This window comes from Pseudomonas sp. Q11 (assembly GCF_024494355.1).
Classification (GTDB): Bacteria; Pseudomonadota; Gammaproteobacteria; order Pseudomonadales; family Pseudomonadaceae; genus Aquipseudomonas; species Aquipseudomonas hefeiensis.
The window spans coordinates 173015-226621 of sequence record NZ_JAKNQY010000007.1; the positions used below are offsets into that span (position 1 = coordinate 173015).

Annotated in this window: 67 protein-coding genes (2 of these 67 only partly in view); 40 read left to right on the forward strand and 27 right to left on the reverse strand. The window is 57.6% G+C overall.

Features of this window, described 5'->3' with window-relative positions; genetic code table 11:
- Both MA884_RS10345 and MA884_RS10350 read right to left on the reverse strand, forming a co-directional pair.
- A protein-coding gene (locus MA884_RS10345; protein WP_256230405.1) for a glycerophosphodiester phosphodiesterase family protein crosses the window boundary here: on the reverse strand, positions 1-160 show its 5' portion. It extends 563 nt beyond the left edge of the window; 160 of the gene's 723 nt are visible here — the first part of the coding sequence; its start codon is at positions 158-160; its stop codon lies off the left edge, out of view.
- Complete coding sequence (locus MA884_RS10350) at positions 157-753, reverse strand: PilZ domain-containing protein (RefSeq protein WP_256230406.1); 597 nt, start codon at positions 751-753, stop codon at positions 157-159. The genes MA884_RS10345 and MA884_RS10350 overlap by 4 nt, the downstream gene beginning before the upstream one ends.
- A 94-nt stretch (positions 754-847) precedes the next feature.
- Here MA884_RS10350 and MA884_RS10355 point away from each other — a divergent pair, with 94 nt between their 5' ends.
- The 3 genes from MA884_RS10355 to MA884_RS10365 all read left to right on the forward strand — a co-directional run bounded on the left by MA884_RS10355 (position 848) and on the right by MA884_RS10365 (position 4097).
- Positions 848-2098 carry a lipoprotein-releasing ABC transporter permease subunit gene (locus MA884_RS10355; RefSeq protein ID WP_047227222.1) on the forward strand — a complete coding sequence of 417 codons (1251 nt, stop codon included), beginning with the start codon at positions 848-850 and terminating at the stop codon, positions 2096-2098.
- Between the two features lie 7 nt (positions 2099-2105).
- Positions 2106-2789 carry a lipoprotein-releasing ABC transporter ATP-binding protein LolD gene (gene lolD, locus MA884_RS10360; protein WP_162843734.1) on the forward strand — a complete coding sequence of 228 codons (684 nt, stop codon included), beginning with the start codon at positions 2106-2108 and terminating at the stop codon, positions 2787-2789.
- Positions 2790-2852: 63 nt separating this feature from the next.
- Positions 2853-4097: a lipoprotein-releasing ABC transporter permease subunit gene (locus MA884_RS10365; protein WP_256230407.1), complete on the forward strand. Its 1245-nt coding sequence runs from the start codon at positions 2853-2855 to the stop codon at positions 4095-4097.
- Positions 4098-4265: 168 nt separating this feature from the next.
- On the opposite strand, the gene MA884_RS10370 is transcribed toward MA884_RS10365, so the two are convergent.
- Positions 4266-5618: a heavy metal sensor histidine kinase gene (locus tag MA884_RS10370; RefSeq protein WP_256230408.1), complete on the reverse strand. Its 1353-nt coding sequence runs from the start codon at positions 5616-5618 to the stop codon at positions 4266-4268.
- A complete protein-coding gene (locus tag MA884_RS10375; protein WP_256230410.1) occupies positions 5615-6295 on the reverse strand; it encodes a heavy metal response regulator transcription factor in 681 nt (226 codons plus the stop codon). The genes MA884_RS10370 and MA884_RS10375 overlap by 4 nt, the downstream gene beginning before the upstream one ends.
- Positions 6296-6452: 157 nt before the next feature.
- Between MA884_RS10375 and MA884_RS10380 the strand changes: the two genes are divergently transcribed.
- On the forward strand, positions 6453-6998 hold the full coding sequence (locus tag MA884_RS10380) for a plastocyanin/azurin family copper-binding protein (protein ID WP_256230412.1): 546 nt from the start codon (positions 6453-6455) through the stop codon (positions 6996-6998).
- 61 nt (positions 6999-7059) lie between these two features.
- A complete protein-coding gene (gene queF / locus MA884_RS10385; RefSeq protein ID WP_256230413.1) occupies positions 7060-7890 on the forward strand; it encodes an NADPH-dependent 7-cyano-7-deazaguanine reductase QueF in 831 nt (276 codons plus the stop codon).
- 172 nt (positions 7891-8062) lie between these two features.
- Here queF and MA884_RS10390 read toward each other — a convergent pair whose 3' ends face one another.
- Entirely contained in the window at positions 8063-8326 is a 264-nt protein-coding gene (locus MA884_RS10390; RefSeq protein ID WP_256230414.1) for a DUF4404 family protein, read from the reverse strand.
- 110 nt (positions 8327-8436) lie between these two features.
- A complete protein-coding gene (locus MA884_RS10395; protein ID WP_256230415.1) occupies positions 8437-9057 on the reverse strand; it encodes an HAD family phosphatase in 621 nt (206 codons plus the stop codon).
- Positions 9058-9258: 201 nt separating this feature from the next.
- On the opposite strand from MA884_RS10395, the gene MA884_RS10400 reads away from it, so the two are divergent.
- The 3 genes from MA884_RS10400 to rssC all read left to right on the forward strand — a co-directional run bounded on the left by MA884_RS10400 (position 9259) and on the right by rssC (position 11957).
- On the forward strand, positions 9259-9948 hold the full coding sequence (locus MA884_RS10400) for a VacJ family lipoprotein (RefSeq protein WP_256230417.1): 690 nt from the start codon (positions 9259-9261) through the stop codon (positions 9946-9948).
- A gap of 345 nt (positions 9949-10293) precedes the next feature.
- Positions 10294-11475, forward strand: a complete 1182-nt coding sequence (rssB, locus tag MA884_RS10405) for a two-component system response regulator RssB (RefSeq protein ID WP_047227231.1) — start codon at positions 10294-10296, stop codon at positions 11473-11475.
- Positions 11475-11957, forward strand: a complete 483-nt coding sequence (gene rssC / locus MA884_RS10410; protein ID WP_047227232.1) for an anti-sigma factor antagonist RssC — start codon at positions 11475-11477, stop codon at positions 11955-11957. The genes rssB and rssC overlap by 1 nt, the downstream gene beginning before the upstream one ends.
- 210 nt (positions 11958-12167) lie before the next feature.
- Here rssC and tal read toward each other — a convergent pair whose 3' ends face one another.
- Together tal and dusA are read right to left on the reverse strand one after the other, a co-directional pair.
- Positions 12168-13094 (reverse strand): transaldolase, encoded by a 927-nt coding sequence (gene tal, locus MA884_RS10415; protein WP_256230418.1) that lies wholly within the window; start codon positions 13092-13094, stop codon positions 12168-12170.
- A 177-nt stretch (positions 13095-13271) separates the two neighbouring features.
- Complete coding sequence (gene dusA / locus MA884_RS10420; protein WP_256230419.1) at positions 13272-14282, reverse strand: tRNA dihydrouridine(20/20a) synthase DusA; 1011 nt, start codon at positions 14280-14282, stop codon at positions 13272-13274.
- 102 nt (positions 14283-14384) lie between these two features.
- Here dusA and MA884_RS10425 point away from each other — a divergent pair, with 102 nt between their 5' ends.
- On the forward strand, positions 14385-15509 hold the full coding sequence (locus MA884_RS10425; RefSeq protein WP_256230487.1) for a site-specific integrase: 1125 nt from the start codon (positions 14385-14387) through the stop codon (positions 15507-15509).
- A 1-nt stretch (position 15510) separates the two neighbouring features.
- Here the strand turns inward: MA884_RS10425 and MA884_RS10430 are convergent, their stop codons facing one another.
- The 7 genes from MA884_RS10430 to MA884_RS10460 all read right to left on the reverse strand — a co-directional run bounded on the left by MA884_RS10430 (position 15511) and on the right by MA884_RS10460 (position 20639).
- The gene (locus tag MA884_RS10430; protein WP_256230420.1) at positions 15511-15786 is read right to left on the reverse strand and encodes a pyocin activator PrtN family protein; all 276 of its coding nucleotides are present in this window, start codon (positions 15784-15786) and stop codon (positions 15511-15513) included.
- 359 nt (positions 15787-16145) lie between these two features.
- Positions 16146-16439 carry a hypothetical protein gene (locus MA884_RS10435; protein ID WP_256230421.1) on the reverse strand — a complete coding sequence of 98 codons (294 nt, stop codon included), beginning with the start codon at positions 16437-16439 and terminating at the stop codon, positions 16146-16148.
- Between the two features lie 16 nt (positions 16440-16455).
- Positions 16456-19251 (reverse strand): toprim domain-containing protein, encoded by a 2796-nt coding sequence (locus MA884_RS10440; protein ID WP_256230422.1) that lies wholly within the window; start codon positions 19249-19251, stop codon positions 16456-16458.
- Between the two features lie 2 nt (positions 19252-19253).
- Complete coding sequence (locus tag MA884_RS10445; RefSeq protein WP_256230423.1) at positions 19254-19487, reverse strand: hypothetical protein; 234 nt, start codon at positions 19485-19487, stop codon at positions 19254-19256.
- A gap of 74 nt (positions 19488-19561) precedes the next feature.
- Positions 19562-19927, reverse strand: coding sequence for a hypothetical protein (locus MA884_RS10450; RefSeq protein WP_256230424.1), 366 nt, complete (start codon positions 19925-19927; stop codon positions 19562-19564).
- Positions 19924-20397 (reverse strand): YmfL family putative regulatory protein, encoded by a 474-nt coding sequence (locus tag MA884_RS10455; protein WP_256230425.1) that lies wholly within the window; start codon positions 20395-20397, stop codon positions 19924-19926. The genes MA884_RS10450 and MA884_RS10455 overlap by 4 nt, the downstream gene beginning before the upstream one ends.
- A 29-nt stretch (positions 20398-20426) precedes the next feature.
- Positions 20427-20639, reverse strand: a complete 213-nt coding sequence (locus MA884_RS10460; protein ID WP_064392755.1) for a hypothetical protein — start codon at positions 20637-20639, stop codon at positions 20427-20429.
- An 84-nt stretch (positions 20640-20723) separates the two neighbouring features.
- Here MA884_RS10460 and MA884_RS10465 point away from each other — a divergent pair, with 84 nt between their 5' ends.
- Both MA884_RS10465 and MA884_RS10470 read left to right on the forward strand, forming a co-directional pair.
- A complete protein-coding gene (locus MA884_RS10465; RefSeq protein ID WP_256230427.1) occupies positions 20724-21074 on the forward strand; it encodes a helix-turn-helix domain-containing protein in 351 nt (116 codons plus the stop codon).
- A 101-nt stretch (positions 21075-21175) separates the two neighbouring features.
- Positions 21176-21361: a hypothetical protein gene (locus tag MA884_RS10470; protein WP_256230428.1), complete on the forward strand. Its 186-nt coding sequence runs from the start codon at positions 21176-21178 to the stop codon at positions 21359-21361.
- A gap of 55 nt (positions 21362-21416) precedes the next feature.
- Here MA884_RS10470 and MA884_RS10475 read toward each other — a convergent pair whose 3' ends face one another.
- From MA884_RS10475 to MA884_RS10485, 3 genes are all read right to left on the reverse strand, one after another.
- Positions 21417-21674 carry an ogr/Delta-like zinc finger family protein gene (locus tag MA884_RS10475; protein WP_018929263.1) on the reverse strand — a complete coding sequence of 86 codons (258 nt, stop codon included), beginning with the start codon at positions 21672-21674 and terminating at the stop codon, positions 21417-21419.
- Positions 21675-21749: 75 nt separating this feature from the next.
- Positions 21750-22619: a phage portal protein gene (locus tag MA884_RS10480; RefSeq protein WP_256230488.1), complete on the reverse strand. Its 870-nt coding sequence runs from the start codon at positions 22617-22619 to the stop codon at positions 21750-21752.
- Positions 22531-24573: a terminase large subunit domain-containing protein gene (locus MA884_RS10485; RefSeq protein ID WP_256230430.1), complete on the reverse strand. Its 2043-nt coding sequence runs from the start codon at positions 24571-24573 to the stop codon at positions 22531-22533. Before MA884_RS10485 ends, MA884_RS10480 begins: the two co-directional genes overlap by 89 nt.
- 162 nt (positions 24574-24735) lie before the next feature.
- On the opposite strand from MA884_RS10485, the gene MA884_RS10490 reads away from it, so the two are divergent.
- The 24 genes from MA884_RS10490 to MA884_RS10605 all read left to right on the forward strand — a co-directional run bounded on the left by MA884_RS10490 (position 24736) and on the right by MA884_RS10605 (position 42167).
- Positions 24736-25662 carry a GPO family capsid scaffolding protein gene (locus MA884_RS10490; protein ID WP_256230431.1) on the forward strand — a complete coding sequence of 309 codons (927 nt, stop codon included), beginning with the start codon at positions 24736-24738 and terminating at the stop codon, positions 25660-25662.
- 1 nt (position 25663) lies between these two features.
- Positions 25664-26680, forward strand: a complete 1017-nt coding sequence (locus MA884_RS10495; RefSeq protein ID WP_256230432.1) for a phage major capsid protein, P2 family — start codon at positions 25664-25666, stop codon at positions 26678-26680.
- Entirely contained in the window at positions 26677-27399 is a 723-nt protein-coding gene (gene gpM, locus MA884_RS10500; RefSeq protein ID WP_256230433.1) for a phage terminase small subunit, read from the forward strand. The genes MA884_RS10495 and gpM overlap by 4 nt, the downstream gene beginning before the upstream one ends.
- A gap of 96 nt (positions 27400-27495) precedes the next feature.
- Positions 27496-27966 carry a head completion/stabilization protein gene (locus MA884_RS10505; protein WP_256230434.1) on the forward strand — a complete coding sequence of 157 codons (471 nt, stop codon included), beginning with the start codon at positions 27496-27498 and terminating at the stop codon, positions 27964-27966.
- Positions 27963-28415 (forward strand): phage tail protein, encoded by a 453-nt coding sequence (locus tag MA884_RS10510; protein WP_256230435.1) that lies wholly within the window; start codon positions 27963-27965, stop codon positions 28413-28415. Before MA884_RS10505 ends, MA884_RS10510 begins: the two co-directional genes overlap by 4 nt.
- On the forward strand, positions 28402-29085 hold the full coding sequence (locus tag MA884_RS10515) for a phage virion morphogenesis protein (protein ID WP_045154842.1): 684 nt from the start codon (positions 28402-28404) through the stop codon (positions 29083-29085). The genes MA884_RS10510 and MA884_RS10515 overlap by 14 nt, the downstream gene beginning before the upstream one ends.
- A gap of 11 nt (positions 29086-29096) precedes the next feature.
- The gene (locus MA884_RS10520) at positions 29097-30212 is read left to right on the forward strand and encodes a DUF2586 domain-containing protein (protein ID WP_256230436.1); all 1116 of its coding nucleotides are present in this window, start codon (positions 29097-29099) and stop codon (positions 30210-30212) included.
- Positions 30213-30218: 6 nt separating this feature from the next.
- On the forward strand, positions 30219-30671 hold the full coding sequence (locus MA884_RS10525) for a phage protein (RefSeq protein ID WP_039013042.1): 453 nt from the start codon (positions 30219-30221) through the stop codon (positions 30669-30671).
- Complete coding sequence (locus MA884_RS10530; RefSeq protein WP_256230437.1) at positions 30671-30883, forward strand: TraR/DksA family transcriptional regulator; 213 nt, start codon at positions 30671-30673, stop codon at positions 30881-30883. The genes MA884_RS10525 and MA884_RS10530 overlap by 1 nt, the downstream gene beginning before the upstream one ends.
- The gene (locus MA884_RS10535; RefSeq protein ID WP_256230438.1) at positions 30880-31176 is read left to right on the forward strand and encodes a hypothetical protein; all 297 of its coding nucleotides are present in this window, start codon (positions 30880-30882) and stop codon (positions 31174-31176) included. Before MA884_RS10530 ends, MA884_RS10535 begins: the two co-directional genes overlap by 4 nt.
- Positions 31173-31700 (forward strand): lysozyme, encoded by a 528-nt coding sequence (locus MA884_RS10540; protein ID WP_256230439.1) that lies wholly within the window; start codon positions 31173-31175, stop codon positions 31698-31700. Before MA884_RS10535 ends, MA884_RS10540 begins: the two co-directional genes overlap by 4 nt.
- Positions 31697-32212, forward strand: a complete 516-nt coding sequence (locus tag MA884_RS10545; protein WP_256230440.1) for a lysis system i-spanin subunit Rz — start codon at positions 31697-31699, stop codon at positions 32210-32212. Before MA884_RS10540 ends, MA884_RS10545 begins: the two co-directional genes overlap by 4 nt.
- A gap of 8 nt (positions 32213-32220) precedes the next feature.
- Positions 32221-32511 (forward strand): putative phage tail assembly chaperone, encoded by a 291-nt coding sequence (locus MA884_RS10550; protein ID WP_123596360.1) that lies wholly within the window; start codon positions 32221-32223, stop codon positions 32509-32511.
- A gap of 23 nt (positions 32512-32534) precedes the next feature.
- Positions 32535-32675: a hypothetical protein gene (locus MA884_RS10555; protein WP_256230441.1), complete on the forward strand. Its 141-nt coding sequence runs from the start codon at positions 32535-32537 to the stop codon at positions 32673-32675.
- A gap of 5 nt (positions 32676-32680) precedes the next feature.
- Positions 32681-34666, forward strand: a complete 1986-nt coding sequence (locus MA884_RS10560; protein ID WP_256230442.1) for a phage tail tape measure protein — start codon at positions 32681-32683, stop codon at positions 34664-34666.
- Positions 34663-34980: a DUF2590 family protein gene (locus tag MA884_RS10565; protein WP_045154849.1), complete on the forward strand. Its 318-nt coding sequence runs from the start codon at positions 34663-34665 to the stop codon at positions 34978-34980. Before MA884_RS10560 ends, MA884_RS10565 begins: the two co-directional genes overlap by 4 nt.
- The gene (locus tag MA884_RS10570; protein WP_256230443.1) at positions 34977-36149 is read left to right on the forward strand and encodes a baseplate J/gp47 family protein; all 1173 of its coding nucleotides are present in this window, start codon (positions 34977-34979) and stop codon (positions 36147-36149) included. The genes MA884_RS10565 and MA884_RS10570 overlap by 4 nt, the downstream gene beginning before the upstream one ends.
- Entirely contained in the window at positions 36146-36670 is a 525-nt protein-coding gene (locus MA884_RS10575) for a phage tail protein (RefSeq protein ID WP_256230444.1), read from the forward strand. Before MA884_RS10570 ends, MA884_RS10575 begins: the two co-directional genes overlap by 4 nt.
- A 9-nt stretch (positions 36671-36679) precedes the next feature.
- Positions 36680-38341 carry a phage tail protein gene (locus tag MA884_RS10580; protein WP_256230445.1) on the forward strand — a complete coding sequence of 554 codons (1662 nt, stop codon included), beginning with the start codon at positions 36680-36682 and terminating at the stop codon, positions 38339-38341.
- An 8-nt stretch (positions 38342-38349) separates the two neighbouring features.
- A complete protein-coding gene (locus MA884_RS10585; protein ID WP_256230446.1) occupies positions 38350-39057 on the forward strand; it encodes a hypothetical protein in 708 nt (235 codons plus the stop codon).
- Positions 39054-39977 carry a hypothetical protein gene (locus MA884_RS10590; protein WP_256230447.1) on the forward strand — a complete coding sequence of 308 codons (924 nt, stop codon included), beginning with the start codon at positions 39054-39056 and terminating at the stop codon, positions 39975-39977. The genes MA884_RS10585 and MA884_RS10590 overlap by 4 nt, the downstream gene beginning before the upstream one ends.
- The gene (locus tag MA884_RS10595) at positions 39974-40516 is read left to right on the forward strand and encodes a DNA-binding protein (protein WP_256230448.1); all 543 of its coding nucleotides are present in this window, start codon (positions 39974-39976) and stop codon (positions 40514-40516) included. The genes MA884_RS10590 and MA884_RS10595 overlap by 4 nt, the downstream gene beginning before the upstream one ends.
- Positions 40513-41217 carry a hypothetical protein gene (locus MA884_RS10600; protein ID WP_256230449.1) on the forward strand — a complete coding sequence of 235 codons (705 nt, stop codon included), beginning with the start codon at positions 40513-40515 and terminating at the stop codon, positions 41215-41217. Before MA884_RS10595 ends, MA884_RS10600 begins: the two co-directional genes overlap by 4 nt.
- Positions 41190-42167: a hypothetical protein gene (locus tag MA884_RS10605; RefSeq protein WP_256230450.1), complete on the forward strand. Its 978-nt coding sequence runs from the start codon at positions 41190-41192 to the stop codon at positions 42165-42167. Before MA884_RS10600 ends, MA884_RS10605 begins: the two co-directional genes overlap by 28 nt.
- A gap of 37 nt (positions 42168-42204) precedes the next feature.
- On the opposite strand, the gene MA884_RS10610 is transcribed toward MA884_RS10605, so the two are convergent.
- From MA884_RS10610 to MA884_RS10625, 4 genes are all read right to left on the reverse strand, one after another.
- Positions 42205-43764, reverse strand: a complete 1560-nt coding sequence (locus MA884_RS10610) for a hypothetical protein (protein WP_256230451.1) — start codon at positions 43762-43764, stop codon at positions 42205-42207.
- Between the two features lie 848 nt (positions 43765-44612).
- The gene (locus MA884_RS10615; RefSeq protein WP_256230452.1) at positions 44613-45545 is read right to left on the reverse strand and encodes a DUF4435 domain-containing protein; all 933 of its coding nucleotides are present in this window, start codon (positions 45543-45545) and stop codon (positions 44613-44615) included.
- Positions 45545-47002, reverse strand: a complete 1458-nt coding sequence (locus tag MA884_RS10620) for an AAA family ATPase (RefSeq protein WP_256230453.1) — start codon at positions 47000-47002, stop codon at positions 45545-45547. Before MA884_RS10620 ends, MA884_RS10615 begins: the two co-directional genes overlap by 1 nt.
- A 562-nt stretch (positions 47003-47564) precedes the next feature.
- Entirely contained in the window at positions 47565-47780 is a 216-nt protein-coding gene (locus MA884_RS10625) for a hypothetical protein (protein WP_256230454.1), read from the reverse strand.
- 864 nt (positions 47781-48644) lie between these two features.
- Here MA884_RS10625 and MA884_RS10630 point away from each other — a divergent pair.
- Positions 48645-48920, forward strand: a complete 276-nt coding sequence (locus MA884_RS10630) for a BrnT family toxin (protein ID WP_256230455.1) — start codon at positions 48645-48647, stop codon at positions 48918-48920.
- Positions 48898-49206 (forward strand): BrnA antitoxin family protein, encoded by a 309-nt coding sequence (locus MA884_RS10635; RefSeq protein ID WP_028237682.1) that lies wholly within the window; start codon positions 48898-48900, stop codon positions 49204-49206. Before MA884_RS10630 ends, MA884_RS10635 begins: the two co-directional genes overlap by 23 nt.
- 204 nt (positions 49207-49410) lie before the next feature.
- Here MA884_RS10635 and MA884_RS10640 read toward each other — a convergent pair whose 3' ends face one another.
- Genes MA884_RS10640 through MA884_RS10655 form a run of 4 tightly spaced genes read right to left on the reverse strand, consistent with a single transcriptional unit; the run spans position 49411 to position 50663 of the window.
- A complete protein-coding gene (locus MA884_RS10640) occupies positions 49411-49695 on the reverse strand; it encodes a type II toxin-antitoxin system RelE/ParE family toxin (protein ID WP_256230456.1) in 285 nt (94 codons plus the stop codon).
- Positions 49685-49927 carry a CopG family transcriptional regulator gene (locus tag MA884_RS10645; RefSeq protein WP_256230457.1) on the reverse strand — a complete coding sequence of 81 codons (243 nt, stop codon included), beginning with the start codon at positions 49925-49927 and terminating at the stop codon, positions 49685-49687. The genes MA884_RS10640 and MA884_RS10645 overlap by 11 nt, the downstream gene beginning before the upstream one ends.
- Before the next feature lie 32 nt (positions 49928-49959).
- Positions 49960-50493: a Fic family protein gene (locus MA884_RS10650; protein ID WP_256230458.1), complete on the reverse strand. Its 534-nt coding sequence runs from the start codon at positions 50491-50493 to the stop codon at positions 49960-49962.
- A complete protein-coding gene (locus tag MA884_RS10655; RefSeq protein WP_109751605.1) occupies positions 50493-50663 on the reverse strand; it encodes a YhfG family protein in 171 nt (56 codons plus the stop codon). The genes MA884_RS10650 and MA884_RS10655 overlap by 1 nt, the downstream gene beginning before the upstream one ends.
- Before the next feature lie 641 nt (positions 50664-51304).
- On the opposite strand from MA884_RS10655, the gene MA884_RS10660 reads away from it, so the two are divergent.
- From MA884_RS10660 to MA884_RS10670, 3 genes are all read left to right on the forward strand, one after another.
- Positions 51305-51598, forward strand: coding sequence for a hypothetical protein (locus tag MA884_RS10660; RefSeq protein WP_256230460.1), 294 nt, complete (start codon positions 51305-51307; stop codon positions 51596-51598).
- Between the two features lie 238 nt (positions 51599-51836).
- Entirely contained in the window at positions 51837-52523 is a 687-nt protein-coding gene (locus MA884_RS10665) for a cysteine hydrolase family protein (protein ID WP_256230461.1), read from the forward strand.
- 4 nt (positions 52524-52527) lie between these two features.
- Entirely contained in the window at positions 52528-53415 is an 888-nt protein-coding gene (locus tag MA884_RS10670) for a LysR family transcriptional regulator (protein ID WP_256230462.1), read from the forward strand.
- 110 nt (positions 53416-53525) lie between these two features.
- On the opposite strand, the gene MA884_RS10675 is transcribed toward MA884_RS10670, so the two are convergent.
- Positions 53526-53607 carry the end of an AraC family transcriptional regulator gene (locus tag MA884_RS10675; protein ID WP_256230463.1) on the reverse strand. It continues 836 nt past the right edge of the window, so 82 of the gene's 918 nt are visible here — the last part of the coding sequence; its start codon lies beyond the right edge, outside the window; its stop codon occupies positions 53526-53528.

A 53607-nucleotide genomic window follows, 5' to 3' on the forward strand; every position in this document is an offset into this window, starting at 1 on the left:
TGAGGGTCGGGTCGTGGATCACCATCAACTCGCCATCCATTGAAAGGTGCAGGTCCAGCTCGCATCGGCGCACGCCGTGCTTGAGACACTCCTGGAAACCGCTCAGGGTGTTTTCTGGCGCTTCGCCCTTGGCGCCGCGGTGGCCATAAATGAGGGTCACGGTTCTTCCTTATTGATACCTGATTCGTTCAGTTCTCGCGCCAGGCGTCTCTCTTGCGCCTGTTTCTGCAGGATGTACCGGGCCAGCAACTGACGTTGGGCGTCGGTGGGGCGTTCGAACTCGGTGCCCACGTCATAGCCATCGCCCTTGGGGTCGCAATGAGTAACCCGGGCCCGGAGCAACAGCCCCAGTGCCTGGGGCATCAGTACCATCTTGATCGACAGGTGCGCGCCGACGGCAATGGGGCTGGGGTATTGGAAGTCGATGCCGCCTTCGGAAATGATCACCGGCTGCGGCTCGCCGATTTCGCCGAGTGCGGTCAGGGCGATGACCTGGCTGAGCAGGTCGATGCGTTTGTGCATGACTTTCAGGTACGCGGCGATGCTGCGCTCGCGTTCGCTGATCTGGCGCAGCAGGTGCTGCGATTCGAATTCGCTCAGGTGCAGTTCGCTGAGCAGATTGAACAGTGGAGAAGCATCCTGCAACACTTCCTGGCCAGCAGCTTCAGGAATGGAGAGGGGCCGAATTTCCAGTGCGATCGTGTCCTCGATACGGTAGTATTCGCGGCGATCTTCTTCATCTAATGTCGACATGGCGAACCCATGGTAGCGGCGGTGGTCTGAGTGTAAAGCTGGTTTGTGACCCCCGCCACAAGGACGTTCCTTTTCCCTCCGAACAAGCCCCGACATGTTCAGACCTCTCTTCGTATTTATCGGCACGCGTTATACCCGTGCAAAGCGTCGCAATCATTTCGTATCGTTCATTTCCCTGACTTCAATCATCGGGTTGGCCCTTGGCGTGGTCGTGATGATCGTCGTGCTGTCGGTGATGAACGGTTTCGACCATGAAATGCGCACCCGCGTGTTGGGCATGGTGCCCCACGCCACCCTCGAAACCGGCGAAGCCATCAGCGACTGGCCGAGCCTGGCCGCCAAGGTCAAGCAGAACCCGCAGGTGCTGGCCGTTGCGCCGTTCACCCAGATGCAAGGGCTGTTGACCCACAATGGCAAGGTTTCCAAGGTATTGCTCAATGGCATTGACCCTGGGCTTGAGCGGCAGGTGTCGATCATCGACAACTTCATGAAGCAGGGCAAACTCGACGACCTGGCGCCAGGCAGTTTCGGCATCGTCATCGGTGACAAGGCCGCGGCCAAGCTCGGCGCCGCCATCGGCGACAAGCTGACCTTCGTGGCACCGGAAGTCACTGTGACCCCGGGCGGTATGTTCCCGCGCATGAAACGCTTTACCGTCGTCGGCATTTTCCATGTCGGCGCCGGAGAGCTGGACGGTTACCTGGGCGTTACCAATCTTCAGGACCTGGCTCGCCTGCATCGCTGGAAGCCGGATCAGGTCCAGGGCCTGCGGTTGAAGTTCGACGACCTGTTCCAGGCACCGCGGGTTGCCTGGACCATCGCCCAGCAACTTGGCGAAGACCGCTACTACGCCCGGGACTGGACGCGCACCCATGGCAACCTGTACCAGGCGATTCGCATGGAGAAAGCCATGATCGGCCTGCTTTTGTTGCTGATCGTCGCCGTGGCCGCGTTCAACATCATCTCCACCCTGGTAATGGTGGTGAACGATAAGAAAGGCGACATCGCCATCCTGCGCACCCTCGGCGCCACGCCGGGGCAGATCATGCGGATCTTCATGGTCCAGGGCACGGTCATTGGTGTGATCGGTACGGTCGTCGGCGCCTTGGTCGGGATGTTTGCCGCGCTGAACGTCAGCGCCGCGATTGCCGCGCTCGAAGGCCTGATCGGGCACAAGTTTCTCAACGCCGACGTGTATTTCATCGACTACTTGCCGTCGCAGTTGCAGACAGACGATGTGTTGATGGTCTGCGGCGCCGCGTTGGTCCTGAGTTTCCTCGCCACCCTGTATCCAGCCTGGCGTGCCGCGCGCACCCAGCCTGCGGAGGCGTTACGTTATGAGTGAGTCGGGCATGAGTGAAAAAGCAATCTTGAGTTGCCGTAACCTGGGCAAATCCTACGAGGAAGGCCCGGAGTCGGTGGTGGTGTTGTCGGGCCTGCAGCTGGAGCTGCATCCGGGCGAGCGTGTGGCGATTGTCGGCACCTCCGGGTCGGGCAAAAGTACCTTGCTCAATCTGTTGGGTGGCCTCGATACCCCGACTGCCGGCAGTGTCTGGCTGGCGGGCGAGGAACTCTCGGCGCTGAACGAGAAGGCCCGTGGCCTGCTGCGCAACCGTTCCCTGGGCTTCGTTTACCAGTTCCACCATTTGCTGCCCGAGTTCACCGCGCTGGAAAACGTCTGCATGCCGTTGTTGATCGGTCGCACCGCGATTCCCGAAGCCCGCCAACGGGCAACGGCGTTGCTGGAGCGAGTCGGGTTGGGTCATCGCCTGGAACATAAGCCGGCCGAGCTGTCCGGTGGCGAGCGCCAGCGCGTGGCGATCGCCCGGGCCCTGGTCAACAAGCCGGGGCTGGTGATGCTCGACGAGCCGACCGGCAACCTCGACTCCCACACCGCCCAAGGCATTCAGGACCTGATGCTGGAACTCAGTACCTCGATGCGTACCGCGTTCCTGGTGGTGACCCACGACATGAACCTGGCCCGGCAGATGGATCGCGTCCTGCACTTGCAGGAAGGTTGCCTGACGCCCATTTGACCGACCGGAACCAGGCGCTTGCTGCAAGCGCCGGGTCTTTTATTTTCATACGGTGCCCCGCGAATGTTCAGACCGTTATCGATCTTCATCGGCACGCGCTATACCCGCGCCAAGCGCCGCAATCGCTTTGTTTCGTTCATTTCCATGACCTCGATGATCGGCCTCGCCCTGGGGGTGCTGGCGATGATCGTGGTGCTGTCGGTGATGAACGGCTTCCAGCGCGAAATGAGCTCGCGCATTCTGGGTATGGTGCCCCACGCCACCATCGTCGGCGTCAAGCCGATCGACGACTGGCAGCCGGTGGCCGCCGCGGCGCTGAAAAATCCTGAGGTGATCGCCGCCGTGCCGTTTACTGAAATGGAAGGCATGCTCAGCCATAAAGGCGCGATGCAGCCGATCCAGATCAGCGGCATCGACCCGGCCCAGGAAGGCAAGGTGTCGATTGTCGCCCAGCATATTGTCCAGGGGCGTCTCGATGCCTTGAAACCGGGCGAATTTGGCGTAGTGATCGGCGAAATCACCGCCCGGCGCTTCCGTCTGAACGTCGGTGACAAACTGACCCTGATCGTGCCGGAAATCAGTACTGCGCCGGGCGGCATCACTCCGCGGATGCAGCGCTTGAATGTGGTCGGCGTGTTCAAGGTTGGCGCCGAGCTGGATGGCTCCATGGCGTTGATCCACGTGGCCGACGCCGCGCAAATGCAGCATTGGCAGCCGAATCAGGTGCAAAGCGTGCGCCTGGCGGTCAAGGATCTGTACGCCGCGCCGCTGGTTTCCGGCGACATCGCCACAGGCCTCGGCGCGGGCTACAAGGCCGACGACTGGACCCACACTCAGGGCAGCCTGTTCAGTGCCATGAAGATGGAAAAAACCATGATCGGCCTGCTGTTATTGATGATCGTCGCGGTGGCGGCGTTCAACATCATCGCGACCCTGATCATGGTGGTGAACGACAAGGGCGCGGATATCGCGATCCTGCGTACCATCGGCGCTACGCCGCGGCAGATCATGGCGATCTTCATGGTCCAGGGCACGGTGATTGGCGTGGTCGGCACACTGATCGGCGGCGTGCTCGGGGTGATTGCGGCCTTGAACGTCAGTGACCTGGTCGGTTGGGTGGAAAGGGTAACGGGCCAGCATATTTTCAGTTCCGACGTGTATTTCGTCAGCAACCTGCCCTCGGAGCTTCAACGCGGTGATGTGCTGCTGATCTGCTCGGCCGGGTTCATCCTGAGTTTTCTCGCCACGGTTTACCCGGCCTGGCGTGCGGCGAAGGTCGAGCCGGCACAGGCGTTGCGCTATTCCTGATGCTGCACAGACCTCTGTGGCAGAAGGGCTTGCTGAAGACTCCGCTGTGGGAGCAAGGCTTGCCCGCGATGCAGACGACGCGGTCTGCGGGGGAAACAAGGCGTCTGCATCGCGGGCAAGCCTTGCTCCTACATATAAGTTTCTTCGCCGCAGGGGGTTGCGTCGGGCTTAATCCCCCTTCGGCAACTCAATCAAAAACCGCGTCCAGCCATCGGCCGATTCGCAGCGGATCTGCCCGCCATGGGCGCGGATGATCGAGCGGGTGATGGCCAGTCCCAGCCCCGCGTGTTCGCTGCTGCCTTCCTGGCGAGCCGGGTCGGCGCGATAGAAACGATCGAACAGGCGCGGCAGCAAGTCCGCTGAAATCCCTTCGCCGCTGTTCTCCACGTTCACATGCACCTGCTGAACACCCTCGACAATACGTACCCGTACTTCGCCACCGTCAGGCGTGAAGCGCAAAGCATTGTCCAGCAAGTTGGACAGGGCCCGGCGCAACATGCTGCGGTCACCCTCGATGCGAGCGTTGCCTTCGCGGCTTAAACGAACGTGGACGTCTTCGGCCAGCGGCGCGAAAAACTCCAGCAGCAGATCCACTTCCTGAGCCAGTTCCAGCGGTTCGCGGCTGGGTGCCAGCAAGCCGTGGTCAGCCTTGGCCAGATAGAGCATGTCGTTGACCAACTGCGCCATCCATTGCAGCTCTTCAAGATTGCTGTGCAACGCTTCGCGATAGTCCTCCAGCGAGCGTTCGCGGGTGAGGGTGACCTGGGTGTGGGTCAACAGATTCGACAACGGGGTGCGCAATTCATGGGCGATGTCGGCAGAGAACGCCGAGAGCCGTTGAAACGCATCGTCGAGGCGTCGGAGCATGTCATTGATGCTGTGAGCCAGTTCCGCCAGTTCGGCGGGCATGTGTTCTTCCGGCAGTCGGGCATTGAGGGAGCGGGCCGAGACGCTGCCGGCGATGGCCCCCATGCGCCGCAACGGCCGCAAGCCGCGCCGGGCGGCCCAGGCGCCGAGCAGGGCGGTAGCCAGGGCGGACAGGCCGACCGTCAGCCAGATCAGGCGCTGCATGCGTTGCAGGAAATGCTGGTGATGCGTGATGTCCAGCAGCAGCGTCAGTTGCGGCGAGTCCGGGCGGTCGGCGTACAGCGGCGCATTCAGTACCCGATAGTCAGTGTCGGCATCGCTGAGGGTGGACAGGCCAGGACGCTCCGGCAATTGCGCCGGAATCCGCAGCGAATTGTCGTACCAGCGCACCCCATCGCTGCTTTTGATGCGCAAGGCCAGGTCGGCCTGGCGACTGAGTTCATCTGCCAGACGGCTTTTGGTTTGCTCGGCATCAAGCCCTTGCAGGGCGCGGCGCAGGCCGATCAGCTTGCCTTCAAGCAGTTGCTGATCCAGTTCGATGAAGTGCGCCTCGCTGCCCCGACTGAACAGCACGCCGGCAAACAGTGACACCACGGCGGTACAGGCGGCGAACAGCAGCGCCAGCCGGCTGCTCAGCGACCAACGCCACCTCACAGGTTGCGCTCTTCAAGGACATACCCCATGCCCCGCACGGTGTGGATCAGCTTGCTGGGAAAGTCATCGTCGATCTTGATTCGCAGGCGCCGTATTGCGACTTCGATGACGTTGGTGTCGCTGTCGAAGTTCATGTCCCAGACCTGGGAAGCAATCAGGGATTTGGGCAGTACCTCGCCCTGGCGACGCAGGAGCAGCTCCAGCAAAGCGAACTCCTTGGCCGTGAGGTCGATGCGCCGGCCGCTGCGTTCGACGCGGCGGCGGATCAGGTCCAGGCGCAGGTCTGCCAGTCGCAGGCTGGTTTCCTGAGGCGTCGAGCTGCCCCGGCGCAACAGGCTGCGCACTCGCGCCAGCAGTTCGGAAAATGCAAAGGGTTTGACCAGATAATCGTCGGCGCCCAACTCCAGGCCATGCACGCGATCCTGAACCGCATCCCGCGCGGTGAGAAACAGCACCGGGGTATCCAGGCCGGCCCCGCGCACGGCCTGCAGAATCTGCCAGCCATCGCGGCCGGGCAGCATCACATCGAGGATCAGCAAGGCATATTCACCGCTCAAGGCCAGTTGCTGGCCGGTAATGCCATCGGCCACCAGGTCGGCGTTGAACCCGGCTTCGGTCAGGCCCTGGCGCAGGTATTGGCCAGTTTTGGTTTGGTCTTCGACGATCAGCAGTTTCATGGGCAGCTCAAGGCGTTGTTGGCACGAGGGCGTTATACCGTGTTGGGCGTGGCCGTGGCCCAACCTGACAGAGTTGTAATGCAACTGTCAGTCAATTGGCAGCGGCACCGATCTAGAGTCTTGGGTAAGTTAAACCTTACCTTGTCGGAGTATGAACATGTTGATGCTAAACCGTCTGATCCTGGCTGCCTCTGCGTTGGTATTAAGTACCTCTTTGTGGGCGTCGCCGGGTGAGCACTTTGATTTCGGCCAGCCTGCACTGGCGACCAAGGCCAGTCGCACCATTGAGGTGGTGATGGGCGACATGTCGTTTAATCCTGGCACGCTGGATATCAAGGCGGGCGAGACGGTGCGGTTTGTACTGATCAATAAAGGCCAGTTGTTGCACGAATTCAACCTCGGTAACGCCGCGATGCATACCCAGCACCAGCAACAAATGCTCAGGATGCAACAGAGCGGCCTGTTGACGCCGACCGGGATGAAGCCGGGAATGGACCATGCCTCGATGAATCCGGCCTCGATGGAGCACGGTGGTAAAGACGACATGATGCGCCACGACGACGCTAACAGCGTGCTGGTTGAGCCGGGTAAGTCCGCTGAGCTGACCTGGGCTTTTGACAAAGCCACCCGCCTGGAATTTGCCTGCAACGTCCCCGGCCATTACCAGGCCGGGATGAAAGGTGACCTGACAGTCAGTCAGTAATCACTCAAAGGCCGCGGCAAAGGCTGATAGAATCTGCTGATTCTTCAGTCAGGTTTCCGTCATGCATCCCGCAGCCGAACATTCGCCGCTGGGCAAATCCAGCGAATACATCGCCACGTACACGCCGTCACTGCTGTTCCCGATCCCGCGCACCGCGAAATGGGCGGAGCTGGGTCTGACGGCCGAGACCCTGCCGTACAAGGGCGTGGATTTCTGGAACTGCTTCGAGCTGTCGTGGCTGCTGCCGTCCGGCAAACCGGTAGTGGCCATTGGCGAATTCGCAATTGCGGCGGACTCACCGAACATCATCGAATCCAAATCCTTCAAGCTGTACCTCAACTCGCTGAACCAGACGCCATTCGCTGATACCGCGAGCCTGGAAGCGACCCTGCGCCAGGACTTGTCTGCGGCTGCGGGCAAACCCGTGGGGGTGCGGATCCGTAGCCTGAAGGACGTGGAAGGTGAAGGTGTCGTGGCATTGCCCGGCGTGTGCATCGATGACTTGGACATCACCGTCGACTCTTACGAGCATCCGCGCCCGGAGCTGCTGCGTTGCGATGATTCGCGCATCGTGGAGGCAAGCCTGCACAGCCATCTGCTCAAATCCAACTGCCCGGTGACCAGCCAGCCGGACTGGGGCAGCGTGGCGGTGCAATATCGTGGTGCGGCGCTGGACCCTGCCAGCCTGTTGGCCTACATCGTCAGCTTCCGCCAGCATTCGGATTTTCACGAGCAGTGCGTGGAGCGGATCTTTCTCGACCTGCAGCGCTTGCTCAAACCGGAAAAATTGACGGTGTATGCGCGTTATGTGCGCCGGGGTGGGCTGGACATCAACCCGTATCGCAGTACCGAAGAGGTACAACTGCCGAACCATCGCCTGGTCCGGCAATAAAGATCTGATGTGGGAGCGGGCTTGCTCGCGAATGCGGTGTGTCAGTCGACATCTGTGTTGGATGTACCATCGTCTTCGCGAGCAAGCCCGCTGCCACAGGGGAAGGCGTTTCATATCGTGAAAACTGAAAAAGCCCCGCTAGCGATAGCAGGGCTTTTTGCATTTGAAGGGTTCAGATCCCCATATTGCCCAAGGCTTGCACGATGTTGCGCAGCGTTCCGGCAATAGTGGGGTGATCCAGTTCGAAGCGCTCGACGGCCAGGTTCACGCCATCGACCAAGTCGGCATTCTGAAGCTTATTATCCAGTTCGATCTCGGCTTCGAGCTGAATCATCAGTTGATGCAGATTCTCGCGCTCCGGCTCGGAAAGCGGCGGGTTCTGTTCCAATTGCTCGCGCAGTTCATCAAGTTGTTTCTGCAGTTCGCGGGCAGGCATTGGCGTACTCCCTTTATTGATAGGCACAGCCATGGACCGCGACGGTGCGTCAAAAGTCCGTGGCTTGCCTTTAAGAGTAATCCACCCTCGTGCACCCTGCATGATCTCGGTCAGGGCTTTTCACCTTTGAGCCGACGCAGGCTGATATCCGCCAGGCAGGTGTCGAGTTCACCCAGGTGATCAATCACTGAATGCACACCCAGGCCGAACAACTGCACGGTGGCCTTGGCACGCTTGGTCTCCCGTTCCTGTTGGCTCAAGACCTGCCATTCGTTCGGTGCCAGGCCACACAGCGAGCCGCAGGAGGCCAGCCCGATGGTCCACAAGCCGGCATTGAGCCCCGACTGCAACAAACGCGGCTCGCCGCTGACCAGCACGCAACCGTCCAATTGTTGGACGTTCAATGCCATCAAGGCCTGCCAGCAGGCATGTGGGGCCGGCCACGGATAATTTGTTGCTGGAAGTTGCGGGGGCTTGATCCACGCCGGTAACGAAGCTGCCAGGCTATGACTGACGGCGGGTGGCAGCTCGTCGAGCCAGGCGCAGGGAGTCTCCTGAAGCTGCAAAAGACGCAGGCTTTCGAGGGCGCCGGGGGTTGGCTGCGAATGCTCGGTGGGGATTGCTCCTGACTGTCGCGCCCTTGCCCCGAAATCCACCAGACAACCGCTCAAGCCAAACAGTACGGCGGTCAGGCTGGGGGCGGGCAGGGGCAGGGTTTCGGCGCGGGGCATGGGAGCATCCTTGAAATATCTCGCAGCCTAACCTTCCTCAATGACAGTCCAATGACAGTGAAGTGATGGCGTCGGATGGCGGAAAGATCCTACAGTCAGCTTCTCTTTCAGTGCTGTCTATCCAGGCGTTCCGCTTTATACTAGCGCCCTTACCGCCTGGGCTCGGCGCCCTTGCCTGAATAATCCAAGGAGTTTTCCCCTATGCGCTGGAGCCATTGTCTAGCTCAGTTGTGTTTCTCTGCCTGCGTCCTGCTGGTTCCGTTCGCCGCCCAGGCCGCTACGGAAGAAGATCCTTGGGAAAGCATCAACCGCCCGATCTTTACCTTCAACGACACCGTTGATACCTACGCGCTCAAGCCGCTGGCCCAGGGTTATCAGTACGTGACGCCGCAGTTTCTCGAAGACGGTATCCACAACATGTTCCGCAACATCGGTGACGTGGGCAACCTGGCCAACAACGTGTTGCAGGCCAAGCCGGCTGCCGCCGGGGTCGACACTGCCCGATTGATCTTCAATACCACTTTTGGCCTGCTGGGCTTTTTCGATGTGGGCACCCATATGGGCCTGCAACGCAGCGACGAAGATTTCGGCCAGACGCTTGGCTACTGGGGCGTGGGCAGCGGCCCGTACGTGATGCTGCCGTTGTTGGGGCCAAGCACCCTGCGCGACGCGCCGGCCAAGCTTGTCGATGATTACACGGCCCCCTATCGTTATATCGACAACGTCTCGGTGCGTAACTCGATCTTCGGCTTGAACATCGTCGACACCCGCGCCAGCCTGCTGTCTGCCGAAAAGCTGGTGAGCGGCGACAAGTATGTGTTTATCCGCAACGCCTTCCTGCAGAACCGCGAATTCAAGGTCAAGGACGGCCAGGTCGAAGACGATTTCTGATTTCGACCTGCACGCCAGGAAGGCGGCCCTGGAGGCCGCCTTCTTTGCTTCTGCACGCCGTTTTGGCAGGGATCGAACCTTCCATTGAGTTACGCTTCGCTCATTTCTTATAACTCTCTGTACTTTGACAAATAAACACGGCAAGCGGCTATCTGCGTGAGCTTGAAACACCCCGCGGATGGGAGTACCGTCTGCGCCTTAGAAGGGCACCTCTGATGTAACTGTGTGTAGGGCAATGACCTGAATGCGGTACGACAGAGAGGCTAGAAAGCGAATCCAGTAGTGAGCGCCAGGCCCGGTTGCCCAGCCCGCTACGCCAACCTAATTCTGGCGCCGTTTGCCCACATGCCAAAAACCAGTGCCACGCTGCTGATAATCGATGATGACGAAGTGGTGCGAGCCAGCCTCGCAGCCTACTTGGAAGACAGTGGTTTCAGCGTCCTGCAGGCCAGCAACGGCCAACAGGGTCTTCAGGTATTCGAGCAAGACAAGCCCGACCTGGTCATCTGCGACCTGCGCATGCCGCAGATGGGCGGACTCGAACTCATTCGTCAGGTCACTGAGCTTTCCTCGCAGACCCCGGTCATCGTGGTTTCGGGCGCCGGCGTGATGAACGATGCGGTCGAGGCCTTGCGCCTGGGTGCGGCCGATTACCTGATCAAGCCCCTCGAAGACCTGGCCGTGTTGGAGCACTCCGTACGCCGTGCCCTGGACCGTTCACGCCTGCTGGTGGAGAACCAGCGTTACCGCGAAAAACTGGAAACGGCAAATCGCGAGCTGGAAGCCAGCCTGAACCTGTTGCAGGAAGACCAGAACGCCGGCCGCCAGGTGCAGATGAACATGTTGCCGGTCAGCCCCTGGACCGTCGATGATTTCCGTTTTGCCCACCAGATCATCCCGTCGTTGTATCTCTCGGGGGATTTTGTGGACTATTTCCGGGTAGATGAACGTCGCGTGGCGTTCTACCTGGCGGACGTTTCCGGCCACGGCGCATCGTCAGCGTTCGTGACGGTGCTGTTGAAGTTCATGACCACGCGTCTGTTGTTCGAGTCCAAGCGCAACGGCACACTGCCAGAGTTCAAGCCCTCAGAAGTCCTTGGGCATATCAACCGGGGCCTGATCAGTTGTAAGCTGGGCAAACACGTCACAATGGTCGGTGGAGTCATCGACGAGGAGACGGGTTTGTTGACCTATAGCATCGGCGGTCATTTGCCATTGCCTGTGTTGTATACGCCAGACAGTGTTCGTTATCTGGAAGGGCGTGGTTTACCGGTTGGCCTGTTCAATGAGGCGACCTACGAAGACCACGTGCTGGAACTGCCGCCGACCTTCAGTCTGACGCTGATGTCTGATGGCATTCTGGACCTTTTGTCAGAACCTACACTCAAAGAGAAAGAAGCGGCCTTGCCTGAACGGGTAAGCGCAGCGGGCGGCAGCCTGGAAGGCTTGCGTCAAGTGTTTGGATTAGCCACGCTAGGGGAGATGCCGGATGATATCGCCCTGTTAGTGTTGAGCAGGAATCTTTGATGAGTACCGGTAGAATCCAGTTCGCCGAGCAGGACGGCACCTTTGTCCTGAAGTTTGTCGGTGAAGTGCGCCTGACCCTCTGTTCGGCGCTGGATGCGACTATTGAGCGGATCTTCACCGCGTTGAACTTCAACGCGATCGTGATCGACCTGACCGAAACCCGCAGCATCGACAGCACCACCTTGGGCCTGCTGGCCAAGCTGTCGATCCTGTCGCGGCAAAAGGTCGGCCTGCTGCCGACCGTCGTCACCACCCACAACGACATCACCCGTCTGCTGCAATCCATGGGCTTCGACCAGGTGTTCAATATCGTGGGCGATCCCGTGCCATGTCCTGAGTGCCTGGACGATCTACCTGATCAGGATCAGTCGGAAGAGGAAGTGCGGATCAAGGTGCTCGAAGCCCACAAGATCCTTATGGGGCTGAACGATTCCAATCGTGAAGCGTTTCATGACCTGGTGAGTGCGCTGGAGCGGCCCTGAATCATAGGTTTTGCGTAGGCTGAGTGGGCCTCATCGCGAGCAGGATCGCTCCCACAAGGTCTTGCATCAAACCCAATCTCCGAATCGCCCAAAATCCCCCTGTGGGAGCGAGCCTGCTCGCGATTACGTCCGGCCAGCCGCCACTTTCCCAAGCCTATAAAAAAGGGCGAACCCAGTAAGGTTCGCCCTTTTTCTTACTTTGGAATCACCTCAAAGCTTGGCTTGCAGCAACGCCTCCAGCTTCTCCTGGTCCCGCGCGAACTGACGAATGCCTTCAGCCAGTTTCTCGGTCGCCATGGCGTCCTCGTTGGACAACCAGCGGAACTGCGCTTCATTGAGACTCAAGCGCGCTTCGCCGGCTTGGCCGGGCGCCAGTTTACGTTCCAGCTTGCCCTCGTCGGCGGCCAGCTTCTCCAGCAGATCCGGGCTGACCGTCAAACGGTCGCAGCCGGCCAATTGCTCAATCTGGTTGAGGTTGCGGAAGCTTGCGCCCATGACCACGGTTTTGTAGTCGTTGGCTTTGTAGTAGTTGTAGATACGCGTCACCGACTGCACGCCCGGATCATCGGCACCGGTGTAGTCGTTGCCATTGGCCTTCTTGTACCAGTCGTAGATACGGCCGACGAAGGGCGAAATCAGGAAGACGCCGGCATCGGCACAGGCCGCAGCCTGGGCGAAAGAGAACAGCAGCGTCAGGTTGCACTGGATGCCTTCACGCTCCAACTGCTCGGCGGCGCGAATACCTTCCCAGGTGGACGCGATCTTGATCAGCACGCGATCACGGCCAATCCCGGCCTTTTCGTACAGGTCGATCAGGCGATGCGCACGTTTCAACATGGCTTCGGTATCGAATGACAGGCGCGCATCCACTTCGGTGGAAATACGCCCCGGAATCACCTTCAGAATCTCTTGCCCAACCGCCACGGCAAAACGGTCGCTGGCCAGGCCCACATCGCCCTTGCAGTCCGCCACGCAGGCGTTCAGCAGCTCGGCGTAACCGTGAATGGCCGAGGCCTTGAGCAGCAGGGAAGGGTTGGTGGTGGCATCTACGGGTTTAACCCGGGCGATGGCTTCGAAGTCGCCGGTATCGGCCACTACGGTAGTGAACTGTTTGAGTTGTTCCAGCTTGGAAGTCATGAGCGTGCTCTGTCCTATGGGTCTGTTGACATTACCCGAGGGCCGGCAGCCACTCAAGGGCGTGAAGAGGGAACGATGGCCCCAGCGGCAACAACCTGAAAACGGCTGTTTGAAAGGCCGGGGCGGTATCGGTAGATACGATGACAAAACAGCGTGCAGGTTCAAAGCAAGTGACGGTTAACGCCCTTCGAGCAACTGCCCCGCCTGATCCAGCAGCGCCAACGGATCCTTGGCCTTGTGAATATCCACCGACAACAACTGCCGAAACCGCCGCGCCCCCGGAAAACCAGTGCCGAGACCCAGCACGTGTCGAGTGATGTGATGCATCGCCCCGCCTGCGGCCAAGTGATTAGCGATATAAGGCCGCAACTGCGCCAGCGCCTCGGCCCGGGTGATGACTGGAGCGGTGCTGCCAAACAGTTGTTGATCGACCTCGGCCAACAGGTACGGATTGTGATACGCCTCGCGCCCCAACATCACACCGTCGAATGTCTGTAAATGCTCATGACAGGCTTCCAGCGTCTTGATCCCGCCGTTGAGCACGATCTCGAGCTCCGGAAAGTCCGCCTTCAACCGCGCCGCCACGTCATAACGCAGTGGCGGGATGTCGCGATTTTCCTTCGGCGACAACCCCTCCAGAATTGCAATCCGCGCATGTACGGTAAAGCTCGCACACCCGGCCTCGCGCACCGTCCCGACAAACTCACACAACTGCTCGTAACTGTCCCGCCCATTGATCCCGATCCGGTGCTTGACCGTCACCGGAATCGACACCGCATCACGCATCGCCTTCACACAATCGGCCACCAACTCAGGATGCCCCATCAGGCAGGCGCCGATCATGTTGTTCTGCACTCGATCGCTCGGGCAGCCGACGTTGAGGTTGACCTCGTCGTAGCCGTGTTCCTGGGCCATGCGGGCGCAGGCGGCCAGATCGGCTGGGACACTGCCGCCCAACTGAAGCGCCAGGGGATGTTCGGTTTCGTGGTGACGCAGGAAGCGTTCGTGATCGCCGTTGAGCAAGGCGCCGGTGGTGACCATTTCGGTGTAGAGCAGGGCGTGCTTGGAGAGGATGCGTAGGAAGAAGCGACAGTGGGCGTCGGTCCAATCCATCATGGGTGCAACGGAGAACCTTCTAGACAGCGTAGAGCCGGTGTTTGTTGGGTATGTGGCTGATTTATGTACCATTTTGCTCTACGTGTTCTAGGCCGATTTCAGGGGGTAAATAGGCGTTTTATGAAGTCGGTTGGTACAATGTACCAATCACTTTTTCAATTGTACCAGTTGACTATGGCCACGATCAGAGCACGGAAACGCACCGACGGCAGCACCAGTTACACGGCACAGATACGCCTGTTTCGCGATGGGGCGCAAGTTTACCAAGAGAGTCAGACCTTCGCCCGAAAACAGGCCGCACAGGCTTGGGTGCGTAAAAGAGAAACCGAACTGGACGAACCAGGTGCGATCGAGCGGGCGAACCGACCTGGCGCGACGATCAAGGAAATGATCGATCGCTACTTAACCGAAATGACCAAGGCGCGCCCTCTCGGGAAAACGAAGCTCGGCACGTTGAAGGCGATCAGCGAGTCCTACCTGGGAAAGTTGAACGACAGAGATATAAGCAGTCAGCACCTGGTCGAGTATGCGTTATGGCGCATGGGCAAGCAGGGTGGGGGCGTTCAGCCTCAGACCGCCGGCAACGATCTCGCACACTTGGGCGCGGTTCTCTCGATCGCTCGCCCGGCTTGGGGTTATGAGGTGGATCCGCATGCAATGGTGGACGCCCGCCGAGTATTAAAAAAGCTCGGTTACAACATGAAAAGCCGCGAGCGTGATCGCCGGCCAACCCTGGACGAACTCGACAAACTGCTTACGCACTTCCGTAGTATCCAAGCCCGTCGTCCAACGTCTATCAACATGCTTAAGCTGACTGGCTTCGCGTTGTTTTCTACGCGTAGGCAAGAAGAGATTACTCGGATCCTGTGGGATGACTTGGACGAAGCTGGCCAGCGGGTGCTAGTTCGTGACATGAAGAATCCAGGCCAGAAGATCGGCAACGACGTCTGGTGTCATTTGCCGCCAGAAGCATGGGCGATACTTCAGACCATGCCTAAAGTGTTGCCTGAGATTTTTCCTTACAGCGCTGAGTCGGTGTCGACGTCCTGGACAAGGGCCTGCAAAATCCTGGGCATCGAAGATCTGCACTTTCACGATCTGCGCCACGAAGGCGTCAGTCGTCTTTTTGAAATGGATTGGGATATTCCGCGAGTAGCGAGCGTGTCGGGACATCGAGACTGGAACTCAATGCGCCGTTATACCCACTTGCGCGGGCGGGGGGATGTTTATGCAACTTGGGAGTGGTTCGAGTGCATCCTGCAGGCGCCCGTAAAGCTGGGCGCCAAAACGTTAAAGTGAATTACCTGCTACGCGGCGCGCTATTCAGTTGGTTACTTTCCTTGACTGCTGCAGCGCGCTGTTCGTCCAGGTAAGCCGACAGATCTGCAATATGAACACCTTTCGCACTTTTCTGGCTCGGCTCCATGCGAGTAATCGGCAGCTTTATCTGCCCGGCACCCACTTTGCGTTGAAACATATCCGTTGTCAGGTGCGTGAAATAGTCCTGGCACACTCGATCCAGCGGAATTACCACTTGGCCATTGTATTGAGCCATCAGTACAAACAACGTTTTCATAGTGTGATTCCTTCGAGTGAGTGAGGCCGATCAATTGGGATTAGATTGGCTGTTGAGTTGCCAGCCAATAGTTGAGCAACAACAGCGAACTCTGCCGCGTCGATGTCGCCCAACTCCTTGGCGAAAGTGGTAAGGCATTCAAGACGGATCCGCGCTACCTCGGTTTTCCGTACCCGATAATCGAACAGTGCTGTACCTACGATTCTGATAGCCATCAGATGCCGAGCGTGGGGGTCACTATTGTTGAGTGTGTTAGCCTTTGAATCACTGCCGCTTTGGTGCTGTACTTCCATGGTGTTGCCCTCGGTGGTGGTTGATGTCGGGGAGGTGCAACTCCTCGACATCGCTTCTTTTTTCCGTCAGTCCTGGCGGGCCAGGTGAATGATCAGGTCGGCGTACTTCGGATCTTCCTCAGTGCAGGACTGCCATTCGAGTACGCTCAATATCTGCTGTGGGCTGCACGCGTCCGCCAGGATTTCGCGTTGGCCACCTGCGGCACGAACCTCAAGAATCTGCAGCAGTCCGTCCTCCCCATAAGCACCGGCCTGAATGACCGGCTGGCTTTCGCCGATCCCTTCCAGCCGGTTCTGAATCTCCTGCAGCTTGCTTGTTTTGCCGTCGCCGGCATTGCCCATAAAGACTTGGATTTGCATCGGTGTAGCCTCCTTTTCACGCTTTGAAGATCCAACACTTGACTGTGGTAGGGCGACCCGGTGCCAAGGGTGTCCTGCTGTTCATGGCTGCGCGGACTGCGCTATGTACGGCCTTGTTTGCTTCCAGAAACTTGTGCGAACGGGACTCTTTCAGTAGGTCACGCAGGGTGGCCACGTCCGCCAGTTTCTGTTTGTGTTCGGCGGCTCGTTCGCTGAACTCGTTGAGGTTTATCGCGATGACGCTTGGATCGCTGCTGTGATCGACCAAGGGGTCATCGTTGAGCGATTCGAGGTAGTCGTAGACTTCCCAGAATTCGGCAACGGCTGGGTGGTCGGAGCTGATCGAGGCCTGGCGCTCGATCGCCATGCGTACGATCTGGCGCTGGGTTGCTGCAACTTGTGGTTCATCCAGTTTCAGGATGAGGCGCAGTGCATCGAGCAGCGAAAGCAGTTGCGCGTGGTTCTTGCTGATCCGCTCTACACGGATGTATCCGCGCAGGTCGGAGCCGCAACCGCGACAGTTGCCTTGTTCGCTGGGGTACTCGGTGCCGCAGTCGAAGCAGTGGGTGTGCAGCCGGCGCAGCTTGGCTTCGTGTTCGGGCATGCGCTGAGCGAAAAGCTCGAGGATGGCCGACTCTTTACTGACGGCCCGAATCAGGAAGTGGCTGAGTGTGCCGCCGTCCAGGGCGTTCAGCTTGTCGGCCGCAGCGCGGCTTTGCGGCGTCACTGTCGGCCGGACGAAGTGCAGCTTCACGATTCGCGTCATGATCGCTTCATGGGCTACCACCGCCGCGTTTTGGCTAATGGCGATGGTGCCGCGAAACGGTGGCTCGTAGGTTTCGTTGCCGGCAGTCTTCACCCCTTTGGTGGCCAGTGTGCCGCCGCCGTAGAAGTCTTTGAGCTCGTCCCATTCGAACGTCTTGGCGTGCGAGCGATCATCGCCATGACGGTCAGCTTCCAGAAACACAACGGGCATTCCGGAGACTTGCCCCATCAATCGCGAACGACCGGCTTTCGTTGATTTCATTGGATCGAAGCCTTCGTAACCCTCGCGGCCGAGCAGTTTCCACAGCAGGTTGAGCAGGGTGGTTTTGCCGGCGCCTGCCTCGCCAGTGACTTCCAGAAACGGGAATGATTGATAGCGTGCCCGGATCTGCTCGCAGAACAGCGAACCGAAGAAGAACACCAGTGCGACCAGGCCTTGAGCGCCGAAGCATGTCCACAGCAGCTGCAGCCACTGCTCGTTGAAGTCCTTCCCGTCACGCTGCAATTTGATCGGAACGCCTTTCTGCAGCGATTTCAGCCGCAATTTCCCGAACTCAAAATAGTCTTCGCTGTTGATCTTGTAGGTCGTGCCATCCTTGATGGCGAGATCCCCAAAAACATAACAGCCGTATTCCTTGCTGTAGCCCACGTAGTCAATCGTTGACACGGTTTTGATGCCGAACAGTTGATCCTTCATCAGCTTGTCCAACTGCTGGCCGCTTCCGGTGTACATGGCACCGGCAGCCATCCCGAGCAGGCGTTTTTTGAATTCGCTGGCGGCTGATAGCTGACCGCTGGTGAAGGTGTTCTTCACGCTTTCTGAGTCGTGAGGGAAGTCCACACGCACGTAGTACCAGGATTCGTCGGTGACTTCGTTGCGTTGAAAATACAGAGCCTGCGGGTAGCAGTTGGCAATCTCGACGACGCTCCCGGACTGCTGAAGGGCTTTCTCGCGCTGTTGCGACTGGTTGAGCAACTGATCGTCGTGGCTCTCGCTGTCCTCGATGTCCTGCATCGCCCGGTTGAATTTCTCCATGTCCAACTTGAACCAGTAGAGGCGGTTACCGAAACCGAGGTGGAATTCCCCGCGCTTATTCCAGTCGTACATGAGCAACGCTTTCTCGGCCGCGCTCTCGGCCAGCAGCAGGGCGCCCTGGTGGCGTGCCTGTTTCAGGTCAGCGGCAATCTGATCAGCTCGCTCGGTTTCGTCATCGATGAAGCCCCAGCGTTGATGCAGGTCGTTCCAGTCGGTCTTTCGGCCGTCACGGAGCGGAATCTGTGCAGCCTCACAGACGAACCCCAGCGCTCGCGCCTGCTTTGCCCAGCGTTTGGTGTAGGCGTGTGCACCTGGTTCGTTGTCCAGAGCCCACACCAGCTTCGGTACCTTTCCTTCGCGGTTTCGAGCAAGCGCCCGCAATGATTCCTCCGGGAACGCGTTCGAAGACATGGCCGACACTGCTACGATGTCGTTGTGCACTAAGGCGATCGCATCGAAGATACCTTCCACAATCCAGATTTCTTTGGCTTCCAGCAGATCCACGCATGGCGGGCACCACCAGACGCCGCGGTAGCTGTCCTTCGATTTGAAACGCGCTTTCATCTTTCCAAAGCGGTGTGGGCGGTCGATCAACCTTTCCCACCAGCCGCCTTTCTCCAGGGCAAAGCGAATGGTGGCGCTGCCGGCGTTGTGTTCGGCCGAGTAATAGCTTTCCTGGGTGAACCATCCCTGGATCAGCTCTAAGCGAAAACCTCGGGCAAATTCCAGATAGGCGCGGGCGGTCGCGTTGGGGTGTTGATCAGTAGCTGGCGCACGTTTGCTCCAGTCTTCAAACAGGTCGTCGTATAGCTCCTTCACATGCATCGTGTGGGCGCATTTTTCAGGTCTGCCGCAGATCACTAACCACGGAGCATCAAAACGGGTGTACAGCGTATTCTGCCGGCACTTCGGGCAAGTCCCTCCACGCATGTAGTCTGTGTTTGTCCTGTGCTTGAGGCCGTAATCGAATTTCAAGCGTTCGATCACGTCGCTACGCAGTTGCTCTTTCATGGTTACTTCACTTTCTTAAGGCAGAGGGAGAGGGCGCCGATCAGGTGCTTCTGGGCGGCCATCACAGGGCAGTTAGCGAGGATCGATCCGTGACGCAGGCCTTCGGGGATAAAGCGATATTGGTCTGCGTACCAAAGGTCATTGAGGCTGAGACGGTACTGTTCACGCAGGTTGGCCAAGAGCGCTTCGGCCTGCGCTGGCAGCAGTTTTGCGTTGATGTTCAGGGCGTTTTCCATCGTCAAACCTCAATTTCGGGCGCAGCTCACCCAAACCCACGGCTATGGGGGATCGGGAATTCGTTGGTTGGGTGTTAAGGAGTGGTGACGCGGAAACGCCCGTTGTCCGGCGCGTTCAGAATGCGTTCATAGATCAGGCTGACGGGGACGGCCCAAACCTCACCGGTGCCTGTGTCGGTGATAACGGTATGTGTCGGCGTGCTGGTCATTACGTCGAGGCGCTGCCGATCGCTTGCGGCAGATAAATCGCTGTAGGCCAGGTGAACCATTTTTTCAGCTGTCGGAGTCAGTACGTCGAAGTCGGACACCAAATGTTGAACGGCGCGTTTGACCAATTGCTGATCGTCGCTCAAATGTTCGCACTGGTGCCGTTCGAGGAACAGCGACGCCGCGGCTTTGAGCATGTCCTGATATTCCTGTGCTGCAGTTCGATTGTTCATTGGGCTTTCCCCGCACGGTATAGAGCGATGGCTGCAAGCACTTCGGCGTGTCGTGCAGCAACATGGAGGTTGTGGGCGTCCAGGATCAGCTCGGCTTCTTCTTCGCTGATCGAACCGTCTTCAAGCGCCTTGGCGATCGCCTGGTCAACACAACCGCGCTTTGCTGCTACCTGCACCGACCGAGCGTAAAGCTCGACGTTGTCCAAGGTTTCAGGATCAGCAACCGGCACAAACAGCCCGCCATACATCGACGCGACATAGTTGGGGAAATGGTGTGTGCCGCAATCTTGCTCCAGCATGAAAACTTGCGCGTCACTGAGAGGACTACAGCCGGCGTTTTCGTAGGCATGGTTGTCGAACTTTTTAAGCTTCAGTCCCAAGCGTGCAGCAGCGGCTTCACGTCCTCCGGTATAGCTGCGAATGATCTCGCTCATGACTTCTTTGCGGGTGTCTAGGATCGGGCTTTTCATCTTCTACTTTTCCCTGTTGAGCGCCGCTATTACTGTTCAATCACACCGTCTTTGATGCCGAGTAACACTGCGGCTCGGTGTGCCTCCCCACGGCGACACTGGCTTTGGCCACTCAGCACCGCGTATACGGTGCTGGGACTCAATTCATGTAGAAGTGCAAAGTCTTTCGCGGATTGCCCGCGCTTCTCTAAAGCTTTCCGCGCTTTCTGGCGGGCTTGCTCGCTGATACTCATCTTCGGCATAGTGCAAATCCATGCAATTTCATGTGGTGTGAAATGCAGAATGGTGCATCTTGATGCATTTGTAAATATTTGGGATGAATAATTTTGCATCTTTCTGAAGAAATTGGTTCTCGCCTGCAGGAAGAACGGAAGCGCTGCGGCATGACCCAAGCTGAGATTGCCGACGCAATTGGCGTTGTGAAACGAACTCAAGCGAATTACGAGGCAGGGACAAGTGATGCTCCAGCTCCCTACTTGAGCAAGGTTGCCTCGCAGTTCGGCTTTGACGTTCCTTACATCCTTACCGGCGTTCGTACAAACCTCGCTGAAAGTGCGTTGAGTGAAATCGAAGACTGTTTGATTAAGCAGTTCCGCAGCATTTCTGAAGAAGATCAAAAAGCGATTCGCCGTTTCCTTGAAGCCATGGCTGACGACGCGGCCCGCCATCGGTCGTAACTTGCAACAAAGCTCATGACTCATTAGTCGCGCTTCCTTTCCAATGCGGTTTGCCGGCCCGATAACGTCGATTCAGCAATGCACGTTATGGAGTAGTAAGCATGTTGGATCGCAAGATGAACGATCACACCGCGTTCGAGAAAACCGAGTTCGATACGTCCGGGCTCACTAACATCGAGCGTCGTTTGATCGATCTCTATCGACGGTTGAGCCAGGTGGAACAGCAGCAAGTCCGCCGAGTCGCCGAGATACTGGTCGTCAACCCAAAGGAGCCAGTAGGAGGCTGAACCTCATTCCTTGAGTGATCCCGATCGCCAACGCGTCTGCGTTGGCGGTTTGTTGCTACGCCACGGCCTGCGATCCCAACTGTTCGAACAGTTCCCGTTGTTTTGCCCTGGGCATGTCTCGCAGGCGATCGATCAGCATCCGTTCGAACGACTGCGACGACGGGCTCAACGTGTGCGAGAAAGTGAGGTTTGCCACCCATGTGTGCCCGCATTTTGCGTCCAGGCACTGGCAGTACAGCTTCACAAAATCCATCGTCACTTCCTCCCGCGAAGCGATCCGGCCTTTGTGTCCGCATTTGCATACAACTCTCATTATGTCCCTCCCCAGGGGCAGCTGATCGCCGCCATATTGCCACAATGTATAGTGGCATTCTCTCTGATAGGTTCTTCATGTAGTGGTATTCACTGCTTCTTGTTCTTTTCGCCAGCTGAATCGTCTGTCTTTCCGCAGCGTCTCATTCAACTGGTTGAACAGCTGGCAGATCGGCCGGATTTCGTTGCTGGTGTACACCCGATCGATCTTCTCGATGTCGCCAAAGCCGCCGGTGTTTTCCGGAATGATGCCGGCCAACGCAGGGTTCATCCGCCAGGCGGCGATGACGTCGTTGCGGGTGATGTTCTTCACTTTCTCCAGCTCGTCTTTGGCCTGGAAATCACCCACGGGGATGATCTGGATCGCGTTTTCCTTGCCGTTGGGGATGTTCACAAACATCGAGCGGAAGTTACCTACGCCCTTGCTGGCACTGATCTGTGCGCGCAGCTCGTCCTCGTCTTCTTCGGTCAGGTCGGGGTCGTTGGTGTAGAAGATATAGCCGGCGTGCGCGCCGTTGCTGTAGTAACGGCGACGGAACAGGGTCGCGGCTTCGTTGAGCAGTAGCGCCTGCAGACCGCCTAGATAGTCCGGAACCCCGTAGATGTTCTGTTCCACGTCGTAGTCCAGAACGTGGGCGATCTCGTCCTGGTCGAACTCCATTTCCTTGTTGTCGGGTAGCAACATCACGAACCCACCACCGACCTTTACCCGCATGTTGATCGCCGGCAGGTGTTCGAGCGTCAGGGTCTGGCCGAAGGCATTTCGGTGTTTGTAGCAATACGATTCGCCGAACACCATGTAGTCCAGCCCTGCGCGGCCCATGGTCTGAGTGCTGCAGCCGGGGGAGGGGACGAACTCACGCAGCAGCAGGTTGCGCTTGAACTTCGGAATGGCGCCGTGGTGTGCGTTGGCGCGCAACAACTTGGCCAGCCCAACCCGCGACACCGGCGGCTTGTAGATCTTGCCATCGTCGCTGGGAAACACCCCCACGTACTCGCCGATGTTGCCGGACAGCACCTGCTCGGGCTCCCCGAACGTGAAGGTGCGCATGGGCTGCTGCGGTTGTCGAACGGCTGGTGTTTTTTTGCGTTTGTGGTTGGCCATGGCTGCTGTGGGTACTCGTGACGTAGCGGCTGCGGCGCCGCTTGTTGGTGTTCAAAGGTTCGTTGGCCAGGGCATGCATCACCGCCCAGGCGATGTCGGCGTGACCGGTGGCCTCAGTGCGCGAAGCGCTGTAGGTGATCTGGCCGCTGTTGGTGGATCCGCGCTTGATGGTCAGGAAGGCCTGGGCGATGTCGGTCCAGCCGGCGTCCCACTCGATACGGCTGCCTTGGATCGTGTCCTGGGCCTTGAGCACCAGGGCGTTTTTCGCCTCAAGGCTGTAGTGAATCGGCGTCGCCTTCGCGTAGAAGTCGCGCACCAGGTCGAACACGCCGTAACCCACACCGGTGACGTCGATGCCGATGTGCTGGACGTTGAAGCGCTCGGTCAGCTTCTTGACCTGGGCGGCCTGGTAGGTGAACGAGTGGCCCCGCCAGCTGTGCTTCTCCAAAATCCGGAATTTCGCCCCGGGTTCGAGCGGCGGGGCGATGACCACGCAGGTGGCGTCGTCGCGGGTGCGGCTCGGGTCGTAGCCTAGCCAGACTGGGCTGTTGCCGAATGGCTGATCCAGGTTCGGGTTGTAGTCCTCCCACAACGACAGATCCGAGTAGCAGCGCTCCAAATCCTTGAGGCTGAACGCGCTTTGGGTGCTGTCGATGAACTTGCAGTAGAACAGCTGCTGGAACTTGTCCTCGTCGTACTCCAGCTGCAGCTGCTCCAGGTCGAACAGATCGCAACCGCCGGCGATCGCATCGTCCAGGGTGATGGTCTTGCGCCACTGGCCGTCTGGGCACAGCGCGCCCTGCGTGTAGGCGGATTCGCTGGGCCACACGCCGCCGGCCTTCTTGCCGCGCTTGCTGTTGCGGAATTCTTCGCCTGACCAGAACGGGTACGCCTGGTGCGACACCGCGCTGGGCGTCGAGAAATAGGTTTTACGCCATTTCTTGTGCGTGCCCATGGCGCTGGCCACGGTGCTCAATTTCTCGAAGTCGCGGATCCAGAAGTATTCGTCCACGTAGACGTGACCGTGGTAGCCCTGGGCGGTGCTGCTGTTGGTGCTGAGGAAGCGCAGTTCGGCGCCATTGCTGAGGGTGATGGGGTTACCGGTCAGTTCGATGCCGAACCACTGCTGAGCGAACTGGATGATGTAGCTGCGGAAAATCTCCGACTGTGATCGGCTGGCGGACAGGAACACCTGGTTATCGCCGCTCAACACGGCATCCATGAACGCTTCGCCGGCGAAGTAGTAGGTCAGACCGACCTGCCGGCTTTTGAGGACGTTGCGGATCCGGCGCGTTAGCGGGTTCTGTTTCGCCTCGAACAGCTCTTTCTGGTAGTCGTACATCTTCGAGATGAACTTATCCAGGAAGTCCACTTCGGTCAGGCCGCTGATGTCGTTCTTGGCCTTCTTTTCGCGCTTCTTGCCGCCACCATCGCCCCGATCGCGGCGCTGGCCTGAGGGACGTTCCCGGCGCACGTCCGGGCTGTCGGACGAGGCTGCCGGCGTAGGCTTGGCCGACTGCTTAATCAGGCGTTCACGAAGGGTAGTCAGGCGCTCCAGTTCGTCGAGTTCGCTCTTTGACAGCGTGTCGACTTTCTCCAGGATCAGAGTGATCCGCCGGCTGATGGCGGTCAGCGGTTCCTCGTCCGTCAGCATCTCGTCCCAGCATCCTTGGCGGATCCAGTAGTAGACGATTCGGATGTTGGGCAGCTTCAAATGCGCCTGTATTTCCTTTACCGAACAGCGGCGCAGGTAAAGGCGTTTGGCGGCTTCTTTGACTTCGGTCGGATAGTTCATGGGCCGCAGTCTATGCGGCGAAAACGCTGGAAACGCGGGGTTAAATTCCGTGATCCGCCTATATCGTGGATATAGGAGAAACACGAATTTGAACCGTTTGTTTGGGGGCAAACGGCTCCCTATCGTGGCGGCTCATTCAACGATTGAGCGCAGTCATCCACCATGCCCCGTTCCCTTGTCTCCTACTGGAAACGTGTTGCCACCAGCGGCCCGACCGTCGATGGCCGCGAGATCCTTCCTCAGGAACTGCGCGACATCGCGGAAACGTACAACCCGGCGTTGTACACCGCCGTTATCTGGTGCGAACACGACCGCTGGTTCGGTTCTTTCGGGACGGTGTTCGCTGTCCGTCTGGTTGAAGAAGACGTGAGTCTGGAGCCTGGCCAAGTCGCCCTTGAAGCGCAGCTGAAGCCCAACGACAAGCTGCTGCGCCTGAACGATGCCGGGGAAAAGATCTTCACCAGCATTGAGATTCGCCCGAATTTCCGTGGCCGTGGCAAAGCCTACATGACCGGCATTGCGGTCACTGACGAGCCTGCCAGCGTGGGTACTCAGGAACTCTATTTTTCCAGTCGGACCAGCCGCGACGCCTACTTTGCGTCCTCCGTCGAGCTGGGCTCCTTCCGTGAAAACGAACCCAAGGGCGAGCTGGGCAAGCTCACCACGCTGCTCACTGGCTTGTTCAAGCGTTTCAGCGCTGAAGACAACCCCACCGAAACTACTCCGCAAACCCCAACCGAGAGCAAACCCCCAATGGATGAAGCTACCGCAACGGCTTTGAAAGCCCTGCTGGCGCAGCTGCTGGTCGTCGCTGCCGGCATTCAGGCCGTGATCGAGCCTGCAGCCGAAGAAGCACCAGAACCCGAACAAGCCCCGATCGATGACGTAAGTGCTGCGGTGGACGAGATCGTTGCCACTGCAGAAGAAGAGCGCGAATTCGCACGCAAGGGTGGCGCCTCGAACAAGGCGGTGCTGGCTGCACTGTCGGATCTTTCGAAGCGGTTCTCTGTACTGGAGAACACCACTACGGGCCGTCCGTTGCCGCGCACTACCGGCGCGACCGACAAAACCAAACCGCGAGTGCTCTGACATGGCCAATCTGAGCGCCTACGGCGCGAAAATGTATGCGCAGCTGCAGCTCGACATTGCCGAAACCTATGGCGTTGAGTTGGCCAGCAAGCAGTTCAGCGTAGATCCGACGATCGCCCAGGAACTGAATGACGCGATTACCGCCAAGTCGGATTTCCTGCAGCGCATCAACGTCATTCCGGTGACCGAGATCAAAGGTCAAAAGGTGTTTATCGGTGTTTCAGGCCCAGTCACTGGCCGCACCAACACCAAAACCACCGACCGCGAAGCCAAAGACGTCTCGGCGTTGGATCAGACCACCTACGAACTGTCCTCGACCGAATCCGACGTGGGCCTGCCGTACGCGAAAATCGACGCCTGGGCCAAGTTTCCGGACTTCCATCAGCGCTATTCCGCTGCGGTGCAGAAGCAGATCGCCCTGGATCGCATCATGGTCGGTTTCCATGGTACCCACGCTGCCGTGCAAACCGATATCGACGCTTTCCCGATGTTGCAGGACGTGAACAAGGGTTGGCTGCAGCAGGCGCGTGAACAGATCCCGGCCCAGGTGCTGAAGGAAGGCAAGACCGCCGGCAAGGTACTGCTGGGCGTGGGTGGCGACTACGCCAACCTTGATGCCCTGGTACATGACACCAAGCAGATGGTGGACGAGCGTCTGCGTGATGGCGGCGACCTGATCGCCATTATCGGCACTGACCTGCTGGCAGCCGATAAGGCGAAGCTGTACGCCAAGCAAGGCGACGTGCCGACCGAAAAAGAGCGCATCGAAGAAGCCCAGGTGATCGCCACCTACGGCGGTCTGCCGAGCTTCAGCGTGCCGTTCTTCCCGGTCAACGCCGTGGTAGTCACTAGCTGGGACAACCTGTCGATCTACTTCCAGGATTCGAGCTGGCGCAAGCAAACCGTGGAGAACTCCAAGCGCTCCCGCGTCGAGGATTACAACAGCCGCAATGAGGGCTACGTGATCGAGCAGCTGGAGAAGTTCGCGATGACCGAGAACGTGGAGCTGGTGAAGTGAGCCTGGCCCTTGCGCACAAGCGCCGCATCCAGGCCTTGGGTGGCGCCGCCTTAGCCGCTGCTGCAGCGGCACCGGTGACGTACTCCCCGGCGGAAGCGCTGAGCAGCCCGGCCAATGCCCGCAAACATCTGCTGCTGATGGAAGCGTCCCTGGATCAGGATCTGGAGCGCCTGAGCGCGCTCAAGAACCTGGCCAGCAAACAGTCGCTCAAGCGTGAGGAACTGCTGCCCAAGTACCAGGACTTCATCCAGCGCTACATGGAATCGGGCCTGGTGATGCCGAACCGAGTTCTGGTGCAGGTGATGATCTGGCTGTTCGACACTGAGCAGTTCGAGGACGGACTGGAGTTGGCGGATTTCGCGATCGAGCAGGGGCAGGAAATGCCGGAGCGCTTCAAGCGTCGCGATGTGCAGACGTTCGTCGCGGACGCTGTGATCGAGTGGGCCTACTCCGAATACAACGCCCAGCGCAGCCCCGAGCCTTACCTGTCCGACCTGTTGCCGCGTGTTGACAGTGAATGGGACCTGACGGAGCAGATCCCCAGCAAGTACCACAAGTTGATCGGTATGCGCGCTATGGAGGCCGAGCAATGGGAAACCGCGCTCAAGCACCTGGAGCGCTCCACTGAGCTGTATTCGAAGGCCGGCAACGAGACACGCATCCAGAAATGCCGCAAGGCACTGGCCAAACAAATGACCGCCTCCCAAGGCGCCGAATAACCGACTACCCCCCCAGCGGGGAACTGTGGACGTGTGTCTGCCATTTATGGCCAGCCCCACGAAAAACAGTCTCCCCGCCCTATTTGAGCGGTCAGCATGAGCTTTTCCGGGAAACCCACCACCTTTGTGGAACAGACGATTGAGAACGACGGCTTCTGGCCGGACCTCTCCGTGTCCGAGTTCCAAAAGGGCTATCGCCTGCCGGCGGAATTCCTGGGCGATCTGCTGACCGATGCACTGGCTATCGCCATGGTCGAGGTCAACAAGGATCTGGCCGCCGCAAAAGCCGCGCTGCAAAGCAGTGGCATATCCAACCTGATCTCCGTTGCAGACGTGGAGACTCCCGCAGCTTGGGGCTTTGCGCACAAGGTGATGCTCTACAAGCGCGCCGTGTACTGCCGCGCCAAGGCCAGCGCCCTGCAGCAGTTCGCGACCGTGACCCGCCGCGAAAGCGCCGAGAACACCGGCAAGGAAGCACCGGAGCGTGAGGACACCTTTCTGGCGTTCAGCCAGTCGGCCGTGCGTGCCTTGCAAGGCCGTGGCCGCATCACGGCGGCGCTGCTATGACCAAGCTGCAAAGCCTGACAGCCCACCTACTCGAACGCCGTCTGGTTGAGCCGGAACAGCTCGACAGCTGGACGGAGCAGGTCACGCTTAACCTGGTCTGGAAACCCGACCTGGACGGCATGCACCTGGGCGATATGCGCTACCGCGCCGCGATCATCCTGGAGCGCTTCGCCGACCATCCGGCGCGGCTGATGGCCCTGGTCGGCAGTTGGTTGGAATACCACGACCCGGACCGTGATCGGCACGAACTGCCGGCGCCGCTGTTCGCCGTCGAGCCCTTGGACAATGACCTGTTCGACGTGGAACTCACCCTGGAATTCGTCGAACCGCAATACCTGGCCGAAGACCCGGCCGGCGAGATCCAGGCCTTCGGCAAGACCTGGGCATTCGTTCCTTTTGATCTGTGGATCGCTGAGCGCGGCGAGGTGGCCACCGATGGCCGGGCGTAGCACGTTCGAACTCGACGTACGCGGCCAACTGGGCGTGCGCGAGCAGTTGGCGCTGCTGAGCCTGCCGCCGAAACTGCGCCGCCGGTTGCTCAATCAGGTGACCAAGCGCGTGCGGACGATGAGCCGCAAGCGTGTGCGCGATCAGCAGAACCTGGACGGCTCACCCTTCGCCCCGCGTAAGGGCGACGGCAAGGGCAAAAAGAAGATGGAAGCCGGTCTGGCCAAGCTGATGGTGGTCACCCGGTTGAGCGCCGACGAGGCGGAACTGGGCTGGAAAAACGCCCTGACCCGTTGGGTCGCGACTCAACAGCACAACGGCGTCAGTGAGCGCCGCACCGCCGCGCAGATGCGCCGCTGGAACAAGACCGCCCCGGGCTTGGCTGCCACCGACAAGCAGGCCAAGCGCTTGCGCCGGCTGGGCTTTCGTGTGCGTCAGGCTGGCAAGAAAACGCTGTCCCGGCCGTCTGTGGCATGGATCCAGGAGCATGTGAACTACGCCCAGGCCGGGCTGCTGATTCGCATCCTGGACGACGAACGCAACGAGTCCAGCGGCGCCCAGAGCTGGGAAATCACCCTGCCGAAACGCCAGTTCATCGGCGCCAATACCCAACGCGACACCAGCCTGCTGATTAACCAGGTGTTGCAACAAATCCTAACTTCACCCCGCTAACGAGGCATTGCATGGCACTCGGTCAAGTCACCGTCGACAATCTCAATCTGGGCCAGGGTGCCGTAACAGAGATTGAGCGCTACTTCCTTTTCATCGGCCCGGCCGGCAAGAACGTCGGCCAGTTCATCCCCCTGAACACCGACAGCGACCTGGACACGGCCCTGGGCATTCCGGCAAGCGACCTGAAAACCCAAATCAACGCCGCCCGCCTCAACGGTGGCCAGCGCTGGGCCTGTGTGGCGGCCCCGATCGGCGCCGAAGGCAACTGGTCCGATGCCCTGGAGAAAGCCCAGCAGCAAGGTATCTCGGTGGAAGCGGTGATCATCACCAAACCCGTCACCGCCTCGGTCGAGTTCACGGCCATGCACGATGCCGCTGTTGCCTTGAACAACACCTACGGGCGCCGCGTGTTTGTGATGACCGCCACTGCCGGCATCACCGCCGAGCAGACCTGGGCGCAATACGTCGCGGAGCAGAAAGCCCTGGTGGCCAACGTGGCGGCGCCGCGAGTCCTGGTTGTACCGCAACTGCATGGCAATGACCTCGGCGTTCTGGCCGGACGCCTGGCCAACGCTGCCGTGAGCGTTGCCGACAGCCCGATGCGCGTGGCCACCGGCCCGGTGTTGGGGCTCGGCCCGGTGCCGATCGACGGCGATAAGGTGCCGCTGCCCTCGGCCGTGCGCAGTGAACTGGACCGCGCCCGGTACTCCGTTTCGCAGACCTACCCGGATTACCAGGGCGTGTACTGGGGCGACGGCAACATGCTCGACACCCCTGCTAGTGACTTCCAGGTCGTGGAATACCTGCGCATCACCGACAAGGCCGCTCGCCTGATCCGGCCACTGCTGATTCGCCGAGTAGCCGATCGCCGGTTGAACAGCACGCCCAACAGCATGGCGGTCAACACCAACCAGCTGATGGCCCCTCTGCGCGCTATGGCCAAGTCCACCACATTCAACGGCGAAGTGTTCCCCGGCGACATTGAGCCGCCGAAGGACGGCGACCTGGTGCTGAGCTGGCTGAGCAAAACCAAGGTGGCGGCCTACATCAAGCTCAAACCCCTCAATTGCCCGAAAGACCTCACGGCGAACATCGCCCTGGATCTTTCCACCGACAAAACGGAGTAACGCGCCATGGCAAAGATTGGCGGCAAGAACTTCGACGTGAGCCTGGGCGACCTGTCGCTGCACGTTGAGAACTGCACCCTGGATATCACCGACAACTCGGCCGTGGCACAAACCCGGGGCGTGCCCGATGGCACCGTGGACGGCGACGTGGCCGCCGCCGGCGAGTTCGAACTGGATACCACCAACTTCAATCTGCTGATCGACGCGGCGCGATCGGCGGGCAGTTTCCGCGCCCTGAAGCCCTTTGACGCGGTGTTCTTCGCCAAGGCCGGCGAGGACGAAGAACTGCGCGTGGAGGCGTTCGGCTGCAAGGTGAAGATTTCCAGCCTGTTGGCGATCGATCCGAAGGGCGGCGAGAAGGCCAAGCATAAGGTGCCGTTCGACGTAACCAGTCCGGACTTTATTCACATCAACGGCGTTCCGTACCTCGACGCTGCAGAGATCGAGGGGCTGCGCTGATGGTGGATTGGTTCGACCGCGCCCAGGAACTGGAGCAGCGTCAACGTGACCAGGCGATTCAAGCCCAGCTGCGCCAGCCCCGACCGGCCGGGCCAAGCCTGACCCACTGCCAGGACTGCGACAACGAAATCCCGGTGGCACGCCAGGCCCTGGGCGGAATGACCCGCTGCGTCACCTGCCAGAGCGGCCACGAAAAGAGAAAGCGCACATGACCACTGAAGCCGTTCGCCTCGGATCGATGGAACAGAAAATGGCCGTGATCGAACACCGATTGAGTGAGCTGGAAGACCGCCACGAAACCGTACCGACGCGCGTCACCAAGCTGGAACAAGGCTTTGAACACATGGCCGGACAGCTCTCTGAACTCAACGCTGGCCAGCAGACGCTGACGGTCGCGGTGAATGACATTGCTTCGAAGGTCGGCCGTTTGCTCACCATCCTGACGTTGGTCGGCGCTGCGCTGCAAATGGTCGTGCCGGCAGTGTTGCGGGTGTGGTTTCCATGAGCCTGCGCGGAAAGATCCAGGCCGGCGCCCTGGCGCTGGCCAGCGCCCCATTGGTGATCTTCCTGGGCACCTGGGAAGGCAACGGCCAGAACACTGTCTATGCGGACAAGCTGGCCGGTGGGCTGCCCACCGTCTGCAAGGGCATCACTCGCCATACCAGCCCCTTTCCGGTGGTGGTCGGTGACTACTGGTCGCCCGATCGGTGCGCTGAGGTGGAGCAATTGGTGATCAGCAAGGGGCAACTGCAGTTGGCTGACTGCATCACCAACCAGGAGGTGGGCCAGAACACCTTCGATGCGTTGAGCAGTCACTCACATAACTTCGGCACGCCCAGCACCTGCGCCAGTCGGGCGGTGGGGCTGATCAACACCGGCCGCATCGCCGAAGGGTGCCGGGCGCTGGCCTGGGCGCCGGACGGGAGAACCCCCGTCTGGTCGTTTGTCAGCGACGCCCAGGGCCGCAAGCGGTTCATTCAAGGCCTGCACAACCGCCGCCTGGCCGAGATGGAGCTGTGCCTGAAATGAGCCTTTCTCCGTTGCGCCTGGCGCCGTTCGTTCTGTTGGTCGGCCTGGTGGCCTGGCTGGCCTTTGATTGGGTCCTGGAACAGCGCGACGACGCCCGGCGCGAGCTGGACAGCGCGCAATGGGAAGTGGCCGGCTTGCGTGAAGCGGCCCGCGTCACCGGCGAAATGCTCGCCGAGCGGGACGCGATCGACCAACGAAACACCACGGAACTGACCCATGCACTTACTGAAAACGAACGCCTGCGCCGTGCTGTTGACACTAGCGGTCAGCGGTTGCGCGTCAACGCCACCTGTCCCGCCTCAGGATCTGTGCCCACCGCCGCCGGCACCACCGGCCTGGCTGATGCAGGAGGCGCCGAACTCGCTGCAGACGCTCGACCGGATTATTTCACCCTCCGAGATCAGCTTGCCCTCAGCCGGCAAATGATTCTCGGTCTGCAGCAATACGCCCTTGGTGTGTGCCGGCGATCGCCGGTGTACCAGGGAAACTCTTTACCCAACCTTCAAAAGTGAGCGACCCCATGAGCCAACAAAACACCGAAATCACCCTGGAAATCGGCGACCAGGAATTCACTTTCAACCTGACCCCGGCTGATGTGACCAAGTACTTCAACGCCCTGACCCAAACCAACAAAGTCGCCCCGGGCAACAACCTGTTGATGACCACCGTACTGCAGGAACAAAAGGCCGTCCTGAAACCCTTGCTGGCCAACCCGGTGATGGTGATGCAGCTCGCCGGCGCGCTCCTCGAGGAGTACGCCCCCAACGTTGAGGTGATCGTAAAAAAGCGCTCGAGCACGCTGAGCGCCTAAGCGAAAACGGCCTGGGTCAGCTGATGGCCCTGACGAACCGCTGGCTACCTGGAGCCGAACCCACGCCCGAGGTGATGGGAACGGCCAAGTGGCTGGAGGACGAACACTGGAGACGCATGGAATTTGCCGTGGCTAACGGCATTGCCCTTGCGCTGAACGGGTAACGACATTGGCAGACCGTAGCGCCAGCCTGGCTTTCATCCTGAGCCTGCAAGACAAAGTCACCGCGCCCCTGGGCAAGGTAAAGATGGGCTTTTCCGAGCTGGCCGACCAGAGCGAAAAGCACATCAAGACCATCGGCCTGGGCTTGGGTGGGCTGACGGCTGGCGTGGTCGGGATCCGCGAGTCCATGGAGCCGGCCCTGGAGGTCAACCGCGCCCTGGGCGATGTCCGATCGTTGGGCGTGGCCGAAGATGCGTTGTCATCGCTCAATGCCAAGTCCCTGGAGTTCGCGGTGAACTACGGCGAGAACGCCCAGGAATTCGTGGCCTCGGCGTACCTGATCGAGGGCGCCATCAAGGGCTTGGCCGGTAACCAACTGGCCGTTTTCACCAACACCAGCAACCTGTTGGCCAAGGCCACCAAAACCGACGCCGAAACCATGGGCGAATACGTCGGCACCCTCTACAACCTGCAGAAGTCCCAAGCCGATGCCATGGGTAAGGGCGAATGGGTCGAAAGGCTCGGTGGTCAGACGGCGTTGGCGGTACAGCTGTTTCGCACCAGTGGCGCGGCGATGAAGGATGCTTTCAAGGAAGCCGGGGCAATCGCTACGACGGCAGGTGTCGATCTGGCCGAACAGATGGCGGTCATTGGCACCCTCAGCAGCACAATGGAAGGTGGCGATGCCGGCGGACGCTACAAGGCATTCTTCGAAAACATCGGTGCCGCCTCGGACAAACTGGGCATCAAGTTCACCGACCAGCAGGGCAAGATCCTGCCCATGATGACCATCCTGGACAAGCTCCAGGGCAAGTTCGGCGACCTAACCAGCGCCTCGGCCGGGGCCAAGCTGCTGGAGGCCTTCGGCGGCGAAGGCGCCCAGGTGATCGGCGCACTGGCCAAGGACACCAGCCGGTTGCGCAACGGCATCGAGCAGTTGGGCAAGGTGCGCGGCCTGGAGAACGCTGAGAGCATGGCCAGGGCCATGGTCGACCCGTGGCAACAGTGGGCGTCTCTGGTCGAAGTCATGCGGGTGGTGTTCGGCCAAGTGCTCATCCCGGTTCTCACGCCGTTCATGAACCGCATGATCGAGATCGGCAAGACCCTGGTGCGCTGGTCGCAGCTGTTCCCCAACATCACCCGAGTGATCGGCATCACAGCGCTGACCATCATGGGCATCGTGGCGGCCATGTCATTGCTCACCGTGGTGGTGGGCGTATCCAGGATGACCTGGATGGGTCTGGTGTCGGTCTGGAAGGTCGTCCAGTTGCTGAACCTGCGCACCGTCGCCGGCTTCGTCCTGCAGAAGCTGGCGATCCTGGCCTACATGACTGTGATCTATGCCTTGAGCGCCGGCCTGGCCTTGGTGCGCGGCGCCATGCTGCTTTGGCAGGGCGCCATCTGGCTGGTCAATGCGGCGCTGCTGGCCAACCCGGTGGTATGGATTGTGGCCGCCATAGTTGCCCTGGTCGCGATCGTGGTGGCAGCCGTCTACTACTGGGACGAATGGACCACGGCCCTGATGAACACGGCCGCGTTTCAATTCGTTGCCGAGCAGTTCCAGAAGCTTTCCGACTGGTTCGATTCCATGGGCGGCTGGTCAGGCATGGCCCGGGCCGCCTGGGACAGCATTGTCAGCATCTTCACCCAGGCCGTGAACGGCGTGATCGAGCTGCTGAACAGTATCCCGGGCGTGAACATTGAAGCGCGCTTCGGGGGCATGCCTGAGGTGCCTGGCGTCGATGCAGCGACCAACGCCGCTGACACTGCCAACGCCGCGCAGAAAGCCCAGCAGACCATCAACGCAGCTATCCCCAGCCTTTCGCCGACACGTCCTGCAGCGGTGCCGCCTGGTGGCCTGCTGACCAGCATTCAGAACAACAGCAGCAGCCAGAACAAGGGCACGCATGTGGAGAACGTGAATATCCACACCGGCAAGACAATGACGCCGCTGGAAATGGAAAACATGGTGGCCATGGCGGTGGGCGGATGAGCGAGTACGTGGATCTGTTGATTGTGGACAACGACTTGGCCCTGGATCCGTCGCGCCAGCCGCAACTGATCGATGACCGCGCCTGCATCGCCCAGGACATCGCCCACATGATCCGCGACAGCGGGCTCCTGGTCGTCCTGGTCGCCGAGCGTGATCGGTTGCGTCAACGCGACTGCATCCAGCAGCTGGAGCTGTTGGTGGAGGACGACGAACGCTTGGTGCCGGGCACGGCACGCATTACCCAGCAGGAGCCTGGCGTCTACCTGGTCACGGCTAAAACCCTGAAATTCGGATCGATAGAGGTAAGTCTGTGAGCGTCGATTTTAAAAAGGTGATCGCCGAGACGGGCATCCCCACCACGGAGGCGGGCCTGAAAGCTGCCTGGGAAAAGGAAGTGGAAGCCCAAGGCGCCAAGGTGGCCAACACCAGCAGCTATTCGCCTTTCTGGCGGGTGATGACCGCCCTGGTCACCAAGCCAGTGCTGTGGCTGCTTGACTTCCTGTGCCTGACGGTGCTGCCGAACTTCTTTGTCAAAACAGCAGAAGACGCCTGGCTGGACACGCTGGCTTGGGCAGTCAATGTCGAGCGCAAAGGGGCAACCAAGGCCAAAGGCAAAGTGCTCTTCACGCGGACCACACCTGACGGCGTGATGGAGCTGGAAAAAGGCATTGTGGTGCAGTCGGCCGCTATCAACGGCAACGTTTACCAGCTCATTACCACCGCCGCCGCGACCTTCCAGCAGGGGCAACTCCAACTTGAAGTGCCGGTGGAGGCGCTCGAATCTGGCAGCGGTTTTAACCTTGCACCTGGTTACTACGCCATCTTGCCGGTCCCGGTACCGGGCATTGTCCAGGTGGTCAACAGCGACGGCTGGCTGGAATCACCTGGTGCAGATCCGGAGCCCAACGACCAATTGCGCCTGCGCGTACGCAACCAGTTCTCGGCGGTGAACCAGTGGCACACCGATGCCGTTTATCGCGCCATGATTTCCGCTTTCCCAGGCGTACGGCCGGATGGCGTCTACTTCGAACACGGCGCACCACGCGGACCAGGTAGCGCAAACGCCTATGTCCTGTTCGATGCCGGCGTACCGGCCAGCACTTACCTGGACCAGATCAATGCGCACATCCGCGACCAGGGCAATCACGGCCATGGCGACGATCTGTTGGCCATGGTCATGCCTGAACAGCTGGTCAGTTTCCAGGTAAACGTCTGGCCCTTTGCCAACCAGACGCCGGCGCAGATCGCTGACCTCACGCACGAAATCGAATTGTTTTTGCGAGCCGCATTCCGCGAAAGCACGCCTCGGGACTATCAGCCCACGCTCACTTATCCCCAATCGCGATTCAGTGTCAGTCGTCTAGCGCAGGAGCTGCACGAGCAGTTCCCGGGGATTGAGTCCGTCAAGTTTGTTCCCATGGGGGATATCGTCAGCGGGCTGTCGATCCCCCGGCTGCAGAGCCTGAAAGTGGTGATCCTTTGATCAAGCTCAAACTGCCGTTCTGGCTCGAAGGCACCGAGCTTTCCAAGCTCACCCTGGCCGCCCAGGCCTGGTGGGAAACGGTCACCAGTTGGCTGCGCTGGCCGTATTCGCAGATTGATCCTGACACCTGCCACATGAGCATCCTCGACCTGTGGGCCTGGCAGCGCGACGTCACGCGTTTTCAAGGCGAGCCCGAGGCCTTGTTTCGCCTGCGAGTGAAATACGCCTTTATCAACTCCGTGGACGCCGGGAGTACGGCGGGCATGAAGCGCATTTTTGAGCGCCTGGGCGTGGGCTACGTCGAGATCGAGGAGCGCCAACCCGACCGGGACTGGGACGTTATCCAGCTCAAGTTCAGCAACACCCAGCTGTCACTCAACCCCGAGTTGCTGCGCGTGTTGATCCAGCAGTACGGCCGGACGTGCCGACGCTACGACTTCGTGACCATTACCCCCATCGCGCTGCAAGTCGCGGTGGTGGACTTCAACGATGACCAGCAAACGCTGGTTGCCAGCCTTTAGGACCGTACCGTGAGCGCCAATATCACCCTGGCCGGCGAAAGCCAAATAGCCCTGAAGCAAAGCCAAAGAAAGCCGCTGATTATCAGCAAATTCATCTTCGCCAATGTGCCCGGGCTTGACCCCGCCGCGCCGATTGATCGCGCTGCTGGCAAGCCGCCGGCGGCGCAGATCGTTCATGTGTACAACATTCCCGCGCAGAACGCCGGCTACGTGAACCCGAACCAGGTCGTGTACAGCGCCCAGCTGGGATCGGACATCGGTGACTGGAATTTCAACTGGATTGGCCTGGAGGATGAGGACGGAGAGCTGTGTGCTGTGTCCACCGTGCCGATGCAGCAGAAACGCAAAAACGTGCCGCCGCTTCAGATCGGTAACAACGTCACCCGAAATTTTCTGCTGGCCTTCGACGGTGCCATGGCGTTAACCGGCATCACCATCGACGCCAGCACCTGGCAGCATGACTTTACAGTGCGCCTGGCGGGAATCGATGAGCGCGAGCGCTTGAACAATCGCGAGCTGTACGGCCGCGCCTGTTTTTTTGGCAGCTCGCTGGCCTTCACAAGGATTGTGGGCGAATACCAAGTGAATCCAGGAATCGCCTATATCGAAGGTATTCGCGTGGTCCTGGGTGAAGCGTTGCCGATCAGCGGCATCATCCCGTCGGGAAAAATCTGGTTGGACGTGTCTCTGGAACGTCAACTCAACGACCGGGTGACCAGATGGAAGTTGGTCTACGGCGATCAGTCGGACTACACCGACGCCGCTGGCGCACGGCATTACTGCGTGCAGATCGCCAACTTTATCTCATCAACCAACATCGTCGACCTGAGAACGGTGGAGCCCATCCCCGGCCCGTTGATTCAATATCTGGCTGCGCGTAGTGGCGACTATGTTGGGCTGCGTGCTCGAGCCACTACGAAGGCAGATGTAGGGCTGGGTAACTTACCCAATTCCAAGAGTGACGACCCTACGACCAACAGCAGCGAAATCCTGGCAACTACCGCTGCACTGAATAAAGTGCAAAAGCAGATCAGCGATCCAATGACCGGCATGGTTTCCGCATTCGCGATGAAAGCACCACCCATGGGCTGGCTGAGTTGTAACGGTGCGGTGATTTCACGCACTACCTTCGCCAACCTCTTTGCCCGCATTGGTACGACGTACGGTGCCGGTGATGGAGCAACTACCTTCACGTTGCCTGATATGCGTGGCCTGTTTCCCCGCGGTTGGGATGATGGTCGTGGTCTGAACCCGAACCGTGTTTTTGGTTCGTTTGAAGACATGATGCTGCAATCGCACACGCACACGGCTTCCGCTGCTGCAGTTGGTAACCACGTTCATACAGCATCGACGAATGCACAGGGTCAGCACGTTCATAGCGCCTCGACCGACTCTCAAGGCGCTCATGCTCACAACGTACCAGGCTCCATTCACTCGAGTGGCGGTACTCCATCGCTGGACGGCAACCCCATCGGTGCAACGTTTAACGTTCCGACTTCGGTTGCGGGGGCTCACGCGCATAACGTCTCCATAGGCGCTGCTGGCAGCCACTCGCATAGTGTCAGCATTGGCGCCAGCGGCAGCCACACACACGCCCTGACGATCGCTGCTGTTGGTGGCGCAGAAACCCGCCCCAAAAACATGGCGCTCCTTTTCTGCATTAAGTATTGAGATCAATCATGACCAACAAACTTGTCTATCAGACTGATCATCTAGGTATGTTCGTAGGTGTAGCAGAGGCTCGTGAATCTCCACTGGAGCCAGGTGTATTCCTAATTCCTGGCGGCTGCGTGGAAACCCCGCCGCCGGAAACTCCCGAAAATACAGTTGCCTGGTGGAATGGCCAGGCCTGGAAATTTGTGGACTACTTCGGCGGTGTTGTTGTTTACAACATCGACACCTGCGAGCCGCGAACCCTCGAAGGGTTTGAGCCGCTTCCAGCATGTTTTACTTTGAAAAAACCGGGACCCAACCAGGTCTGGAAAGATGGCGAATGGGTCGATGATATCGACGCCGTGCTGGCCATACTGCAGGAGCAAACGCTGCAGGCGATCAGCGCCGGATGCAGCATCCACATTGCCGGCGGTTTCAGCTCCAACGCCTTGGGCGAGGTGTACCGCTACAGCAGCGCCATCGATGACCAGGTGAACCTGAATGCCCAGGTGCTGCTGGGCATAGATGATGTTTACCCCTGTTACGACGTGGACCAGGTGAAGGCGTTCAGGCCGCACACCATCGCCCAATTGCAGAAAGTCAGCCATGACCTGGTGCGTTTCAGACAGGCCGCGTTGCAGCACGCCGAAACCTTGCGCCAGGCCGTTGCCCAGGCCGTGGCAGAGAGGGACCTGAAAGCATTGAAACTCATCACCTGGACACCGCCGGCATGACCTGGACACCGGTGACGATGCGCTGGCCGGAGCAGGCCACGCAGTGGATGGGCGGTCTGGCCACCGCGAAGGACCTGGCCGGCGGCGAGTTGGCCAGTACCGCCCAGCGTCTGGCCGGGCTGAAGGGCCTGGCCACCACCAGCCCAGGGCCGGTCGGCGGCGCGGCGCAAGGGGCCATTGCGGCCGGTCGCGCTGCGCTCACCGAACAACTGGGCCAGGCGCCGGCGTGCCTGGTGGTGACTCCATTTCAGAGCGGCATTGGCCAAGGCAAGGGTTACCAGCGCTTCCTGTCGGCGCCGAACGTCCTGGAGCACCTGGGCAAGAAACTGGAAGACGTCACCGACGACGGTCGCCCGGCCGGTTCGCTGTACGCACTGTCGATCCTGTTCCTGGGCACACGCTTGGAGCAGCTGGCCAGCGGCTTGTCCCGGTTCAATGCCTTGTTGCCGATCCCCGACCTGGTGCGCACCGAGCGCCGTGCGCAACACCTGGTGAAGCTGGAGAGCGAGAAATGGGAGATCCCCAACCCTGGCCCGCTGCCGCGCTGGCAGGCGATGCCCCTGGAGCGTTGTACGGTGGTCAAGGCCGCCAAGCAGTCCATGGCGGGCCAATTGGCCGTCCTGGAGGGCTATGCCGCCGACAGCTCGCCGTTGAGCGATCTGGCCGCGCTCGCCGCCCGCAAAGGCGCCCAGCAACAGGGGCGCGATCAGCAGTTGAGCGACCTCAAGAATCTGCTGGCCGGGGGAAACCCGGACATCAGCATTCGGGCGCGATTGATCGGCCCAGGCAATAGCAGCGAACTTCGCCGCCAATTGCTCGCCGGCGATGCACCTGGACATGAATGGGTACAGTGCGCCGGCCTGCTGCTGGTGGGCAACAAAGCAGGGTTGAGTTTTGTACAGGAGCTGGTGGGCCTATGACGCTGTTGCTCGACGGGCAAAAAATCCAGGGGAAAAACCTCAAGGTCACGGCCAACCTGCGTATCGAAAGCGGCGACATGTCGGGCCAGACCAGTAACACCGACAAGGCGCATAAGGGGTTCAAACCCAAGACGTTGACCGTTTCGCTGATGATCCCGTTTGTCGATCGGGTGCAACTGACCGATCTGATGCGCCTCGCCGAAGCCACGGCCGGCGGTGGCCAGCTACACCTGTACCGGATCGTTAACGACACCGCCGAGGCCTTCGGCGTGCGCCAGGTGGAGTTTTCCGAGGGCGTCAGCGCCCGGGAGGCAGACAGCCTTAAGGCCTGGTTGGTCCAATTCACGCTGAGCGAGCGCGAATCCAATCCGGAGAAGGTCGAAAGCCGGCGAGTCAGTAACAAGGTGGACGCCCAGGGCGCACCCGGTAACGCGGTAGGCGACGGCGGTGGTGCAACGGGTGACAACCCTGCGCTGAGTGGCTTTGAAAAGGTTCTGGGCCGTGTGGACAAGTGGCTGGGCGGGAGTGAGCAGAATTGAAGCTGCACAAGGTGCTGGCCATCAACGGCGCGCCGATCGCCCTGGTCAAGGAGGACGTCCGGCTGGACACCTTCAGTCCGGGCCGGGCGAACTTCACGGTGCAATCCATCACCCCGCTCAAAGGCCTGGTGACGCTGGATATCGGCTACAACCAAAGCACGCTGCAGCGTCACTTCATCGGCTACATCGAGCGTTGCACCGCCGCCAACGCGGTGGAGCAGATGTTGTTCTGCCGCGAGCTGACCGCCGTGCTGGCCAACCCGCTGCCGATGAACCTGCGTCACGTCGATCTGCGCGCGGTGTTGGCTGAGATCAGCGAGCAGACCGGTCTGCGCTTTCGGGTGCCTGACCGGCCATACGCCGGCATCAAGACACCGTATTTCTACAGCCTGGCCGCCGGTTACCAGGCGATGGACAGCCTGGCTCGGGTGTTCGGGATCCCCGACTACACCTGGCACCAACAGGGCAACGGTGAAGTGTTCGTGGGGAGCTGGGCCGACAGTTTTTTCGGCATCCGGGCACCGCTACAAATCCCAACGGAGCTGTTCGACGGCTACCAGGGCAACCAAAGCGCGATGGTCGCGGCCCTTCCCGGGTTACGACCAGGTGCAACGATCAACACCGGCGAGCGCGTCACCAGTGTGGCGCTCGCCAATGACCAGATGGCCATCCGATGGAAGACGCAATCCGCCGCAGCGTAGAGCGGCAGTTCCCTGAACTCACCGGCGGCTACCACTTGCCGCGCTTTGCCCGGGTTATCGCCGTGGCCGACGCGCCGGCCGGCGCCGGGATCTGCGACGACTTCCGACCACGCTATGCCGTGGATATTGAAGTCCTGGGCCCAGATGGGGAGCCTGATCCACTGTTGCCTCAGCTCACCGGCGTTCCGTTGCCGCTGCCCACCGGTGGCGAGGAAATGGGGATCTATGCGTTTCCGGAGGAAGGCACCCAGGTGGTGGTGTGCTTCGCCTACGGCCTGCCGAACAAGCCCTACATTCAAACGATCCTTCCGCATGGCCTGAGCATGCCCAAGGTGCCGAAAGGCGATCAGGTCTGGCAGCACAGCGAGGCGGTCCAGCAGCGTGTGGATGCGGATGGCAACTGGTTGCGCCAGACGGATGGCAAGATCCAGGACAAGGCGATCGAGCGGGAAGTCGAAGCCCTGGATAACCGCGAGCGGTTCCAGAGGCACACCAGGATCGTGGACGACCATTCAAGCGAGTCCGTGGGAGGGGTTAAAACGATCGAGGCGCTGGGTGCGCTCAAGCTGCTGTCGGGTGGATCCGCGAGCCTGGCGACTGTGGATGATCTGCACCAAGCCACCGGGCGGGATCTGAACCTTGTTGTGGGACGGAAGCTCAACGCGACGGTGGGCGGAGATATGCAGGAGCACATTAAGGGGGTGCGCCAGAGTTTGGCCGGGGTCAGCCAAAGTCTTAAAGCACCCAAGACGTGGCTAGGTTCAGAAGAGGTGAATGTGTTGCAGGTGCTATGCGATCTCCTCGACCTGGTTAAAGAAATAAACACACAGTTGGCAACGCACACGCATTCGCCTGGACCGACGCCAAGTACGGCAGACGCTTCGGTTTTTATGGAAAAAGCGGTGGTTGCAACTCGCTTAAGTGCTCTGGTGAAAAGCATTAAGACATAACCTGACACTCCACTAACCGGAATCAATAAATAAAATTTCAAATCTTTAAGCTTTCAAAAAAAACGGGAGAAAAGTTTATCACCGGAAGCTCAGACTCATAGCCTTCTATTAGGCTTGTAATCTCCCCCTTCAAGGATTCCTTGTTAAAGCTGTCAATAAGAAACATTGTCTTATAGAACGACCTTCTAACCCTCGGCGTTATACTGTATTGCCCATCATCCTCTAGCTCCACATTCCCCAAGAAAAGAATAAGTTCTATAAATACATATTTTCCAAGCTGAAACGAAAAAATGTAAAAAGATTCTATCTCGGTTCCTAGGGCGATGTCGTCAATGGTAGGAAATTTCAGTGTAAATATTTCGGGGTCACCTTCAATCAACTTTATTATAAAGTTTGGCTTGGTGTTAATCCTTTCAAGCTCGTGGTCACTAAAGTTCAAAGGAGTGTCAACCTCAAAATATCGCTTAATTTTAACTATGCCCTCCAGTGTCCCTATTTTTTTAGACTGATCAGGGAAGCCATCTCCAGATTTAAGATAGGCTGTCGATGATAAGTCTTGAAAATCAAAAACAATTTCGACATTTTTCGGATTCGAAAACATATGCATAAGCTTGAACATTCTAAGCGCTTCTTCAACTTCGAACCGTTCAAGCAAATCAACATTCATGGAAAGGTTAAATGTTTTTCCTTGGTTAAGGATATTAAATTCGAATAACTTAGCATCCATTCTTATTTTTTGGTAAGGTTTTGGGATCCACGCATTGAAGGGGCTGGTATAGAGATCCACTGGGAATTTTAGAGTGCGTCCGGTCGATTTATCTCTAAAAGTTAGAAAGCCGTGATCACTCGGAATTACGTCCGGCATAGTCAGTAAAGCTGTATCATCGGTTAGTTTGTGCCTATCGGACAAAACACCAAATCGAAGGGATGCCCCATGGACGTTTACTACCTGGACCGCACCTCTCTTTCCCAGCGAAATATCAATCAGTTTATGAAGTTTGTCATCGCCTGTGAACGAAAATTGTATTCGATGAGCCCCCTCTTCAAAGCCTACTAACTTTAAATGTTCACGCTTGCGGTCAAGGTAATCAAAATGTGAAGCGCCAATATGGTTCATTATCAACTGCTTTAAAACTAAGGCTGCGAGAGGAACAATGGGCTCGTGAAAACTAAGGCGCATCTTCTTCTTATTGAGCTTTACGTTAGGATCTTTAACGTACTCATCTGAAACTCGCCTAAGGGTTTTTTCTATTAGGTCATTGTCGAAGTGACGCAAGTACCCTCTGACAGGAATATCTCCGCTATCGAATTCGAGCAATACATAAAAGCAGGGCAGGGAACTAGTAGCCATTTTCTTAAGGTTTGACAACTCCACGTCGACGAATTTTTTATTGCCGTCAGTGGATTTTACCTGGATTTTTGTTTCGATCAGACCTTCATGCATAGACATTCGATCGAACTTACTTGGAACATTATCGATTTCTACAAACAAATCCCAGCCATTGATATCGGTTTCAGATTTGTTTGCCGCCATGCCCGCCGCCGTCGCGCATAGCGTACCGAAGAATTTCTCCCCAGCCGTTCCCAAATCCCTCATGTCGTGCTCCTTTTCTAGCGTAGAGGCAAGATGCCATGTCCAGACCTACAAGACAAATCCTCGAAAAAAATGATGAGGAAAGCACTTATCCCCCTCCCGCCGACGGGCTTTGCGTCCCTTGTTTTTGCAAACACCGGTGATGACGTAAACGATGCCCCCGCCAAGGCCCTTTATGGGGTCTGTGCCGCGTTTGGCAATTGCACGGTGTGCAAGGTTTTGCAAAAAAGTGAGCGCAATATTGGAGGTCTCGGGGCGAAGGGGGATTGGTGGCTGTTTCCAGAGGGCTACGGTTTACAGAGAGAGGACCGATAAAAACAGACGTTTTGCTGATTTTCATTTTCTGAATGGCTCGCACTAGGTCCCCTATCGACGTCAACCAGGAACAAGATCGATATACCTTAAAGCCCCAGGCCGACTGACTTCTCGGTCACACAGCCAATTGCACTAATTGACCAACACTGAGCCATATTTTGAGCTGCGATTGGGGGGCTTAAAAATATCGGATGGGGAGAAGTTCAGGCTTTTTTTCAGGATCAACACTGCGACAGTGTAATTTTGGTAAGCGAGGACAAGGAATGGCTCGGATCCTATATAGAACACGGGGGGCGTTGATAGGGAAGGGAATGCTGACCGTAGCTTCCGTACGACTTGTGCAAGTGTTACAAAAACTATAACCAGTTCCGCCTGACGCCACCTAAACATCGCTGGAGGTCTTGAAAATAGTGGAGCGGCTGAAGGGGGTCGAACCCTCGTTATCAGCTTGTTAAGATGGCCCGCAGGGCAACCGTCAATGGTTGAAGAGTGCCCGACCATTGGTCGTAGTCGGGCTAAGAACGTAAATTTGATACTTATGCAGGTGTAGAACGATTTTGATTGCTCATCGGTAGATTTAGAGCAAAGGTACGAAGGCACTGCGGTATGGGAGAAAGAAGAGCTAAAGTTCTAATGATTTCACCCTTGGGGTTAAACTTCATGCCGGCTTTAATATTAAAATGCTTAGGAGTTGCTGAACAACGATCATCCTTCAACTTATGGAGTAGCTCGGTATAAACGCCAAGTACGAACTTTCCGCGCCAATCCTGTAAAGGCGATAGCGCCTCGAATTCTGTGATTGATTCTGGTATTGCACTTGCGTCGATTTCGTCTGGCCATCCGATTAGGGTTAAATGGTTAGCGCCAGTAGCGGTGATTCTATTTATATCTATATTTATATATTTGGTTATTTGATTGGTTATGCCTTGGAGTCTGATGTTTTGTTTTCTGGCGAAGAAGATTGCCCTATTGCTATCTCTCATCAGGTCTGTAAATTCGTATAAGCGCGCCAAAAACTTTTCTGTGACTGTTTCAATTGTGCTTTCTTCACCTGTTTTGTGGCAGAGGTATTCTTGCGCTAAGAGTGGGTGAAGAATAGAGTTTGAGCATAAGTTGTTTTCAATGGAGTATCCAGTTGTACAGTACGTGTTTTCTGATGGCTGAAATTGTTTAAAGCCGTCGAAATCCTTGTCAATAAAATAAGCAACTTTTTTATCGGAAGGAGTTTCGCGTTTGAACAGAAGTTCTCTAAGTCCTAGGACTTGATCTTTTCCGTTCACAACGAGCGCGCGATAGTCAACTTCGTCGATTAATTTTCGAAAAACTGTATCATAATATGGATAGTCTTCGTGCCCTTCGAAAACACAAACAAGGCAATTAGGTGCTTTGCTTCTAAGGACGGTGTAGTCATGTAGGGCTACATGCGGTCTGTGTTTTGCGAGTCTGAGCTTATCTACGATGTTTGTCATTATTGTGGTTGCTCGTACTTTACAGTTAGCGATTCCGCATACCCATCTAAGTCATTGTCAAATATGAATGGAGAGTGGGTTATCGCTACCAATTGATGACAAGAAGGTGACTCAAGTATGTCGATTAGAAATCTTCTTTGCCATGACATGGCTAGTGATAATTCAGGCTCATCTATGAGTATAAGATATTTCTTATTTTGCTGAAGGTAGAGCTTGGCAAATATAGCAACAATCTGCTTCTCGCCGGACGATAAGTTGTTTAGTAAAAGTGTGTTATCGTTGAAGTTGTTTTTTACGGAAACTTCTAACGCGAATTTGTCAAATACGAACTGCTTTTCAGGAATGCCGTTTGAGTCTACAGCTGATGCATACCAATAACTGTTGATGACGTTAGTGAATCCTTCGATTAATTGTTCTTGTGCTTGAGTAGTCGCATAAATAGATATGATCTGATGGATGTGCGCGCGCAATCCGTCGTAAGCAGTTTCATTAATCTGTCCGGAGTAAATCAAATCATAAATTTTTGCCTCTGTTTCTCTACCTGCATGTCCAAGCCTAGCTAAAACCAAGTTAAGCTTTGAGCTGAACTCATCAGTAATGTCGAAGATATACTCGGGGCTTCTAGATGCAGGGGAGAGTAGTGTTTCTAAAGATTGAGCGCTTATTCTTGAGTAGGAGTTTAGCGTTACAGATTTTATTCTTTCTTTAAAGGCTTCAAGTCGGGATTCTACGTCTGCCATTCCGAACCATATCAATTGGTCGTTATCATCCTCATCATCTGTTTCGTAACCGAATTCAGTCCTTCTATTCTTTTTGCTTTGGGCAAATTCTGACATTTCTGTTTCGATTCGCCGAAAGGTTGGAAGATACAATATTTGCAGTTCCCCGAGCGCCTTTGTGATTTTCTGAACTAGAACGCGGCACACGTTGTTTGGGTAGTATTGATCTATAGCCTCTAAGTATAGATTGGAAAGCTCTTCTCTATTGAGTGGGCAGTTGAAATAAATAGTTCGGAACTCATTAGAAAACGAAAAAGATTCAATTCCGTTCGTTTGAATGAATGCAATATTTCTTCTCAGCTTTCGATCTGAGACACCGTATTTTTTTAACGCCAAAATCGCTTCGGAGGGTTTTGCCGTGTAGTTTTTTGGGAGAATATCTTTTCTGTTAAAGATTAGCTCTTTTGAGTCTCTTAGTTTTAATCTAAGATATATGAAGTCGATGGTTGCGAGTTTGGAAATGTCCAGGGTTAAAACTGCATGTAGTGCACTCAGAAGAGTGGTTTTGCCTGTTCCGTTTTCGGCAGCAACTATTTTTATGCAGGATCTATTATCGAGTCTGAGCGTCTTGTATCCATTTACACCATAGAGCTCGAACCATTCAATGAACGGAGGTGTTTTTGATATTTCTGATATTTTTGGCAAGTTGCTCTCCTTTGCGTTATTTAGAAAGCTCATTAGATCGCATTTTAATGCGACTTACCCGAGCTAAACTACACTAGTAAGTTGATGGTGCTTATGCTGCTGTTTTCGGATTTATTTGCGACTCAATACGTTTACTTCATACAGCACATCATAGCAGTTCGCCAGCTAGGTGTTCTATGGGATGTGGAAGGGTTTCGATGGTAAAAATTGGTATGTATTGTCAATTTTAGATTTTAAGCTACTGAAAAATAAAGATTATATTTCTGTCCATCCAGTCAATCAGTGCCAGCAATCGATCGAAAGAGGAACGGGGCGGGCAGATCAATCGTCGGGCACAGCTCGGATGTGGTGAGGTGTCGGAGAATCACCGCATTTCCTGTGCCTAGCGCGTCGACGCCATTGCGGGTAAACAGCAACTAACGCTCGGAGCGCTGTCATTGAGCCGTGCAGTCTGAAAGAGAACAGGTGAATTCGGCATTGCCGATAGCCGAGGACCGTCACTGCGCAAATGCAAAGAAGGCAGAGCGGACACCAACGTTAGCTCTGCTGTCCAGTCGACCAACTGCCGCCATTGACGTTGAAAAAGCGGATCAAGCTAGTCCTTTTCTAGACCTCTTAATCGTGCCAGCCCCTGGTTAATAAACCCCGCGTTCTCCCCAATTCGCTCAAGTGCCACGCGGGCGTTCTCTCCCACGGCCTCGTATCCCTGCTGCTCAACTAACAGCACCAACTCCATCAAAGCGGCTTCAAGCCCCAACTGGTTTTCGTAGATTTTTTCGAGGACGACGGTGAGGGAATATTGGCTAGCCATGCATTCGACTCCGTTTGGAAAGCAGCAAGCATAGCAGGGCACTTGGGGGGCTGATTTCAGTTCAAGGCTGGGAAAAAGGTAATTTTGGTAAGGAGATGCGAAAAAATGGCTGCAGCCCTTATAGGACGTGGCTTCAACGTATTACCTTTGAAGGTAATATTAGGTAAGGGTAGAGGTAATATTTTACTAAGTGTTTGATTTTAAAGGTTTTTATTTGTGCGTGAACTTACTACGACTAAGGGTAATTTTCTAACTCCTCTATTACCCTTTTATTACCTTTGAGTAATTCGTATAACCTATTGATTCTATTGAGTTTTATCGCCGATAGAAAAGGAAATTACCAATATTACCTTTTTCCCAGGGGTCAACCTGAAAACGGGGCGAAGCGAAGACGGGAGGTTTGCTGGCCTTTCATGCACGCGGTTTTAGCTCTCACAAAGGCTCGCCTTTGCCGACGATAGACGGTGCCAGGATTGGAGCCGAGCACCGCTGCTTAAAAATTGCTAACGCAGTCGGCAGAAAGGATGGGAGGAGGAGGGAGGAAAACAGAACTGGTACGCAACTGGTACACGGGCTGGCGGCGAGGTGTTAGTCCCTTTATTTGCGGGAGGTAAAAGAAGTGTCAGTCCGATCCATCATCGGGGCGACAGAGAAGCGGTGGGAGAGCGGGGCAGTTTGTAGGGGCATTGGGAATCTGATTCATCGGGGCGAATGGACGCAGTTTATCAGGGATGCTTGTCGGGTACTTGGCGGGCTCTCACGCCTAGCCACTCAATCTTTGATGCCAACCAGGCAGGGCGCGTGCTCGGTCAGCGTTTCAACGCGCACCTTGTGTTGACGATTTAATGTGGCTACGATAATTGCATGCAGATTACTTATGACCCAGCCAAAGACGCTCGCAACGTCGAAGAACGTGGACTTCCGTTTGCCCTCGTGCGGGACTTTGAATGGTCTACAGCATTGATCCTGGAAGATGATCGATTCGACTACAGCGAGTGTCGTTATCGGGCGATGGGGTACGTAGGGAATCGGCTGCACGTCGTAGTGTTTACCCCACGGGGTGACGCGGTCCACGTCATCAGCTTTCGTAAAGCCAACAAACGGGAGGTCAAAAATTATGACCAAGAAACCCAGTCCTGAGAGGGTCGATACGGCAAACCCCGAATGGTCGACCGAAGACTTTGCCAAGGCTAAACCAGCCAGCGAGGTGCTTGGTGGGTTGTTTGGCAAAGCTCAGGCAAAGGAAATGCTCAAGCCAAAGCGTGGTCGACCCAAGTCGGTAGCGACTAAAGAGCACGTCAATGTTCGTTTCGATGCTGACGTGCTGGAGAGATTCAGAGCTTCTGGCCCGGGCTGGCAAACACGGATGAACGCCGCCTTGGCCGATTGGCTCAAAACGCATACACCAGAAGAACTGAAGGCTTAGTCGCTAAATATTGTTCGTAAAAAAATTAGCCGCCGATGAGGCGGCTTTTTGCTGCGTGCTGATTAGCTTTTTCTCGGTAACGGTATAGTAAATCCGTAGAGCGGGGCAGTTTGTAGGGGCATTGGGAATCTGAATCAGCGAGGCGGATGGCACAGTTTATCAGGGAAGGGCAGGGCGTGTTGGGAGAGCAATATTGCGCCGACTTCACCAGTTGGAGCGGGGGCGTTGTCGAGTGTGAAATACGCCGAGGATTTGGAGGCGATCACCGTGTACGCGATACGGAATCAGATAAGACCAGTTTGGTACTGCCCATTCCCGCGTCTGTTTGACTCGTCCTTCTCGACCCATTGCGGGAAATTGAGCCAATTTGTCTGCGCTGGCGAAGATCGCTTCGGAGAAGTCGTCAGCAGCCTTGGGGTTTTCAAGTGCAATATAGTTGGCTTCGTCCTCCAGGTTTTTGAGTGCTTTTTCCAGCCACTCAACCTGCATTCTGACTCCAGCGCCGACCACGCATCGCTGCCACTTGCTCATCGGTAGCAAATTTGCCTTGGTCAGCTTCCTTTACGGCAAGTTCGATCTGTGTGGTCAGCGCTTTTTCGTGTTCGATGAAGTCGCGAAGAACGTCCATCGCCAGGTAGCTCGCACTTTGGCCGTTGGTCTTGGCCAGATCGGCGAGGGAATTCGATAGGTCTTCGGGCAGATTCAGGGATATGCCGGACATGGCAGCCTCGATGGTCGACGTTTTCGGGCATCTTACACCGTTGACCGAGCGCTTGAATCAGCAGGCCGTCGCAAGGTGTGTCTCGACGTGAATTGTTCCCCTCCTGCGCAGATCTGAAAAGCCTCACAGACGCCGCCGTCGAAGGGTACATTTTCTGCGGGTGAATCTGGTTTGGGTTGGGCCTGTGCAGTGACTACAAGTTGCTCGGCTCTTACTCTTATTACCTTCTCGAACCAGTTTGCCGCCGCGATGGTCGTGAAGACCTTGCTGGCTTCCTTCTCCATGTATTCTGGTTGGCAAAAGCGGGTGGCTTGTTTGGACATGCCGACGGTACGCAGCTCTCCGGCCCATTCGAACAGGTCTGAAAAGAGGATTCGATGAATGTTTTGAAGGTAGGCCAGGCTGTAGGGAGGAGGGCTGAATTCGACGTTGTCCGCTGCGATGGCCGAGAGTTGTTGTTCGGCTCCGCTTAGGGTCGGTTCGTCACGGATATCGAGTTTATTGCGAAGGACTGTGGAGCCGGGATAGCAATAAGCGTCCTCGCCGACTCCATATTTGTCAGCCATCAGGTTCTGGTCTGGGTAAAGGCCTTCAAGACCTCTTCACGCGTTGGCATTTTGCGTTCGCCGTCCGCGAAGGTCACTTTGAAACCTTCCAGACGGAGGCTGGCCGCGTAGTTGGATCTACGCGTTCTCGCGGCATAGGCCTTTTTGGTTTCAAGGCTGACATTGCCCATGGGCTGGACCTCAAATCGCGTTGGTGGGCGGATTATAGCCCATCCCGCAGACGTGGCCTATGTTGCGGCTCGGGCGAAAGGAGTGAGCGCTCATTCGTTTCGAGATTTGTCCTTGCAGCTCATAGCTGCGCTGCTGAATCCATCGCCGGACACCCCCATCGGAAATTTCCCTCAAGACGCGTCGCTCCCCGCTGACTATCCACCCAATTACCCCGTGCGCTAAGTTCTCTCCGTCGCTGAAAATTCAGCGGCTGGGTGTGGAAGCCCTTACTCAGACGCGTAACGTCGCAAAATTTTAAGTAGGCACTTTTCTTATGCCTGCTGTTAAATTACGGCGGCTGTACGCGGGGCGTCCTAGGGCGCGCCGGGTTCCTGAGTACCGGTCTTCCACACCCGCGTACAGCTGCCACCCATCATGTGGAAGTGATGCCGGCAGATCTTTCTCTTACTCAGGAAGTTAGCCAATGAAAAAGCTCACCCCCAACCCTCCGAAAACCACAGCCAATCCAAGGTGGCTTTCGTCTAGCGTCCCCCAAGAATATCTCCTGCCATATATCCGAATCTCGATCCCGGATTCGCTCCCTTTGCCAGCGGCACCCCAATCAGCCACTGACCTCCCATCCCCGCAGGAGTAACCCCTCATGTCCCGCTACATGCCCATCACCGGTATCGAAAACAATTTCCACGCGCTCCTGATCGACACGCAAGCGCCGCTGGACGTGCTGCACGACACCGCCGCCTACCGCATCGCCGCCGTCACCCAGTTACTGGAGAACCTCGCCATGCGCGCCGACATCAGCACAGACGCGGTGGTACTCCATGATTTCGCCCAGGTGCTAGCAATCCCCCTGCGCGATGGATGTGACTTGCTGGATGTGATCGGCCGGCGATTGCAGGCGCAGGTGCTGGCGTCGCAATCGGAATCGGCGACGTAACAAGGTTCCCCTTTGACGTGATGCCGTTCATCCAAGGGGGTCAGTGACTCCGTGGCGAGGGAGCACGCTTCCTCGCCACAATGTGTCCTACAAATCTTAAGTAAGCAGCACCGCTATCCCACCGACGGATGCTTATTGGTGTGAAATCCAAACAAGTCCTGTGCCGTTCGAGCTGTGTTTCGGCAGGCGTTATCCCCCTAGCATTCCTTCACTCAATCACCCAAGAAGGAATCCCACCATGCAACGTTTCGCCCGTCGTTTCCTCGCCGCTTGTGCATTCTCAGGCGTTGTCGCCAGCACTGGCGCGCTGGCTGACACCCAACCCACCATTCGAGCCATGTCCGGCGCGACACCGGTCAGCCAACTGCCTGCCGGTAAAACCGCGTTACTGGTGATCGATTTCCAGAACGAATACTTCACCGGTAGGATGCCGATCCCCGATGGCGCCTCGGCGCTGGCCAATACCCGTGAGCTGATAAGGTTCGCCGATGAACATAAAATGCCGGTCTATCACGTCCAGCACGTCGCGCCTGCAGGTTCGGCGGTGTTCGCGATGGATGGCGAAACCGTGAAATTCCACCCAGACATGCAGCCAAGGGCTCAGGACGTGGTATTGCAGAAAACCACCGTCAGCGTTTTTGGCAGCAGCGACCTGGACAAACGCTTGAAAAAGGCCGGCATCGAACACCTGATCATTTCAGGCCTCATGACCCATGCCTGTGTCGCGGGTGCTGCCCGTGATGCGGCGCCGCTTGGCTACAATGTGTTGGTCGCCTCCGATGCATCGGCCACCCGCGCGATCACCCGGGTCAGTGGCGAGACGATCGACAAGGACGCCTTGCACAAGGCCGCACTGGCCGAGGTCGAGGATACTTTCGGTGATGTCATGACCACCGCCCAAATCATCAAGCTGCCGGTGCGCTAAAAATATGAATCAGATGCTCGCCATGCGCGTGTTTCGCTGCATCGTGGAGGCCCGGGGTTTTTCAGCTGCGGCCGAGCGACTGGACACCACTCATTCGTCGGTGTCGCGAAATTTGCAGCAATTGGAGTCCGCACTGGGCGTGCGTCTGATCAATCGCAATACCCGACGCATGAGCCTCACGGCAGCAGGCGAACGCTACTACGCCGCTTGCGTGGATATTCTGGATCGCGTTGATGCCGCGTCCCAGGCCGTGACGCTGGAACAGGAACGGCCCTCCGGACTGCTGCGCATCAGTACCCCGTTGGTGATCGGTACACTGGAACTGGCCCGTTGGTTGCCGGCGTTCCAGGAGCGCTATCCGGACATCCAGGTCGATCTGTCCTGCTCGGATCCGCTTGTCGATCTGGTGGCCGATGGGTTCGATGTGGCGTTACGGATTTCTGGACCGCTGGCCGACAGCAGTCTTGTCGCGCGCTTGCTCAGCGTCTCGCCGATGGTCCTGGTGGCGGCCCCGGCCTATGTCTTCAAGCGCGGGCTGCCTCGCGGCGTTGCTGAACTCCATGGCCACCGGTTGCTGACTTATGCCTCGGCCACTCAGTGGGAACTAGAGGGTGAATCCGGGGAGTCGAGCACCGTGGAGTGCGCCAGCAGTTTCCATACGGACACCATCACCGCCTTGCACGCCTGCGCTCTGGCGGGCGGGGGGATTGCCGCGTTTACCCTGGCGACGGTGCAAGATGACCTGCTGACGGGAAGACTGGTGCGGATTCTGCCTGAGTACACGCTTGGGCAGCGGCACTACTATGCGCTTTACCCGCACGCCCGGAATTTGCCGGCCAAGGTTCGAGTGTTTGTGGATTACATGGCGCAGTATTACGGCGCCAGGAACTGATGGGCCTCCCCAGGTCCTGGAAAGCCCGAACGACCTTGCGACGATTTGAAAGATGTAGCTGAGCCCATGGCGAGGGTGTTCCCTCGTCACAATGGGGCAGCCACTATGAATCAAACAGTCTTGGTGTGATCGGCTGGCCCGCGCAACGTCGCAATATCCCGCTTGGGCGGCATGCCAAACAAACGGCCGTAC

Excerpts from the sequence above, each read along its gene's own strand:
- MA884_RS10350 (WP_256230406.1), bottom strand. The coding sequence starts at position 753 with ATGTCGACATTAGATGAAGAAGATCGCCGCGAATACTACCGTATCGAG.
- MA884_RS10355 (WP_047227222.1), top strand. The coding sequence starts at position 848 with ATGTTCAGACCTCTCTTCGTATTTATCGGCACGCGTTATACCCGTGCA.
- lolD (WP_162843734.1), top strand. The coding sequence starts at position 2,106 with ATGAGTGAAAAAGCAATCTTGAGTTGCCGTAACCTGGGCAAATCCTAC.
- MA884_RS10365 (WP_256230407.1), top strand. The coding sequence starts at position 2,853 with ATGTTCAGACCGTTATCGATCTTCATCGGCACGCGCTATACCCGCGCC.
- MA884_RS10375 (WP_256230410.1), bottom strand. The coding sequence starts at position 6,295 with ATGAAACTGCTGATCGTCGAAGACCAAACCAAAACTGGCCAATACCTG.
- MA884_RS10380 (WP_256230412.1), top strand. The coding sequence starts at position 6,453 with ATGTTGATGCTAAACCGTCTGATCCTGGCTGCCTCTGCGTTGGTATTA.
- queF (WP_256230413.1), top strand. The coding sequence starts at position 7,060 with ATGCATCCCGCAGCCGAACATTCGCCGCTGGGCAAATCCAGCGAATAC.
- MA884_RS10390 (WP_256230414.1), bottom strand. The coding sequence starts at position 8,326 with ATGCCTGCCCGCGAACTGCAGAAACAACTTGATGAACTGCGCGAGCAA.
- MA884_RS10395 (WP_256230415.1), bottom strand. The coding sequence starts at position 9,057 with ATGCCCCGCGCCGAAACCCTGCCCCTGCCCGCCCCCAGCCTGACCGCC.
- MA884_RS10400 (WP_256230417.1), top strand. The coding sequence starts at position 9,259 with ATGCGCTGGAGCCATTGTCTAGCTCAGTTGTGTTTCTCTGCCTGCGTC.
- rssB (WP_047227231.1), top strand. The coding sequence starts at position 10,294 with ATGCCAAAAACCAGTGCCACGCTGCTGATAATCGATGATGACGAAGTG.
- rssC (WP_047227232.1), top strand. The coding sequence starts at position 11,475 with ATGAGTACCGGTAGAATCCAGTTCGCCGAGCAGGACGGCACCTTTGTC.
- tal (WP_256230418.1), bottom strand. The coding sequence starts at position 13,094 with ATGACTTCCAAGCTGGAACAACTCAAACAGTTCACTACCGTAGTGGCC.
- dusA (WP_256230419.1), bottom strand. The coding sequence starts at position 14,282 with ATGGTACATAAATCAGCCACATACCCAACAAACACCGGCTCTACGCTG.
- MA884_RS10425 (WP_256230487.1), top strand. The coding sequence starts at position 14,385 with ATGGCCACGATCAGAGCACGGAAACGCACCGACGGCAGCACCAGTTAC.
- MA884_RS10430 (WP_256230420.1), bottom strand. The coding sequence starts at position 15,786 with ATGAAAACGTTGTTTGTACTGATGGCTCAATACAATGGCCAAGTGGTA.
- MA884_RS10435 (WP_256230421.1), bottom strand. The coding sequence starts at position 16,439 with ATGCAAATCCAAGTCTTTATGGGCAATGCCGGCGACGGCAAAACAAGC.
- MA884_RS10440 (WP_256230422.1), bottom strand. The coding sequence starts at position 19,251 with ATGAAAGAGCAACTGCGTAGCGACGTGATCGAACGCTTGAAATTCGAT.
- MA884_RS10445 (WP_256230423.1), bottom strand. The coding sequence starts at position 19,487 with ATGGAAAACGCCCTGAACATCAACGCAAAACTGCTGCCAGCGCAGGCC.
- MA884_RS10450 (WP_256230424.1), bottom strand. The coding sequence starts at position 19,927 with ATGAACAATCGAACTGCAGCACAGGAATATCAGGACATGCTCAAAGCC.
- MA884_RS10455 (WP_256230425.1), bottom strand. The coding sequence starts at position 20,397 with ATGAAAAGCCCGATCCTAGACACCCGCAAAGAAGTCATGAGCGAGATC.
- MA884_RS10460 (WP_064392755.1), bottom strand. The coding sequence starts at position 20,639 with ATGCCGAAGATGAGTATCAGCGAGCAAGCCCGCCAGAAAGCGCGGAAA.
- MA884_RS10470 (WP_256230428.1), top strand. The coding sequence starts at position 21,176 with ATGTTGGATCGCAAGATGAACGATCACACCGCGTTCGAGAAAACCGAG.
- MA884_RS10475 (WP_018929263.1), bottom strand. The coding sequence starts at position 21,674 with ATGAGAGTTGTATGCAAATGCGGACACAAAGGCCGGATCGCTTCGCGG.
- MA884_RS10485 (WP_256230430.1), bottom strand. The coding sequence starts at position 24,573 with ATGAACTATCCGACCGAAGTCAAAGAAGCCGCCAAACGCCTTTACCTG.
- MA884_RS10490 (WP_256230431.1), top strand. The coding sequence starts at position 24,736 with ATGCCCCGTTCCCTTGTCTCCTACTGGAAACGTGTTGCCACCAGCGGC.
- MA884_RS10495 (WP_256230432.1), top strand. The coding sequence starts at position 25,664 with ATGGCCAATCTGAGCGCCTACGGCGCGAAAATGTATGCGCAGCTGCAG.
- MA884_RS10505 (WP_256230434.1), top strand. The coding sequence starts at position 27,496 with ATGAGCTTTTCCGGGAAACCCACCACCTTTGTGGAACAGACGATTGAG.
- MA884_RS10510 (WP_256230435.1), top strand. The coding sequence starts at position 27,963 with ATGACCAAGCTGCAAAGCCTGACAGCCCACCTACTCGAACGCCGTCTG.
- MA884_RS10515 (WP_045154842.1), top strand. The coding sequence starts at position 28,402 with ATGGCCGGGCGTAGCACGTTCGAACTCGACGTACGCGGCCAACTGGGC.
- MA884_RS10520 (WP_256230436.1), top strand. The coding sequence starts at position 29,097 with ATGGCACTCGGTCAAGTCACCGTCGACAATCTCAATCTGGGCCAGGGT.
- MA884_RS10525 (WP_039013042.1), top strand. The coding sequence starts at position 30,219 with ATGGCAAAGATTGGCGGCAAGAACTTCGACGTGAGCCTGGGCGACCTG.
- MA884_RS10530 (WP_256230437.1), top strand. The coding sequence starts at position 30,671 with ATGGTGGATTGGTTCGACCGCGCCCAGGAACTGGAGCAGCGTCAACGT.
- MA884_RS10535 (WP_256230438.1), top strand. The coding sequence starts at position 30,880 with ATGACCACTGAAGCCGTTCGCCTCGGATCGATGGAACAGAAAATGGCC.
- MA884_RS10540 (WP_256230439.1), top strand. The coding sequence starts at position 31,173 with ATGAGCCTGCGCGGAAAGATCCAGGCCGGCGCCCTGGCGCTGGCCAGC.
- MA884_RS10545 (WP_256230440.1), top strand. The coding sequence starts at position 31,697 with ATGAGCCTTTCTCCGTTGCGCCTGGCGCCGTTCGTTCTGTTGGTCGGC.
- MA884_RS10550 (WP_123596360.1), top strand. The coding sequence starts at position 32,221 with ATGAGCCAACAAAACACCGAAATCACCCTGGAAATCGGCGACCAGGAA.
- MA884_RS10555 (WP_256230441.1), top strand. The coding sequence starts at position 32,535 with ATGGCCCTGACGAACCGCTGGCTACCTGGAGCCGAACCCACGCCCGAG.
- MA884_RS10565 (WP_045154849.1), top strand. The coding sequence starts at position 34,663 with ATGAGCGAGTACGTGGATCTGTTGATTGTGGACAACGACTTGGCCCTG.
- MA884_RS10585 (WP_256230446.1), top strand. The coding sequence starts at position 38,350 with ATGACCAACAAACTTGTCTATCAGACTGATCATCTAGGTATGTTCGTA.
- MA884_RS10590 (WP_256230447.1), top strand. The coding sequence starts at position 39,054 with ATGACCTGGACACCGGTGACGATGCGCTGGCCGGAGCAGGCCACGCAG.
- MA884_RS10595 (WP_256230448.1), top strand. The coding sequence starts at position 39,974 with ATGACGCTGTTGCTCGACGGGCAAAAAATCCAGGGGAAAAACCTCAAG.
- MA884_RS10605 (WP_256230450.1), top strand. The coding sequence starts at position 41,190 with ATGGAAGACGCAATCCGCCGCAGCGTAGAGCGGCAGTTCCCTGAACTC.
- MA884_RS10610 (WP_256230451.1), bottom strand. The coding sequence starts at position 43,764 with ATGAGGGATTTGGGAACGGCTGGGGAGAAATTCTTCGGTACGCTATGC.
- MA884_RS10615 (WP_256230452.1), bottom strand. The coding sequence starts at position 45,545 with ATGACAAACATCGTAGATAAGCTCAGACTCGCAAAACACAGACCGCAT.
- MA884_RS10620 (WP_256230453.1), bottom strand. The coding sequence starts at position 47,002 with ATGAGCTTTCTAAATAACGCAAAGGAGAGCAACTTGCCAAAAATATCA.
- MA884_RS10625 (WP_256230454.1), bottom strand. The coding sequence starts at position 47,780 with ATGGCTAGCCAATATTCCCTCACCGTCGTCCTCGAAAAAATCTACGAA.
- MA884_RS10630 (WP_256230455.1), top strand. The coding sequence starts at position 48,645 with ATGCAGATTACTTATGACCCAGCCAAAGACGCTCGCAACGTCGAAGAA.
- MA884_RS10635 (WP_028237682.1), top strand. The coding sequence starts at position 48,898 with ATGACCAAGAAACCCAGTCCTGAGAGGGTCGATACGGCAAACCCCGAA.
- MA884_RS10640 (WP_256230456.1), bottom strand. The coding sequence starts at position 49,695 with ATGCAGGTTGAGTGGCTGGAAAAAGCACTCAAAAACCTGGAGGACGAA.
- MA884_RS10645 (WP_256230457.1), bottom strand. The coding sequence starts at position 49,927 with ATGTCCGGCATATCCCTGAATCTGCCCGAAGACCTATCGAATTCCCTC.
- MA884_RS10650 (WP_256230458.1), bottom strand. The coding sequence starts at position 50,493 with ATGGCTGACAAATATGGAGTCGGCGAGGACGCTTATTGCTATCCCGGC.
- MA884_RS10655 (WP_109751605.1), bottom strand. The coding sequence starts at position 50,663 with ATGGGCAATGTCAGCCTTGAAACCAAAAAGGCCTATGCCGCGAGAACG.
- MA884_RS10660 (WP_256230460.1), top strand. The coding sequence starts at position 51,305 with ATGTCCCGCTACATGCCCATCACCGGTATCGAAAACAATTTCCACGCG.
- MA884_RS10665 (WP_256230461.1), top strand. The coding sequence starts at position 51,837 with ATGCAACGTTTCGCCCGTCGTTTCCTCGCCGCTTGTGCATTCTCAGGC.
- MA884_RS10670 (WP_256230462.1), top strand. The coding sequence starts at position 52,528 with ATGAATCAGATGCTCGCCATGCGCGTGTTTCGCTGCATCGTGGAGGCC.